This window comes from Deinococcus radiopugnans ATCC 19172, from assembly GCF_006335125.1.
In the GTDB taxonomy this organism is placed as follows: domain Bacteria; phylum Deinococcota; class Deinococci; order Deinococcales; family Deinococcaceae; genus Deinococcus; species Deinococcus radiopugnans.
On sequence record NZ_VDMO01000005.1, the window covers coordinates 1 to 56,746 of the forward strand.

Genomic DNA, 56,746 nt, shown 5'->3' on the forward strand with positions numbered 1-56,746 from the left:
ACACTCAAGGGCATCCTGCTGCCACGCCGCTGTTACAACTCGGTCGCTGAACTTCGGGCGGCCCTCCTCACCGGGCTGAAGATCCTCGGGACAAGGTTTATCTAGATGTTAAGTGCGGCATACTTAGCCGATCAGACCAGCCACCCCGTTGATCGTGACGGCCACGATCACCGCGCCGAACAGGTACGACAGCAGCGCGTGGCCCAGCAGCAGTCGGCGAAAGGCGCGGGTGGTGATCTCGGTGTCGCTGACCTGAAAGGTCATGCCGATGGTGAACGCCAGGTAGGCGAAGTCGCGGTAATCGGGGTCCTGGAGGGTGCCGTCCGGTCCTTCTGGAAAGGCCACGCCGCCGCCATCGCGGTAATACAGCCGGGCGTAGTGCAGGGCGTACTCGGTGTGGACCAGCAGCCAGGAGGCGGCGACGGTCAGTACGGCCAGCACAGTCAGCGCCGCCGCCGCCAGGCCCTTTTCTATCCCAGCCTGATGCAGCGCGAAGAGGACGCCCACCAGACTGACCAGCGAGGCCGTCAGCGTTATGCCGTCCGCCAGTGCCCTCGTGTCGTCCTCGCGCAGGGCCAGCGCGCGTGTCCGCTCCGGGGAGGAGGTCCACAGCAGCATGCGCAACCACAGCAGCATGCTCAGGCAGAACACCACCCAGCCCACCAGCACCCGCGCTTCCCAGGGCCAGGAGGATGGAGTCAGCAGCCCGGCCACGACGCACAGCGCCGTTCCCGCGATCAACCGGGACACAGCGGGGAGAAGATGGGCAGCGGTCATGCGCGGAGCATACGCCCGGTCAGGTGGGCGAAGGACTGTTGGCCTCCCATCCCGTCGTGACTGTGCCCCCGCGTCTCACCGCTGCGCTGGACATGCCCCCGGCAGCTCGCGCAACAACCGTTCCACGCCAGCTGTGCCGGCCAGGAGAAGATCAACGTGGCCTGTCCTGTCTCCAGTATGGGGCGGCCCTCAGTACCCCTGTGGACGGCGGAAGGGAAAGCACGAGGCCGCGGCTGACTAGATGCAGGGTGGTCTGAAAACACGATTCTGGTCCGCCCTGTTTGGCGTTAAGCTGCCCGCATGCCCATCCCACAGGCCCGTCTGGACGCGCTGGTTCAGGAGGCGCGGGACACCCACAGCAGCGCCCTGATCGTGATGCAGGACGGTAGAGTGCTGATCGACGAGATTCTGGACGGCGGTCGGGACCGTCCTATCGAAACCATGAGCGTGACTAAGGCGGTTCTGAGCCTGCTTGTCGGGCGGGCCGTCACCCTGGGACACCTGCCGGGAGCGGATGTTCCCATCAGTGATCTGTACCCCGAATGGAAACAGGGCCGCAAGCGGGGCGTGACCTTGCGCCACCTGATGACCCACACCAGCGGCCTGCAAAACATGCCCGGCACGATGCCGGAGATCTACCCCAGCCCCGATTTCGTGCAGCTGGCCCTGTGTGCGGAGCTGGAACAGGCGCCAGGCACCCACTTCGCCTACAACAACAAGGCCGCCAACCTGATCTGCGGCGTGCTGGAGCAGGCCACCGGGCAAAAGGCAGACGACTTTGCCCGTGCCGAATTGTTCGGGCCGCTGGGCATCGAGAACTGGTCCTGGGTGCGCGATAGGGCGGGCAACCCACACGGTATGGCAGGGCTGAGCCTGCGCCCCCGCGATCTGGCCCGGCTGGGTCAACTGGCGCTGGATGGGGGAGAGGTAGACGGAGCGCCATTGATCTCGCGCGGGTGGATTGAGGAGAGTACGCGCCCGGCCACGCCTCTGGACAACGAAATGGGCCTGCTATGGTGGATGCTGTTCGCCTGGAGGCGCTACACCATCACGGAAACGCAAGTCCGGAACGTCGCCGAATTGGGGGGAACCCCACAGCAGCTGACTGCGCTGCGCCAATGCCTCTGCGAGCAGGTTGACCGTGCCGGGCTGTCGAACCTGATGCGTATGGCCGGTCTGGTGGCCCCAGAATTGCCCATAGCGCCAGGGTGGGAATGGCTGATTGAGGAACACGGCCCAAGCGTCGGCTTCCGGCATGACGGTCATCTGGGGCAATTCCTGGTCATTCACCGGGACGCGGGACTGGTGGCCGTCCGCATGATCGCCTGGGATCACCCAGCCGCCAGGGATGAGGCCAGCGGCTTTCCTGGTTTTGATAACCACGTGCTGTCCCTGCTCGCGCCATAATCCGGGGATGAAAGAAAGCACCCGTGCCTGGCTGCGGCGCTGGCTTCCCGTGATGCTGTTCCTGCTGTTCGGGGCGCTGACGCTGGCCCAGGTCTGGCTGTCGGCCCATCCTGGCTGAGCGCGTGATGGTTGTTTCCCCTACTTGAGGCCCACCAGCACGGTGCTGAAGAGGGCCAGCCCCACCCCGGCCCACTGCACCGCGCCCAGGCGTTCGCGGTTCAGCAGCAGCGCCAGCACGGTGGTCAGCACGATGGACATGCTGCCCAGCACGGTCACGACGCTGTCCTCGCCGCGCCCCAGCCCCAGCGCGGTCACCAGGATCGCCCCGGTGGACAGCAGGCCAGACCAGCCGGCGTACTTCAGCGCCCCCGGTCCGTCGGCGGGGCGCAGGCCAGTGCGGCGCCGTTGCCAGACCCGCAGCGTCACGAAGGTCAGGATCAGCGTGCACACGCGCAGAATCCACGTCGCCTGCACGCCGCCCACGCGGGGGGTCAGGCCGTAGCCGATGACGAAGAAGCCCGCGCCCAGCACCACGGCGGCGAAGATGGCCCACCACGCGCCCTGAATCTGCGCGGGGGTGGACTGAAAGCCCTCCGTGTTCTGGGGCAGCGAAACCAGAATCACCGCCACCAGCACGCCCAGCAGCCCCAGGCCGGTCAGCAGGCTCAGGCGTTCGCCGCTCAGCCACGCCAGCGCGGTGGTCACGGCCCCGTAACTGCCCATGATCGGGGCCACCACCGCCAGTTGCCCCAGCCCCAGCGACTGGTAAAAGGCCAGCCCGCCCGCCGTCATCAGCGTGGACGCCCCCAGCGCCCAGGCCCATGCCACCGCGTCTGTGGGAAACAGACCCGTGCCGGTCAGCACCAGAAAGACCAGCAGCGCCGCCGCGCCGAAGCCCTGTGCGGCGAAGGACGCCCGCATGGCCCCCATGCGCCGCGAGGCCGGTTGCGCCAGATAATCCGCGAAGCCCCACGCCAGCGCCGCCAGCAGGCCGAGGGTTACGCCGCCCATTGATTCCTGAACTTCAGACCCATCGGCAGATGATAGCGGGCATGGTCATGGTCTACCTAACGCCCGTTAGGCTCGCCGCGCTATCCTGACTGCCATGAGCAAAGCAGTGATCGTGGCGGCGTCTCGCACGCCGACAGGCAAGTTTTTAGGGGCACTCTCGGACGTGAGCGCCGTGGAACTGGGCAGCATCACGCTGGCCGAAACCCTACGGCGTTCGGGGTTGGCGGCGGACGTGATCGAGGAAGTCATCATGGGTCAGGTGGTGCAGGCCGGCAGCGGACAGAACCCGGCCCGGCACGCGGCCCTCAAAGCGGGTCTGAGCAACGAGGTGGGTGCGCTGACCATCAACAAGGTCTGCGGCAGCGGCCTGAAAGCCGTGATCCTGGCCGCCCAGAGCATCCGCGCCGGGGATCAGTCGGCGGTGCTGGCGGGCGGCATGGAGAGCATGAGCAACGCGCCGTACCTGCTGCCGGGGGCCAGAAAAGGCTACCGCCTGGGCCACGCGCAGGTGCTGGACGCCAACACCCACGATGGCCTGTGGTGCAGCATCAACGACGAGGGCATGGGCCTGACCGGTGAGCGCGTGGCCGACAAATACGGGATTTCCCGTGAGGAGCAGGACGCCTTCGCCACCCGCAGCCACCAGCGGGCCATCGCCGCGCAGGGGGCCGGACGCTTTGCGGATGAAATTGTCCCCGTGACCGTGAGGGGCCGCAAGGGCGACACGGTAGTGGACACCGACGAGGGGCCGCGCCCCGACACCAGCCCAGAGACGCTGGCCCGCCTGAAGCCCGCCTTCAAAAAGGACGGTTCGGTCACGGCGGGCAACGCGCCGGGCCTGAACGACGCCGCCGCCAGCCTGCTGATCATGTCCGAGGAAGCCGCCGCCGCCCACGGCCTGACCCCCCTGGCCGAGATCGTGGACTACGCGACGGGCGGTCTGGCCCCCGAATGGGTGATGATGACCCCGGTGCCGGCCACCACCAAGCTGCTGCAAAAGCTGGGCTGGAGCGCAGAAGACGTAGATCTGTGGGAACTCAACGAGGCGTTCAGCGTTCAGAGCATCGCCGTGATGAACGAGCTGGGCCTGAACCCGGAACGCGTGAACGTCAACGGCGGCGCGGTGGCGCTGGGCCATCCGATTGGCGCGTCTGGCGCGCGGATTCTGGTCACGCTGCTGCACGCGCTGAAGCAGCAGGACAAGGAAACCGGGATTGCGACGCTGTGCATGGGCGGGGGCAATGGGCTGGCGCTGGCGGTGAAGCGGGTCTAAGGGTCAAGAGTCGAAGGGTCTAAGGAAGGGCGCAAGGGCTTTTCTTAGACCCTTTGACCCTCAGACCCTTAGACTTTCCCCCATGCCCACCCTCTGGATCATCGAAAGCCGCTACACCAAATCCGGCGACGAACTGGCCGCCGTCACGCCCCGCCACCGCGAATGGCTCGACCAGCATTACCGCTCCGGCGTGTTCCTGACCTCCGGGCGCAAGCTGGACAATACCGGCGGCGTGCTGGTGGCGCAGGCCGAGAGCGAGGAGCAACTGCGCGACCTCTTCAAGGACGATCCCTTCGTGCTAGAAGGCTGCTCGGAGTACGCCTTCACGCCGTTTACCCCGGTCAAGCGCGGGCGGGCGCTGGAGCTTGAGGGCGTGGCGCTAGTGGAGTGAAGTGGGTCAAGCTGTCAAACCGTCTAACGGTCTAACCGCCAAAAGATTTGCTTCAGCGGTTAGACGATTTGACTTTTAGACCTTTAGACCGGCGACATAGGAGCCATTATGAAATTCGGAGTCATCGGAGCAGGGCAGATGGGCGGCGGCATCGCGCAGGTGGCCGCGCAGAGTGGATTCGACGTGATCGTGCAGGACGTTCAGCAGGAGTATCTGGATCGGGGCCGGGGCGTCATCGAGAAGAGCCTTAACAAGCTGCACGAGAAGGGCAGGCTGGACGCCACGCCGGATGAGGTGCTGGGCCGCATCAAATTCACCACGCACATGCAGGACTTTGCCGACTGCGATCTGGTGGTGGAAGCCATCGTGGAGAACCAGGCGGTCAAGAACGCCCTGTTCGAGCAACTGGGGGGGATCGTCAAGCCCGAAGGCATCCTCGCCAGCAACACCAGTTCCATTCCCATCACCGCGCTGGCCTCGGCGTCGGGCCGCCCGGATCGCTTTATCGGCATGCACTTCATGAACCCGGTGCCGCTGATGGCCCTGGTGGAAGTGATTCGTGGCTATGCCACCAGCGACGAGACAGCGCAGTTCGTGACCCAGACCGCCGAAAAGATGGGCAAGACGCCGCTGACCTGCAACGACTTTCCCGGCTTCGTGTCTAACCGTATCCTGATGCCCATGCTCAACGAGGCCATCCAGTGCGTTATGGAAGGCGTGGCCGAACCCGAAGCCATTGACGGCATCATGAAACTGGGCATGAACCACCCGATGGGGCCACTGACGCTGGCGGATTTCATCGGCCTGGACACCTGCCTGAGCATCATGGAGGTGCTGCACATGGGGCTGGGCGACGACAAGTACCGCCCCTCGCCGCTATTGCGGAAGATGGTGCAGGCGGGATTGCTGGGGCGCAAGAGTGGAGAAGGCTTTTATAAGTATTGAGGCAAAGCGAAACGGGTGGTTCTGCCCCACCCGTATCTAAAGGCATCGTCATTTTGGGTGACGGCAGCGTCATGGGCTGCGCTCTATCCTGGGGACATGAACGTTACCCGCCACTTCAGCGACACGCGGACAGACCAGGGCCGTGTGCGGTTTCTTCTGGCTTCCGGCCGCGTCTGCCTGATGGCGGAGGGACCAGGCTGGACGCACCGCAGCGCCCACGACACGCTGGCCGACGCCGCAACTTTTCTGGCGTTGTTGCCTGGGCTGGAGGGCGGGTTGTACCGTCAAGCCCTCGATGATCTGGAGCATCAACTGGCCTTCGAGCGCGGCTATCTGGGCGCAGCCTAGAACGGGAAAACTCAGGCTCCATGTCTCCATCCGTCATTCATGCGACGGATGGTTTTTTTGAGGCCCCTTATGATCAGGCATGACTGGAATTGCGCGGCAGGTGACCTTGGTGCTGGCGACGGTACTGACGCTGGTGATGAACTATCTCAGCAACGCGCTGCCGCTGTTCGGCAATACGAACGGTCAGATCAGCGACTCGCTGCCCAACGCCTTCACGCCGGCCGGGCTGACCTTCGCGGTGTGGGGGCCGATCTTCCTGGGGCTGGCGGTGTTTGCGGTGTATCAGGCGTTGCCCGCCGGGCGCGGCCCGCGCTATGACCGCCTGTTCTGGCCTTTTTTGCTGGGCAACCTGCTGAACGTGGCGTGGCTGTTCGCCTTTCAGAGCCTCACCTTCGGTCTCAGTGTGGTGATCATGCTGGCGCTGCTGGGCAGCCTGATCTGGCTGTACCTGACGGTGCGCGGCCTGCAGCCCCTGAGCGGCGAGTTCTGGGCGCTGCAAGTTCCCGCCAGCCTGTATCTGGCCTGGATCAGCGTGGCGACGATGGCGAACATCACGGCGTTTCTGGTGAGCGCGGGCATTACGGACGGCGTGCTGGGCATCGGCGCACAGCTGTGGTCCGCCCTGCTGGTGGTGATCGCGGGGCTGGTGGGCACCTTCTTCCTGCTGCGGTATCGCGACTACGCCTTTGCCGCCGTGCTGCTGTGGGCCTTCCTGGGCGTGTATCTGGCCCGCCCGGATACGCTGCTGGTGGCGGTGGGCGTGATCGCGGGGGCTGTTCTCGTCGTCGTGGCAGGTCTCCGGGCCATGCGGCAGGGAAGAATGGCGCTGTAGCCCGCCCATGCGTTCCAACCCTTGTGATTGCTACACTGCCCACAATGCAAGCGTCTGACACGCCTCTAGCCCTGATCGGCTACCCTGCCCCCGCTGCCCGCGCCCTGCGTGAATTGGGGCTGGTGGCTCTCGCCACCCCCACGGACCATCTGAAAGAAGTCATGGACGCCTGCATGACGCTGGGGTTCAGCGGCGCGCTGGTCCACCGCAGCCAGGAGGTCCGGGCTGCCGAGGCCACGCAGGCCGACGCCAGTGCCCGCCGGGTGGGCCGGGTGGACGCCGTGGCCTTCACGGCAGGCGCGCATGGCACCTTCGCCCTGGCCGACGCTTTGGGCGACACGTTGGAGGCCAGCGGCTACGCCTCGCGCGGGGCCAGCGCACTGCTGCTGGGCACCGACATGCACGATCTGGCGCTGGCCCTGCCGCTGACCCGTCTGGGTTTCTCGGCGGTGGGCGTGGCGGCCGCCAACACCCCGGACGCCGAGCGGGCCGCCCGTGACCTTCCGGCAGGCGTGCGCGCCTTTCCCGTCAGCCGTCAGGACTCGGCCCTGGCAGGACTGGCCGAGCGGGCGGACCTGCTGGTGCTGACGGGTGGCCACCTCCCGGCGGGACTGGCCCAGCCGTACCACACGATCATTGACCTGACGGGACAGCTCCAGACCGCGCCCGGCGGGGCCACCCTGCTGGACCTGACTGAGCTGCACACCCGCCGCCTGGCCCGCCAGCTGGCCCACGCCACCGGCCAGCGCTTTCACGCCGGGGAGCTGACTGGAGCGGTGGCGGCGCTGGCCTAAGAAAACCCCTCTCCATCAAGAAGAGGGGAAGAAAGGAGGACCGTCTGTTACTGAGTGCTGCTACTGGGTGCTGCTACTGGGTGCTGCGCGGGTCCAGCACGTCCCGCAGGCCGTCGCCCAGCAGGTTAAAGCCCAGCACCGTCAGGAAAATGGCCAGACCGGGGAAGATCATGGTCCAGGGGTAATCCACGTAGTACGAGCGCGAGTCGCTGATCATGGTGCCCCATTCCGGCAGCGGGGGCTGCGCGCCGATGCCCAGGAAGCCCAGGGCGGCCACCTCGATGGTGGCGGTGGCGATGCTCAGCGCGCCCTGCACGATCAGCGGCGAGAGGCTGTTGGGCAGCACGTGCCGGAAGATCATACGCCCCTGCGACGCGCCCAGTGCTCCGGCGGCCTGCACGAACTCGCGCTCGCGGACGCTGAGGACCACGCTGCGGGCCAGACGCAGATAGACAGGCACCTGCACCAGAGACACGGCCAGCATGGCCGTCACCAGCTGTGGACTGCTCAACGCGAAGAGTCGGTCCATCGCGGCGATGAGGATCGGTGGATTGTCCACGCTGAAGATGCTGGCAAAGCCAATGGCCAGCAGAATGCTGGGAAAGGCCAGCATCACGTCGCTCAGGTAGCCCAGCACGTTGTCCAGCCAGCCGCCGAAATACCCGGCCAGCACGCCCAGCAGCGAGCCGATGACTAGTGCCAGAATGGTGGACACCACGCCCACCTTCAGCGAGATGCGGGTGCCGTGCAGCACGCGCGTGAACACGTCGCGGCCCAGATTGTCCGTGCCAAACGGGGCAGCCCAGAGGTTGGTCTTGCCCGTCACGGGGTCGGTGTACGTTTCCCTGGCGTCCGGGTTCCACAGCGCCGTGATGCTGGGGGGCTTGAGATTCAGGCGGTAATTGCGGTCCGTGGTGGGATCGTAGGGGCGCAGCACCTGCGCGAACACGGCCAGCAGCACGAACAGGATCACGATGATGCCGCCGACCTTGCCCGGCGTGCTCTTGCGGAAGCGCCGCCAGAAGATGCTCTCCTGCTTTTTGGCGGGCGCGGTGGTGGAGGGTGTCGTGGTGGTCATAGATTGGCCCTCCTCATCAGTTGTACTGAATCCTGGGATCGAGGGCCGCGTAACTGAGATCCACCAGCAGGTTGACCACGCTGACCACCAGCGCCGCGAAGATCACGCCGCCCTGGATGATCGGGTAATCGCGCTGCGCGATGGCGTCGTAGACCCATGAGCCGATGCCCGGCCACGAGAAGATCGTCTCGGTGAGGACTGCGCCGCCCAGCAGCGCCCCTGCCTGCAGGCCGATCACGGTGACCACCGGCAGCAGCGCATTTCGCAGCGCGTGCTTGATGGTGACCGAATTGGGGGCCAGCCCCTTGGCGCGTGCGGTGCGGACATAATCCTGCCCCAGCACGTCCAGCAGGCTGCTGCGGGTGATACGCGAGATGATCGCCAGCGGAATGCTGCCCAGCGCGATGGCCGGCAGGATCAGGTGTTTCAGGGCGTCCCAGAACGCCCCGGCGTTGCCGCGCAGCACCGAATCCAGCAGGTAGAAGCCGGTGATCGGCTCGATGTTGTACTCGTAGCCCAGGCGGGCGCTGGGCGGCAACCAACCCAGCTTGACCGCAAAAAAGTACGACAGCAGCAGGCCCAGCCAGAACACCGGCATGCTCACGCCCACCAGGCTGATGCCGGTGGCCAGGTTGTCCCAGCCGCTGTTTCGCCGCAGGGCGGCCAGAATTCCGGCGGGCATCCCGACAATCAGCGCGAACAGCAGCGCAGCGATGCTCAGCTCGGCGGTGGCCGGAAAGCGCGCCTTGAGTTCGTTGACCACCGGGATGTTGCTTTTCAGCCCGCTGCCCAGGTCACCCTGCACCAGCGCCGAGATGTACTTGGGATACTGCGCGTCCAGCGGGTTGGCCGGATTGAAGAACCACGGCTTGTTCAGCCCCAGTTGCTCGCGCAGGGCCGCCGCCGCCGCCGGGGTGGCCCGCTCGCCCAGCATGGCGACGGCGGGGTCGCCGGGGATCGAGCGCACGAAGACGAACACCACCACACTGATACCCAGCATCACCAGTACAGTCCGCAGGATGCGGCGGATCAGATAACTGCCCAAAGCAGACCTCCTTGGATTTCGCGGGACGTGCGAAACCGGAACGAAAACGGAAAGAGAGACAGCGGCGCCAGTCGGGGCATGGCGTCCGGGCAGTTTAAGCGCTACAGGAGCGGTGTGACGGCCTGAGGGTTAGATGCTCCCGCAGCCAACCCGCCGCCTCAAAAGAGGAGGGCAGACCTCCACCCGGAAATCTGCCCTCCTCAAGCGTCGTGCCGGCCTCTTACTTCTTGCCGTCGATGGTGATGGTGTTGAAGGCCTCGCTGCCCAGCGGGCTGGGCACCCAGCCCTTGACGTAGGTGCGGGCGGCGGCCAGCGGCTGGCTGTGCGCGATGGGCAGGCGGTAGGCCGCGTTGTAGGTCAGGTCGTGGATCTGGGTGTAGACCTTGGCCTTGGCGGCCTGGGTGGCGGCGGCGCGGCCCTGCTCCAGCAGCTTCTGAATTTCGGGCGGGTTCCAGCTGATGTCGCTGCTGCCGTTCTCGCCGTAGTACGCACCGTAGAAGTTGTCGGGGTCACCGTAGTCGCCGGTCCAGCCGATCATGTACATGTCGAAGCCCGGCTCGGCGTTGCGGTCCTGCAGGTACTTGGCCCAGTCCTCGGTCTTGAGGTTGACCTTGATGCCGATGGCGCTCAGGTCGGCGGCCATGGCCTCGGCGATCGGCTTGGGGTTGGGGAAGTACGGGCGGGACACCGGCATGTACCACAGGTCCACGCTGAAGCCGTTGGGGTAGCCGGCGTCGGCCAGCATCTTTTTGGCGGCGGCGGGATCGAATTTGTAGTCGGCCGGCACCTTGGAGCTGTTGGCCCAGGCCAGCACGGGCGGCAGGAAGCTGGCGTTGCTGACGGCCAGACCGTTCCAGAACGCGTCCACGATGGCCTTCTTGTTGATGGCCATGCTGATGGCCTGACGCACCTTGTCGTTCTTCAGATACTTGTTGTTGTTGTTCAGGCTCAAGAAGCCCACGTTGAAGCTGGGGCGCTTGACCGCCACCAGATTCTTGTCGGCCTCCACGCTCTTGAGGCTGTCGGGGGTCAGGTCGTTGGCGAAGTCGATGGTGCCGGCCTTCATCTCGTTCAGGCGCTGCGAGGCGTCCTTGATGCTGCGGATCACCAGGCTGTCGACCTTGGGCTTAACGCCCCAGTAGGACTTGTTGGGCGACAAGGTCACGCGGTCCCCGGTGCGCCAGCTCTGGAAGATGAAGGGGCCGGTGCCGACGGCCTTGCTGGCGGGCGTGCCGTACTTCGCGCCGTCCTTCTTGATGGCGGTGGGACTGGCGATGCCGAAATACCCGGCGGCCAGCACGTTGGGCAGCACGGTGCTGGACTTGGTCAGGTCCACCCGCACGGTCATGTTGTCCACCTTGACGATGTCCTTGATCACGGCGGTGGGGTCACCCTTGAAGCCGCCCAGCAGGTCACCCACGATCTCGAAGGTGCGGCCCTGGTCGCGGAAGCCGTAGGCGTCGGACTTGTCCCACCAGCGGCGCAGGTTGAAGACGATGGCGTCGGCGTTCATGGGCGTGCCGTCGTGGAACTTCACATTGGGCCGCAGCTTGAAGGTCCAGGCGGTGGAGTTGGCGTTGGGCGTCCAGGAGGTGGCCAGGCCGGGCACCAGATCGGTGGTGCCGTCCTTGAAGTCGATCAGCGTGTCGTAGATCTGGCGCTGCACCAGAATGCTGATGCCGTCGGTGATGTTGCCCGATTCCAGGCTGACGGGCTCACCGTTGTTGCCGAAGACCAGCGTGGCAGCGGTGGCCGAAGAGAGGGTGCCGCAAGAGGTCAGCAGCGCGGTCAGTAGAAACTTCTTCATAGGAATCCTCCGGACCCAGGCATGTCCCGTCGCCGGCACGAGGCAGGCCAATCAGGAAATGAGGGCGGGTGAGAATGTGGAACGTGGGCTAAGCGTAGGGTGAGGCCGGAGGGGTGTCAAGCTGTCGCATCACTGCCAACCGGAAGAACCGTGTGTGGCACTCTATTTTCCGCCGCCGATCAGGGTCAGTCCAATCAGGGCGGGATTGGCATTCTTGCCCTCGCTGACCAGCGTGATGTTCCGAATGACCGCGCCGGGTTTGGGGTTTTTCCATTCCAGTATCGGCACGTTCACGGCCAGCCCGTCCGCCGTCTGTCCCGCCCAGCCGGGCGCCGGGATCATGGAGGTGGGCAGCAAGTCCGTCCACGCGCGGATGTGCCGTCCGTATTCCAGCGGCTGCACCAGTTTGCTGCCGTCGGCGTACTCGATCTCGTAATGCCCGATGTTCTCGCGGGCCAGCGCCCCCGGCCAGCCGGTGGTGTGCAGGAAGGCGACGGCGTCGGCCTTGCGCCCGATCTCAAGCGTGACTTTCGTGGGCAGGTCACCCACCGCCCCACGCGCTCCCCTGAGCATCACCGCGCCGGAGATGTCGAACCGGTACGCGCCGATCTGCTGGACGCCCGGTTTCAGATTTCGCAGATCGATGTCCGGCCCCTTGCCGATCCAGCCCTTCTCGTCGTCGTCGGTCAGGCTGCGCGTGGCGGCGGCCCTCAGGCTGACCGTGGCGCCGGCCGTTCCCCGGTAGGCCACGGGCGCGTACAGGTCACGATAAATCGACTCTGCGTTCACGACTGCTTTGGCCTCCGGGTTCCAGAACGCTCCCGCCGCCCGCACGGAGGCCACGCCCTGCTGTGCCTGCCCGTCCCAGATGCTCGGGTTGCCGAAATACCCCGTCCAGCGCGTCTGGATCATGCCCAGCGCCCCGGCCTTCTGCGCCGAGCGGGCCAGCCCCTCGGCGTTGCCGGCCTCGTCCCACGACGCGCCCAGCACCGGGAAGCCCAGCCCGGCGATCCTCCCCAGCATGTCGTAGTCCGTGCCCGGCGCGTAGTTCCAGTACGCCACCTGAATGTCCTTCGGCAATTTGGCGGGCAGCGTGGCGATCACCGAATCCGAGAACGCCGAGTCGTGCCAGATCATGGTGTTCACGCCCAGCGACTTGAGGTAGTCGTGAATCTTGACCGTGTCGTCCACGAACAGTTTCTCGAAACCCGCCGCCTTGCCGTTCGCCCGCGCGGGGAAGCGGTCACGGTTGCGCACCTCGTCGTGGCCGATGTGGATGGTCTTCGCCCCGAAGACCTCCGCCGCCTCCTTGAAGATGGGAAACAGGACGCGGCTGTACGTCGCCGGATTCAGGGTGTCGTAGGCGTAGGGATTCTGGCTGTCCGGGTCTTGAAACAGGTCCTTGTTCGCGCCGCCGTAATACATCCACTGGACGTGCCCCAGCGTCTCGATCAGGGGAATGACCTCCAGGCCGTGTTCGCGGGCCAGCGCCGCCACCCGCCGCGCCTCGGCCTTGCTCGCGCCGCCGGGGTGCGCGTAGCCGCCCGCCCGCGCCGTGTCCCACTGCACGTAGTTGCTCATGACCAGCACCGCGTTGTATTTCAGCGCGGCCAGCAGGGGAATCAGCGCGTCGTTGACCCCTTTGCTGTACTGATCGAGGTAGATCATCGCCACCCGTTCCTTCAGCGCGGGCGAGTCGCTGATCCTGGCGAAGCGCAGGCCCGCAGGTGTCAGCAGTTGCCGCAGCGTCTGTGCGCCCTGGTAAGCCCCTTGAGCGTCCGCGCCGACGATGTACGCGCCGCCCGCGTCCACCCACAGCGCGTAGCCCTCGGCGGCAGTGGTGGACAGGCCCGCCGCTTTCGCCCTGGCGGCCAGCTCAGCGTCGGCCAGCGTGCCGATGGTGATGGCCGGTTTGCTCGCTGTGGCTTCCGGCAGCGTCGCGCCCAGCCGCGTTTTCCACTCGGCTTTCAGGTCGCGCGCCGCCCAGCCCAGTTCCGGGGCGTTGCCCAACGTGCGAACGCTCAGACCCGTCAGCGCCAGCGTTCCGGCAGGAAACTCCGCCCGCTTGGGCTGCGGCACCAGCTGGGTATTGGGCACCTGGGCGCGGGCGTCGGGAATGGGAGTGATCTGTGCGGGGGCGGCGTGGGCGGTGGCTAAAGCGAAGAGACTCAATGCCAGGAAGCTTTTTGGTGACGTCATCGGTGAAATCCTTTTGGTGGCTGGGGAAAGCAGGGGCGGAACGGCGTGGGCAGTCCTTCCGAGGCAAAGAAACGGGGAGCATCCGGGCCACCCCGAACACCCCCGCTTCATTGCATGACGCTTCAGAGGCTGGCGTTCCAGGCCTTCACGATGTCGTCCAGCGCGGCCTTCACGGTCTTCTGTCCGGCCATCGCCGATTCGATGTTGTCCTTGAAGACCTTGTTCAGCTTGCTGGCGTCGGGGTAGTTCAGGGTCAGATCCCTGGCCTTCTTCAGCTCGGTGCTGGCGACGAGTTTGCCCTGATCGATGGCCGAGGCCCCGCCCTGCTTGAAGAACTTGTCGGTGCTGGCCTTGACCGTGCTGGGAAAGGTGGTCTTGGTGACCCGGCTGAACTGCAGCTGGTTGGCGTCGTTGGTCAGGAACAGCGCCAGCTTCTGCGCCAGCGCCCTGTCCCTGACCCCCTTGGGCACCGTGAAGCCCATCAGCGGCGTGTGGATCACGTTCCCGGCCAGGTTGATCGGGTACGGCGCGACTTTGGTCAGGTTGTAAATGGCCTTGTTGTCGTTCTCTACCCGGATGATGAACTGCGGCCCCGTGATCAGCATGCCCAGCTTGCCCGACGAATACAGTTCGGTGGCGGCGGTGTAGCCCCGGCGCATGGTGTCCTCGGGGATGTACCCGGCCTTGTACAGATCCACGTACTGCTGCACCAGCCGGATGTGTTCGGGACTGTTGAACACCGCCTTGTTGCCGCTCTTGTCCAGCACCGGCAGCCCCGCCTCCTGAAACAGGTACAGCATGTTGATGCCGCCAATGTTGGGCATGAAGCCGTACATGCCGGTCTTGTCCTTGATCTGTTTGGCGGCGGCGATGATGGTCTGGATGGTGCGCGGCGGGTTGTTGGGATCGAGCCCTGCCTTCTTGAAGATGTCGGTGTTGTACGCCACCACCTTGGGCGCCCAGTACCACGGCACGCCCATCACCTTGCCGTCGAAGGTGAAGGTGCTGAGCGGCGACTCGAAATACAACTTCTTCGCGGCGGCGTCCAGCGTCAGCGGCTCCAGCGCCCCCTGCTGCACCAGCTTGACCGCCATGTCCGAGGACAGGTTCACGGCGGCGGGCGGGCGGCCCGAGGCGACGGCGGCCAGCAGCTTCTGTTCCATCGCGTTGCTGGGCACGTCCACCCACTTCAAGGACACGTTCGGGTTTTCCTTCTCAAACTGCGTCACCAGCCGGTTCATCTCATCGTTGAACAGCGGCGCAAGGCTGATCGTCCAGAACTCCAGCTGGGTCTTCTGCGCGCCCGCGACGGTGCCCGAAGCGGCGGCGAGCAGGGCGGCGGTGAGCAGGGCGGGACGGGAAAAGGCTTTTTTCATGGGTGACTCCTGGCGAAAGCGGGCAGAGGACGGGAACGGCTCTGGAGGTTGGATTGCGGCGTGATGCCGAGAATGTAGCGCCGCGCCGCCGCGCTTGCCTGAGAAGTTGTCGGGCTTCCTCATTTGCGCCTCGGGGCTGTTACCCTGCGGGCCATGACTGCCCAACCCCTGCCCGGCGCCTTCGCGATGGTGGACATTCCCGGCCCTGTGCTGGACGCCGAGACGGCCGCGCACCTCAAAAAATACGGCGTCCGCAGCGTGTGTCTGTTCGGCAAGAACATCGAGTCGGTGGCGCAATTGCGCCGTCTGTGCGCCGATCTTCGCGAGGTGCTGGGCGAGGACGCGCTGATTGCCCTGGACCATGAGGGCGGCGCGATTCTGCGCCCGGACTTCTGGCCCTTCGCCCCGTCCGCGATGGATTTGGGCGCGGCGGACGACGCGGCGTTGACCCAGGACGTCTCGGCGGCGCTGGGCCGCCAGCTCCGGAGCGTCGGCATCAACTGGAATTTCGCCCCGGTGCTGGACGTGAACGTCAGCCCGGCCAATCCGGTGATCGGCGAACGGGCCTACGGGGCGGACCCGGCCACCGTCACGCGGCACGGGCGGGCGGCGCTGGCCGGCTTAGCGGCGGCGGGGGTGGCCGCCTGCGTCAAGCATTTTCCGGGGCATGGCGACACGCGGGTGGACAGCCACCTGGCCCTGCCGCGCGTGGACAAGAGCCGCGCCGAGCTGGAGGCCACCGAATTCGCCCCCTTCCGTGACCTGCTGCCCTGGACGCCCGCCGTGATGACCGCCCACATCGTCTACCCCACGCTGGATGACGTGCATCCCGCCACCCTTTCGCGCCGGATTCTAACTGGACTGCTACGGCAGGAATGGGGCTTTGACGGCGTGACCGTCACCGACAGCATGGGCATGAAAGCCATCGATGACCACTACGGGCGCGGCGAGGCGGGGGTGCTGGCGCTGGAAGCGGGGGCCGATCTGGTGATGGCCCTGGGCCGCCGAGAGGCGCAGGAGGCCACGCTGGAGGCCATCGGCGCGGCGCTGCAGAATCGGCTGAACCGTCAGGAAATGGAGGCCAGTCTGGAGCGTCTGCACGCGCTGGGCCGGCAGTACCCGGCGCGGGCGGACACCTCGCTGAATCCACAGGACGACGCGGACCTCCTGCGCCATGCTTGGGCGCAGGGCCTCACGGCCTACCGCAATCCAGTCCCGCCCAAACCCGGTTCCCGCATCACCCTGATCGCCCACCGCCAGCCCGTGCGCGAGACGGTCAGCGAGGCTGGAGCCGACGCCGAAACGCTGGCCCGCGAGCTGGGGCAGGTCTACGACGTCAACCTCATCCCCTTCGAGACGCCAGACGAGATCAACTGGCACGCGGCCCGCGCCGCTGGTGATCCGGTAATTCTGGCCACCACCGCCCGCCACCGTCACCCGGCCCTGATCGGCGTGCAGCCGGACCTGCACATCGCCCTGTACAACCCCTATGCTGTGCTGGACGTCGATGCGCCCGCGCTGCTGGCCTACGGTTTCCGGCCCGAAGCCCGCGCCGCCGTGCTGGGCTGGCTGAAAGGGGAGACAGGGGCAGGGGGAATTCTTCCTTTCGCCCCGTCCTGACCCCGGCTGATTACTGGTTGCCCCGCTCCCACGGCCACTGGCCCGGCGCGGCTGCCACGCCCAGCGCACGCGGCCCGGTGTGGACGTTCAGCACCGGGTTGACCCCCGCTGCACCGGACCACACGATGGGGTGCCTTCCCCTCAACTGTTCCAGCAGCACGTCGGCGTCCTCGCGGACGTTGCCGTACAACAGGCCCACGCGCAGCGGCGTGCCCTCGCCGTAGGTGCGGGTCACCTGCTGGCCCACCGCCTCGATGCCGCCCTTGTAGCTGCGGGCGCGGCTGACATTGGTGTAGGCGCCCGTCGCCTTGTCCACCGTGATCACCGGTTTGAGGTTCAGCAGCCCGCCCAGCGTGGCCTGCACCCGCCCGATGCGCCCGCCCCGGCGCAGGTATTCCAGGGTCTCGATGGTGAAGTACAGCTCGGTTTCCTGCTGGACGGCGCGAACCCAGTCCAAGGCCGTTTCCAGCGATTCGCCCCGCAACGCGGCGGTCTGCGCGGCGTGAACCTGAAACGCCTGCGCCGCGCTTAGCGTGCCCGAATCGTGCAGCCGAACGTCAATGCCGTCCAGCACGCCCCTGGCCTGATCGGCGGCGTTGCGGCTGCCGCTGAGGCCCGCGCTGATGGTCACGGCCAGCACCTGTGGCGAGCCGGCAGCGCGGATCGCGTCGGCCCATTCCTGAGGCGTCGGCTGGCTGCTGGTGGGATGCTGAGGGTTGGTTTGCAGCTCCTTGAACAGGTCCGCGCGTGAGATCTCGTCGGTGCGGTAGCTCGTGTTGCCGAAATTGACCGAGAACGGGGCGACGGGCACGGCGTTGTTCAGCCCCTCGAAGGCGTCCAGCCCGCCGTCCGTGGCGACGGCGAAGCGCGGGTGGTTCGTTTGCTGTGTCATTTGATCTCCTGTGCGTTCATCTGCTCCACCAGTTTCAGCAGGGCGGTGTGGTCCTCGTCGGGGCCAATCATCTGCGCGGCGGCGCGGGTCAGGGCGGCCACCTGCGCCAGCACCGGCGCGCTGCCCCTGACGCCGCCCACCACGTCCAGCGCGATGCCGATGTCCTTGGCCAGCAAGCCCAGCCCGAAGGTGGGCGGAAAGGCGCGGGTCAGCACGCGGGCCGGAATCAGGTGCTCGGTGGCGTTGCTGCGCCCGCTGCTGGCGTTGATGACCGTCAGCGCCGCACCCAGGTCCACCCCACCCCGACCCAGCGCGGCCAGCCCCTCGCCCGCCGCCCACAGGTTCACGGCCAGCAGCGCGTTGTTGACCGCCTTCACTGCGAAACCCGCGCCCGTGTCGCCCACATGCACCGCCTTGCCCGCGAAGGCCAGCTCGCCGCGCACCGCCTCCACCTCGTCCGCCGGGCCGCCGAGCATCACGGTCAGGGTGGCCGCCACCGCGCCGCTCACGCCGCCGCTGACCGGGGCGTCCAGAAGCCGCACGCCGCGCGTCAGCAAGCGCGCGCGCTGTGACTGTGCCGCATCCGGGTGACCGCTGGTGCAGTCCACCCAGACCGTGCCGGGATTCAGGTGCCCCTCCAGTTGCCCGATCACCTCGTCCACGTCCGCGCTGGTGGGCAGGCAACTGAAGATCACCCCCGCCTGCCCCATGTCCTCCAGCGCCGCAGCTTGCGTGCCGTACTCGGCGGCGTGGGCCTGGGCCTTGTCGGCATGACGGTTCCAGACCAGGACGCGCCCGCCCGTTTCGGCGGCGCGGCGGGCCAGCGCGGCGGCCATCGGCACGCCCATCGCGCCGAGGCCCAGAAATGCGGCAGTCTTCATCCCGTACAGGCTAGAGGGAACCGGTGAGCGGAGGGCTGAAATTGAACGCGGTGCAATCTTTAGAGGTGGGCCTCGCCGGGGTGCCAGAGGGAGCGCGGCCCGGCGTACCGTTCGCCTTTCGCCCAGTCCGGAGCGGTAGGCTAGGGCATGTTCGGTGAAGGGAAGCGGAACTGATGGAAGCGGTTGCCTGGATCGTTCACCCGGCGGCGGGCATCGCGCTGGGGCTGTTCGCCTCGGTGCTGTTCTCCAAACGCGGGCGGCAGTGGGAGGCGGTGGCCTTCGCGGCGGCCCTATTGCTGCTGCTGGCCGTGCTGGGGGCAGAGTGGGACGTGCATCCTGCGGCGGGCATGTTGCTGGGCTATTTTGGCTCGACCGCGTTCGGCCACTGGCAGAAGCGCTGGCCCGCGCTGCTGGCGGCGCTGGTGGCCTCGAGCCTCTTCATGGTGGCGGGGGCAGGCTGGATGGTCTTTCCGCTGGCGATCATGGGCCTGATCTGGCTGTTTACCGCGGGGTGGTCGCTTGTGGGCCGGGCGGGCAAGGCCGCCACCGATGCACCGTCACCCGCCGAGCTGCCCGAACACGCGGGTGGCTTCTCCTTCGGCCCGTGGACTGGTGGAAAGGAAGCGGAGGAAAAGGAGCGGGTTTCGGCCAAACAGGCCCGCCGCAAAGAGCCTGGCTCGAAAGTGTCCGTGCCTCCTGCGGCCGATCCGTACACCGACTGGATGCGAGACAGCCGCCTGCCCGGCGAGGCCCGCGCCCAGCTGGTGGCGCTGAACCTGCGGACCAAGGAGGCGCTTACCCACCTGCACGGCCTGGGCCAGCAGGGCAGCGAGGCCGAATATCTGGCCCGCGCCATCCGCGAGGAGTACGTGCCCACCGCCGTGGGCGCCTACCTGAAGTTGCCGCGCACGCGGGCCGACACGGTGCCCATCGAGGGTGACAAGACGGGCCGTGATCTGCTGCGCGAACAGCTCGATCTGCTGCTGGACGCGGTGCAGGGCATCCTCGACGCCTCGTTGCAGGCCGGTGGGCGCGAACTGCTGACCCACCAGCGCTTTCTGGAAGACCGCTTCGGCTCAGCAGACCCGCACACGCCGGACGATCTGAAGGTGTGACGCCTTCCCGCGTCCGTCCGGCCACGCGCGCCGATGTCCCGGCCCTGCTGGAGATCTACAACCACGCGGTGCTGCACACCACCGCCTCGTATGACCTGGAAGCTGTCTCGCTGGACACCCGACTGGCGTGGTTTGATCACAAGCAGGCCGCCGGCTGGCCGGTACTGGTGCTGGAGGAGTCGGGCGAGGTGCTCGGCTGGGCCACCTACGGCCCCTTCCGGGAAAAACCCGGTTACGCGCAGACGGTGGAACACAGCGTCTACATCCGTGAGGGCCGGCGCGGTGCGGGCCTGGGCCGCCGGCTGATGCTCGCGCTGATCGCGGACGCGCGGGCCAGGGGCTTTCACGTCATGCTGGGCGGGGTGGACGCCGATAACGTGGGCAGCCTGGCCTTTCACGCGCGGCTGGGCTTCGTGCAGGTGGCCCGGTTCCGGCAGGTGGGGCGCAAGTTCGGGCGCTGGCTGGATCTGGCGTTCGTGCAACTGCTGCTGGGCGGGGAAGGGGTGGAAGTTCCGCCGGGCAGCCCCCCGGAATCTGACGCGCAGGTGACAGGAGGCCGCACGTTCCTCACAGGCGGCTCATAAGCTGCCGGGCAGGGAAGGTTAGGGTTGACAGCGAAATGATCCGTCCTCTTCTGACCGTGACCCTGCTGGCGGGTCTGCTGATTCCAGGCCAGGCCCACGCCGTGCCGGTGAAACTGGACAGCCTGCCGCTTTCTGTGGAACCCAACGCCAAACTCCTGACCCTGAACCAGGCCGGGATTCGTGCCGCCTTTCCCTCGGCGGCGGGCCGTCCTGACGCGGTGTTCATGACCGAGGACCGCAAGGTCAGCGTGGCCTTCGAGTGGCGGACCAGCAAGCTGGCGGCCAACGAGGTGGAAAAACTGGTGGCGCAGTTCCCCGCCGTGATCCGCGCGCAGGTGCCGAACGTCAAGACCCTCAAGTCCAGCCTGCTGCAGATGGGCGGCTCGCCGTGGGCGCAGTTCGTGTTTACCACGCCCGGCCAGGACGATGACCTGCGCCGCGAACTGATGGTCACCAGCGCGGGTGGCCGCATGCTGGTGCTGACCATCGCCGGCAAGGTCAAGGATTACTCGCGCAACGAGGCGGTCATCCGCAACCTGACCAACAGCGTCCGTCTGAATTGAGCCCTTTGGCCTGAAGGCCGCGTCTTTCCATTATGAACTGCCCCAGTCCCTCGCCCCCTCTGGGCGGGGGAGTCGTTGTCTTGCACTCCTGATCCCACATTTCTCTTGTCACGGTGCCGAAGGTGGCCGCTGGCCGCTTCCCTCGCCTGCCCAGAGGCGCTATACTCCTCGGTTGGGTGCCCCCGTGACCCGCCGTGCGCGCTCGAGCGTCGCGCATCGGCCTGGCCCAATGATCAGCGAGAACAGACGCTGGGCTGGCACGAGGACGGCAAACTCTTCCCACCTCAACGCTTATTGGAGCCCCACCATGTCGTACATCAGCATGAAGCAACTGCTGGAAGCCGGAGTGCACTTCGGCCACGAAACCAAGCGCTGGAACCCCAAGTTCAAGCGCTTCATCTTCGCCGAGCGCAACGGCATTTTCATCATCGATCTGCAGAAGACCCTCAAGCAGGTGGACCGCAGCTTCGATTTCATCAAGGAACTCGCCGAGCGCGGCGGCGTCATCCTGTTCGTCGGCACCAAGAAGCAGGCGCAGGAGATCGTGGAACTCGAAGCGCGCCGCACCGGCATGCCCTTCGTCACCAGCCGCTGGCTGGGCGGCATGCTCACCAACTTCAAGACCATCCGCACCCGCATCGACCGCCTGAACGAACTCGACGACCTGTTCGAGTCCGAGCGCATCAATGACCGCCCCAAGGCCGAGCGCATCGCCCTGGGCACCGAGCGCGAGCGGCTGCTGCGCTTCGTGGGCGGCATCCGCAAGATGAACCGCCTGCCCGACGCGATCTTCGTGGTGGACCCCACCAAGGAAGTCATCGCCGTGCAGGAAGCCAACAAGCTCGGGATTCCCGTGATCGCGCTGGCCGACACCGACTCTGACCCGGACGTGATCGACTACATCGTGCCCGGCAACGACGACGCGATCCGCAGCATCCAGCTGATCACGCACCGCATCGGCGACCTGCTGGTCGAAGCGCGGGGCGGCGGCGAGGACGTCTCCGGCGAGCGCGTGGACGGCGAGAACGCCGGCATGATGGCCGCCGAGCAGGGTGAGGGCGGCGACACCGCCCAGGTCACCACCACCCAGGGCCGCAGCTAAACCCAATTCGCAGCTCAACCCGGGTTCAGAGTGGGGGGCGTCGCTGCGCGGTAAGCGGGCCGCGCCCCCCATTCTTGCCGTGAATCTACTTCAGGAGGAACCAAAATGTTGGAATCAATCAAGAAACTGCGCGAACTGACCGGTGCGGGCATGATGGACGTGAAGAAGGCCCTGGCCGACGCGGGCAACGATGAGGACAAGGCCGTGGCCCTGCTGCGCGAGCGCGGCATCGTCAAGGCCGCCAAGAAGGCGGACCGTGAGGCCCGCGAGGGGCTGGTGCGCTTCGTGGTGGACGGCAACGCCGCCGCGATGGTGGAAGTCAACAGCGAGACCGACTTCGTGGCCCGCAACGCCGACTTCCAGCAGCTCGTCGAGCAGCTGGCTGCGGCGGCGCTGAAGGCCAAGACCAGCGACGTTGAAGAACTGAAGAACTTCACGATGGACGGCGGCGAGAGCGTGGGCACCGTGGTGGCCGCCGCCGCCGGACGCATCGGCGAGAACCTGGTGCTGAACCGCGTGGCCTACCTGGAAGGCCAGCAGATCGCCGGCTACGTCCACAGCAACGGCAAGATCGGCGTGCTGGTGGACCTGGACGGCGGCACGGCGGCGCAGGCCAAGGACGTGGCCCTGCACGTGGCCGCCGAGAACCCGCAGTACCTGAAGCGCGAGCAGGTCAACAGCGAGGACATCGAGAAGGAGCGCGAGATCCTGACCAACAAGGCGCTGAACGAGGGCAAGCCCCAGCAGATCGTCGAGAAGATCGTCTCGGGTCAGATCGGCAAGTTCTACGAGGACAAGGTGCTGCCCGAGCAGAAATTCGTCAAGGACAACTCCATGACGGTGGGCAAGTACCTGGGCGACGCCACGGTGAACAACTTCGTCCGGTTCGAAATCGGTTCGTGATCAACAAGGAGGGGCGGCGCAGATGGCCGCCTCTTTTTTCGGGCCGCGTCCTTTCCCTTCCCGGTGGCCCCAGCGGTTGCCGGGCTTTTTCCTGCCCCCCTTCTCCTGCCTGCGAGGTGGCCTCCCATGTTCAAGCGCGTTCTGCTCAAGCTCTCCGGTGAGTTTCTGTCCGGGGAGGAGGGCTTTGGCATCAGTCCCGACACCACCGCCCGCCTGGCGCGGCTGATCAGTGAGGCCCTGAAAGGCAGCGAGATCGAGCTGGCCATCGTGATCGGCGGCGGCAACTTCTGGCGCGGCGCCCGCAACGGCGTGGGCATGGACCCCGCCACCGCCGACTACATCGGCATGCTGGGCACCGTCATGAACGCGATGGCCCTGCAAGACGCGATGGAGACCGCCGGACGCCCCACCCGCGTCATGAGCGCCATCCCGATGGCAGCGGTGGCCGAGCCGTACATCCGCCGCCGGGCCATGCGCCATCTGGAAAAGGGCCGCGTGGTGATCTTCGGCGGCGGCAACGGCGCGCCGTTTTTCACCACCGACACCACCAGCACCCTGCGCGCCCTGGAAATTGGCGCCGAGGTGGTGCTGATGGCCAAGAACAAGGTGGACGGCGTGTACGACAGCGATCCGCAGAAGAACCCGCAGGCCGTCCGGTTCGACACCCTGACCCACCACGAGGTGGTCGAGCGCCGCTTGGCCGTCATGGACGCCACGGCCATCACGCTGTGCATGGACAAGGGCCTGCCCATCGTGGTCTTTGATCTGTTCGAGCCGGGCAACCTGGAGCGGCTGTTCCGGGGCGAGCGGGTGGGCACGCTGATCCAGGCGTGACGGGACGGCGCGTGGTGGGGGAACCTCGCACGAGACGATCACGGCTCTGCTCTTCTCCCCACGCGCTGCCGGGGTAAACTCGGCCATTCGGTCCTCGTCTTCCCATTCATCCACAAGGAGTGTTTCCCCATGTCCGACATGAAAACCATTCAGGCCGAGACCCGCGAGAAGATGGGCAAGGCCATCGAGTCGCTGGAAAGCAACCTGAGCGTGCTGCGCACAGGCCGCGCCAACCCTGGCATCCTCAAGCGTATCGTCGTGGACTATTACGGTCAGTCCATGCCCATCGATCAGGTCGCCAGCGTCAGCACGCCCGACGCCCGCACGCTGGTCATCACGCCGTGGGACCGGGGCGCCCTGGCCCCCATCGAGAAGGCCATCCGCGACAGCGATCTGGGCCTGAATCCCAACAACAAGGGCGACACCATCTTCATCAGTCTGCCGGTGCTGACCGAGGAGCGCCGCAAGGATCTGGTCAAGAACGCCAAGACCTACGCCGAGGACGCCCGTATCGCCATCCGCAACCTGCGCAAGCACTCGCTGGATGATGTCAAGAAGCTCGAAGGCATCGGCGACGACGACATCAAGCGCGGCGAGGCCGACGTGCAGAAGATCACCGACGAGTTCATTGCCCGTGTGGACAGTACCTTCCACAAGAAGGAGCAGGAAATCCTCGGGTGAGGACCGCCCCAGACGGTGACCTGCGGCGCGTGGACCATGGAAGACCCCCATGGTCCACGCCCGCCATGGTCCACCGTGGGCTGGAGGTGCCGTGGAGAGCCTGAGCACCCGCGTCCTGACGTCGGTGGTGGGCTTCGCCCTTATCAGCGTGATGATCTGGATCGGCTGGTGGGCGATGCTGCCGGCGCTGATTTTCGTCTCGGTGATGGGGCTCTACGAGTACGTCCGCATGCTGGACCGCAACGACATCGACGTGCGGCGGGTCAGCCTGGGCGTGTTCGCCGCCGCCATCATCGTTGCCAGCCTGCCGGTGTGGGCGCAGACCCCGCCGTGGCCCGGCGGCTCGTGGCGCGAGGTGGTGCTGACCATTGCGCTGGCCTACCTGCTGGTCATGGAGGTGGTGCGCCCCGGCGAACGCCCGCTGGAGCGCGTGGTCTACAGCGTGTTTGGCCTGCTGTACATTCCCTGGCTGCTGGGCTATTTCCTGCTGCTGCGCTACAGCCCAGACGCCACGGCAGGGCTGCTGTATTTCGCGCTGCCGCTGCTGGCCACCTTCGCCGCCGACATCGGGGGTTTTTTTGGCGGCTACTATTTCGGCCGCCGCAAGCTGGCCCCGGAAGTCAGTCCCGGCAAGACCGTCGAGGGGGCCATAGGCGGCCTGCTGGCCGGGTTCCTGATCGTGCTGACGATCTCCAGCCTGAGCGGCATCTGGTCCCCGCTGGAATCGCTGCTGTACTCCATTCTGGTGGCCAGCGCCAGTCAGCTGGGCGACCTGGCCGAGAGCCTGATCAAGCGCGCCCTGAAAACCAAGGACAGCGGCACCAGCCTGCCAGGTCACGGCGGCTTTCTGGACCGCATTGACAGCCTGTTGTTCGCCGTGCCGGCCACCTACCTGTTCCTGCAGATCAGCGTGTTTTCACGGTAGGGACTTGCAGGTGGACGTCCCGCCAGGGATGCAGTTTTGACTGATAAGAAATACAGTGGTGTCTCAATGAACCGGCCGGAGGCTTTCTTTCCGCCCGGTTCATTGTTTGCGTGCCAGGGAATCCGCAGGGCGGAAGGCCAGCGAATTGTGCGTACCGTTGATGGATCGGGAGAGTGCGGGAGTGTCCGCCCCACGTAATCCCCCCCCGCTGTCCTCTTGCCCGCCGCCGTGGCCAGAGTCCACCGTCGCTGTGGGAGCGTGCTGGACTGGAAGGATGTCTCCCTTCCAGCCTGCCTGACTGGCTCCCAGGGTCCATGTCTGCCTTTTCGCCGGAGCTTGGCTCAGCATTCCTCGATCAGCCCGGCCAGCATGAAGGGCCGCAGGGTCTCCAGCACGCTGCGCGGCGCCTCGCCGCAACGTTCCAGCAGGGTGCGGATGTCCAGTTCCTGCGAGACCAGTTTCAGGGCGCGGAACTGGGGCTGGGTGACGGGCTGGGCCTCGGTCCAGCGGGGGGTGAAGCGCAGGCGGCGCTGCCAGTCGGGAAAGGCGCGCAGCAGCGGCTCCCAGGCGTTGCTTTCCTCGAACAGGCGGCGCAGCGCCGAGTCGCGGTGCAGATGCAGGGTGCGCTCGGGGGCGCTGATGCCCGGCTCGAACACGAAGGTGCCGCTGCCCAGGCTGGCGAGCAGTTGCAGCGCGGCGTCGCCGGTCAGCGCGCCGCAGCGGGCGTGGATGATCTCACCGCGCTCCAGCCACAGCTGGCCGCCGCGCACGTGGTCCACGCTCAGCAGCCCTTCCCGGCCACTGGTCAGGAGCATCTGCATCACGGAAAGAAAGGGAAAGACTGCGAGGTCGCCGCGCACCATAACGTGAGCACAGTGTAGGGCCTGGAACCGCTGAACAGGGCGGGGCGCTGGGATGCCCCCGGTGGGGGCGGGGGTGACCGGGCGGTCTACCGGACCGCAGCAAAGCGTCCGTGGCACAATGCCCCCATGTTCACCGGGACCGGGACGCTCCTCTCGCTGGCAGCCGCAGACGCGCTGGGAGCGGCCACCGAATTCAAAACGCCCCAGGCGATCGCGGCCCATTACGGCCAGACCATCACCGACTACCAGCCGGGCAGCGTGTTCGGCTTCGCGCCGGGCGAGGCCACCGACGACACCCAGATGACCGTGGCGACGCTGCTGGGTTACGCGCGCCGCAGCGGTCTGGAGGGTGTGTTGGCAGCCCTGCACGCCTGGCTGGAGGCTGGGCCGCCGGACGTGGGCGGCCTGACCCGCGCGGCCCTGCGGTTCTGTGCGCTTGACGGCGGGGTGCGCGCGTGGCAGGCCAGCGGTTTCCAGGGGGCCGGAAACGGCGGACTGATGCGAATTGCCGCCGTGTGGATCGCCGGTTTCCGGGGCAGCGCCCTGGCCCGTGAGTCGGCAGCGGTCACGGCCCTGACCCACGCCGACCCGCGCTGCGTGTACGCCTCCGTCTTTCTGACGGCGTTTCTGGAGGCGCTGGCTGGGGGACAACCCTACGCCGCCGCCGCCGCCACCGCGCTGGCCGTGACCGATGACTTTGACGCCCGCGCGGCCCTGCTGGACCAGGGTCTGTTCGGTCTGGACACGCGCGAAGCCCATGCGGCCTTCAAGGACCGCGAGCGGCAGGCCCGGGCCGAGGTCCGCGCCCGCGTGCGATCCGGATTGTCGGGGACCCTGACCTCGCAGAGCGGGTTCGTGCTGGATACGTTGGAGGCCGCCGTGAAGCACGCCGGGGCCAACTCGTGGCAGGCCTGTGTGGAGGCCGCCGTCCTGCTGGGCGACGACAGCGACACAGTGGCCTGCGTGGTGGGGGCCATTGCCGGAGCGCGGGGGCTGACTGTTCCCTCGCGGCTGCTGCCCACACTACGCCTGGGTCATACCTGGCCGGGCTGGCAGCGCGACTGGATCTGCACCACGCAGTTTCCTGCCCTGGTGCAGGCGGCGCGGCAGGGATGAATACGGCAAGCCTGAGCCAGGCTGAATTCCTGAGGCTGGTCCGCCTGAATCCATTCAACGCGGCCATTCTGGAGCGGTTGCCGGACCTGGACGTGCAACAGGGCCATCTGGTCGCGGGAGCGCTGTTCGGCACGGTCTGGAACGTGCGGAGCGGTCAGCCACCCACGGCGCAGATTCGGGATTACGACGTGTTCTACTGGGATGACGACGTCAGCTACGAGGCCGAGGACGCTGTGATCCGCCGTGCACAGGCCCTGTTCGGCGACCTGAACGTGCCCATTGAGGTCCGGAATCAGGCCCGCGTTCACCTGTGGTTCAATGGAAAGTTCGGGCAGGACCGCCCGCCGCTGAACAGCGTCCGCGAGGGCATTGATCAGTTTCTGGTGACCTGCACCTGCGTGGGCATCAGCGCGCACGGTGCGGTCCACGCGCCCTACGGTCTGGATGAGCTGGCCAGCGGCCTCCTGCGCCCCAATCCTCATAACCACACCCCCGGTCTGTGCGCCGCCAAGATCGCTGACTACACGCGGCGCTGGCCCTGGCTGCGGTCCGACAGGCCGGTGGTGACCCAGCAACGACTGGTGTGAGGACTGGAACGGAGGACAACACTCACCTACCCCAGATACACTGTTGTACACGTGAAAGCCATCAGGAAAGCAGCGCTCGGGAACGTAGAGAACGCGTCGGTGACACCTCGTGAGAAGACGGGAGGCACGGCTGCGCGTGGGCCGGGGCGAAGGATGCTCCGTGCGGCTTTCATCCTCGGAGCCCTCACGCTGGGGCTGACGGCCTGCGTCCCCAGTGTCGATCCGCGCACCATCGTCCCGGACACCGATCCGTCCGAGGGACCCGCGTATGCCGGCCCCCTGGTCATCACCCGCGGCGGCACGTACCGGGGCAACTGGCAGAGTTTTGACCCGGAGGTGGCGGCCGTCACCATCAAGACCAGTGAACCTGTCGTGATCGAGAACTCGTTTCTGCGTGGGCGCGGCAACCTGATTCGCGGCAACGAGGTGAATTTGACGGTTCGGAACACCACCGGCTACGGGCTTAACCCCCTGACCAACGGGGCGTATCCTGGTCGGTTTCTGGCTGTCGTGACGGCCCTCAACCTGCTTGTTGAGAACAACGACATGCAGGGCACTTCGGGCATCTACATCAATCTCTTCAATGGGAATCCTGGGGCTGGACAGACCATCAAGATTCTGCGCAACCGGGTCAGGAACGTGGATGGACGGATCGTGAACCAGCAGGGGAAATACACTGGAAAACGCCACTCTGTTCAGGCGGTGCAGTTTAACCGGATCGCCCGGGTGCCCAAAGTCGAGATTGCCTGGAACGAGGTGGTCAACGAGCCGGGCAAGAGTGCGGTCGAGGACAACATCAGCATGTACGAGTCCAGCGGCACGGCCGCCAGTCCGATCAGCATTCACGACAACTATATTCACGGGGCTTACTCCGCCAACCCTCTGAAGGCCAAGGATTATTCAGGCGGCGGCATCTTGCTGGGTGACGGGCGCAAGGACAGCATGGACATCGCGGGCGGGTATGTCGAGGTTTTTAACAACCAGGTGATCAATACCTCTAACCATGGGGTGGGGATTGCGGGCGGACACCATCAGCGGGTGTACAGCAACCGGCTCGTTTCCACAGGGTTGCTGCCGGGCGGCGTGGTCGATCCAAACGCCAATGTCGGCCTGTATGTCTGGAATATCAATGGGGCCGGCAACAACTCCCGGACCTTCCTCAACAACGTGGTCGAGAAGAACGTGATCGGCTGGAAACGGTTTGACTCTGCAGGCAAGGTGTATTACCACAACCTGTGGACCCCCAGTTGCCAGGAAACTAAGGGCAACATCTGCAAGGACAACGAGTCCTGGCCTGTTCCAGTGGATGATGATGTCGAGCGCGAGGAATTCGCCTACTGGCAGAACAAGCTGCGGGATGCCAAGGTGGTGGTCGGTGTGCGCCGCGCACCCGGCACCGCCAATTCGCCGTAACCCACCCATGCTCCGGCTGGCCTGACACAGACGCCGCGCCTTCCTAAGTCGCCCTGTGTTTGTCGGGCGGGCGGGCCATGGCCAGGTCCGTGCCTCATCATCGGGGGCCGCCAACGCGTGGGGCTGTCTCGCCGTCCAGCCAGGACTCACCGGACCTCGGCGGGCGTTGTCGGCAGCCCCAGACACTTCACTGGACGGGGCGACGCGGCCGAGCATCCTTTTGGCTTAAACTGCAAGGGTTGCCCTGCTGGACTGGCAGGCAGAGAAACTGGAGGGTCTTTGTGGCTTCTAACCTGAGCATTGGAATTGTCGGATTGCCGAACGTCGGAAAAAGCACGCTGTTTAACGCCATCACCCGCGCTGGAGCGTTGGCGGCCAACTATCCCTTCGCCACCATCGAGCCCAACGTGGGCCGCGTGACGGTGCCGGACGAGCGCCTGAGCGCCCTGAGCCGGGTGTTTACCAAGGGCGAGCGCGTGCCGCCGATTATCCCCACCTTCGTAGAGTTCGTGGACATTGCCGGGCTCGTCAAGGGGGCCAGCAAGGGCGAGGGTCTGGGCAACCAGTTCCTGGCGAACATCCGTGAGGCCGACGCGATTGCCCATGTGGTGCGCTGCTTCGCCGACGACAACGTGGTACATGTGGCCGGTACGGTCGATCCGCTGGATGATATCGAGACCATCAACACTGAACTGATCCTGGCGGACCTGGCCGGTCTGGAAAAACGGCTGGGCAACCTGCAGAAAAAGGGCAAGGGCGGAGACAAGGAAGCGCGCGAGCACGCTGAACTGGCCGAGCAGATTCTGGCCGTGCTGGGCGAGGGCAAACCCGCCCGCGCCGGCAGCTACGACGCGCCGGTTCCCAAAGAGTTTGGCCTGATCACCACCAAGCCCGTGATCTACGTGGCCAACGTGGGTGAGGACGACCTGACCGAGGACAATGATTACGTGCGTCAGGTCCGCGAGTACGCCGCCGCCGAGGGCGCAAACGTGGTCAAGATCAGCGCCCAGATCGAGGGGGAGTTGGCGGAAATGCCCGAAGATGAGGCCCACGAGTTCCTGACCGACCTGGGCGTCCAGGAAAGCGGCCTGGATCAGCTGGTCAAGGTGGGCTACCAGACGCTGGGCCTGATCACCTTCATCACCAGCGGTGAAAAGGAAGTGCGCGCCTGGACCATCCGTGACGGCGAGAAAGCCCCGGAGGCCGCCGGGGAGATCCACAGCGATCTGGAACGCGGTTTTATTCGCGCCGAGGTTATCGAGTGGAACAAGATGGTGGAGGCCGGGGGCTGGGTGGGCGCCAAGGCCAAGGGCTGGGTCCGCACCGAGGGCAAGGAATACGTGATGAAGGACGGCGACATCATGAACGTGCTGCACAACTCGTAGTTCTGGCCTGAACGGCTGACGTCGCCAGCCAGGGTCAAGGTGGGGCCATCCTAGACGTCAGCCCAGCCGCGGGTGCCCCGAGCAGCGTGTCTCAGCCTGGGGCACGGAGCATGGCAGAGGCTGGAACCCGTGCCACAAAACGAAAGAGATGAAATGCTTGGGTGGAGAACGGTGTATCCTGTGCCCAGTCGTCCCCTGCTCTGGTGTCCCCTGACCTATCGTTCTGGTCAGTCCGGTTCGGGCTAGCCTGTTCGATCCGAGGCCTTGATTCTTCTTCCGTGGAGTGCCCTTGACTGTTCCCCGCCGTCCCATCAGCGCACCGCCGTCCACCTGGCAACCCGGGCAGCGGCGGATGTTCCTGCTGGTGGTGGTGCTTGAGGTCTGTGCCAGCATGGCGGCGCTGTGGTCCCAGGCCCCGAACTTCGACGCGCTGGACGTCTGGGCCTTGCCCCTGCTGTCGGCGCTGATGCTGGGCGCACAGCTGCTGCTGTCCATGGGGCTCATCCGTTACGAGCGCGCCACGTCACTGGCCTTCCTGGGAGGCTGCACCTATCTGCTGCTGGCCCTGAGTCACCAGTACAGCGTGATGCCACCGGGCGCCAGGACTCTGTCGGAGAACACCTACTGGTTCGCGGTGCTGTTTACCTCCGCGTTTTACGTCTTTCCGGCACGCGTCGCCACCAACTACGCCGTCCTCATTCTGGGCATTGCCGTGATGATCTGTGGCTGGCACCTGGCCGCTACGGTTCCGGCCGAGACGCGGCTGAGCCTGATCGGCGCCACGGTACAGTTGCTGCTGAGTGGCGGCGTGCTGATTCTGATCCAGTCGATCTTCGGAGCCCAGCGGGCACAACTGCTGGCCTCGCGCTCGGCGGCGCTGATCGACGTGCTGACGGGAATCGCCAACCGGCGGGCCGCCGAGGAGCGCCTGCGGGAGCTGTCTGGCCGGGGCGCCGCCTACACGGTCGTGCTGTTCGATCTCGATCACTTCAAGCAGATCAATGACAAGCATGGGCACGCCGCAGGCGATCTGGTGTTGCGCGGGGTGGCGCAACTGTCCCAGGCGCTGTTGCCACAGGGCGGAGTGGCGGCCCGCTGGGGCGGCGAGGAGTTTTTGCTGATCCTCCCCCCGCTGAGCGACACCCAGGTCCGGAAACTGTTGAATACCCTTCGCAACGAGCTGCGTCAGCAGTGGCATGGCGAGGTGGTGGGGGTCACCGGCTCCTTCGGCGTGGCCAACGCCGCCGCCGGAGAGCTGTCCGAGGCAGTCATCGCCCGCGCGGACGAGGCGATGTACAGCGCCAAGCAGCAGGGCCGCAACGACATCCGTCTGGCCGAATGGCGCCGCAGTCCCGCCGGTTGAGAGGCATGGCGGTAAAAGTGCTGCCCTTGCCCCGAGCGTCAGGGCACTGAGAAATCCCGATCACGCGCCAGCACGCAGAATTTCGATGACTGGTGGCTCGGTTTCGGTGGTCGGGCGGCCTGAACGACTTTTGCCCTCAGTACTGAAGCGCTCCGGCTGCCGCCACATCCACGAACCACACCGGCTCCCGGACCCGGCCGACCGGATGGTTGCCGCGCCCGGCCTGCACGTCGGCCAGAGCGCCCGCCTTGTTCGCGCCGGTGACCAGCAGCCAGCGCTGACGGGCCGCGTTGATCTCGCCGAAGGTCATGGTGAGGCGCCAGGTATCGTGCTGGGGAACCCGGTTGGCCACCACACGTCCGTCCGCATCCAGCGCCGCCGTGCCGGGAAACAGGCTGGCGGTGTGGCCGTCGTCCCCCATGCCCAGCAGGTTCACGTCCAGACGCTCGGGCAGAAGGGAGGCGTAGGCGGCGGCGGCCTCCTCCAGCGGACGGCGCTCACCTTCCATGCGGTGAATCTGGGCAGAGGGAACCGGCACGTAGGACAGCAGGTCATGCTGCGCCGTGCCGTAATTGCTGTCGGGGCTGTCCGGCCCGACGCTGCGCTCATCGCCAAAATAGATGTGCGTCGCCCGCCAGGGAATGTCCGGCAGCTCCCGCAGGGTGGCGTACATCAGTTTGGGGGTGCTACCGCCTGATAACGCCACGTGGAAGGCCCCACGCGCCGTCACCGCCTCGCGCGCCGCACGGGCAAAAGCCTCGGCCGCTGCGTCCGCTGTGGCCTGGGGGGTGGGAAAGACGCGCAGGTTCATGGCTGGCCTCCTGTGATGATCGCGCGGAAAGCCCCCGTGATTCGTGGCCCGCTCACAGCGACACCTTGGCGAGTTTCCAGGCCCGCTCGAAGATTTCGCCGCGTTCCGGACGGGCCATCACCCGGCCCAGCCCCTCGGCCAGCGACATGGCCGGCACATTGACTTCCGAGAGGTGTGTCCGGCCGTCCCAGACGGCTTCCACCCGCGCTGTTTCGCCCTGACCCGCTGCCAGCACGAAGCGCACGCCCTCGCCGGCCAGCTCTACCCCACACAGGTCACCGTTCTCGCGCCCGCAGCGGGCCGACTTGAACTCCACGTTCTTCAGGTTCGTCCACCCCAGTGTGTCGGCCACGAATCCGGCGTACAGGCGGGCGGGCAGGTCTTTGCTGCCGGCGTAGCGCACGGTCAGGCGGTCCACATGCGGCAGCTGCCGGGCCGCCTCGGGACTGTCGAACACCTGCGCCAGGGCTTCGCGCCAGCTTGCCGAGCGGCTCCAGCCCAGGTCGGCCAGGGCGTAGTGCCGGGCCGGGGGAATGTCCAGCGTCAGGCTGTCGGCAATCACCTGATCGGCGATGTCGGTCAGCTCGCGCAGCAGCGGGCCGCCGGGCTTGGTGTCTGCCCCCCACCACACGTGGTTGACGGTGGCGGGGCGCAGCAGCGGCAGGATCGCGCCCCGCAGCTGCTCGGTGCTGGCGTCCAGGGTCAGCCGCTCCACGAACGTTCCCCCGCGCTGCGACACCAGACTGGCGTGCACCATCAGATCGTCGGTGCCGTCCATCACGCCGATAATCTGCCGCCCGGCGTAGCGGCCCTCCAGTCCAGCCAGCGCCTGCTGCACGCGCTCCAGGTGTCGCCGAACGGTCAGCGCGATGATGTTGCCGGTGTAGGCCCGCGTTTCCACGCCGGTCTGTGTCCACAATTCGTCCAGCGTGACCTGCGCTTTGCGGACGGTGGTCTCCACAGGTCCGAGGACTTTGATGGCCGGGGCGGTGGTCATGTGGTCGCTCCCCGGTGGTGCGGATTAAACGTTGCCCCGCCCTGCATCGCTCCCGCCTGCTTCTCCAGCCTGTTCACAGCCGTCTCCAGCGCCGGTCTGGGCCAATCAATGCTTCGGCGTCCTCTGGACCCCAGGTGCCGGCGGCGTAGTTGGGGAAGTCGGGGGTCCGGCCCTTGCCCGGACGCACGTCCCAGGCCTGCAGGATGCCGCTGACGATCTGCCACGCGTGATCCACCTCGTCCTCGCGGGGAAACAGGGTGGCGTCGCCGATCAGGGCGTCGAGCAGCAGCCGGGAATACGGGCTTTCCAGCTGCGCGCCGAACGCGTCGTAACGGAAATCCATGACCACCTCGCGCAGCACCATCTCCTGTCCCGGCGATTTGCTGGAGAATTTCAGGCTCACACCCTCGTCGGGCTGGATGCGGAAGGCCAGCACGTTGCGTTCCAGGCCACCGGGAAAGATGCCCAGCGGGGCGCGCTTGAAGACCACGGCGATTTCCGTGACCTTCTTGGGCAGCCGCTTGCCGGTGCGCAGGAAGAACGGCACGCCCTGCCAGCGCCAGTTGTCGATTTCCAGCTTGACCGCCACGTAGGTGGAGGTGCGGCTGTCCGGCTTGACCCCCGGCTCTTCGCGGTAGCCCGGCACCCGCTCGCCGTCCATACTGCCGGGGCCGTACTGGCCGCGCACGGCCACCTGATCCACACGGTCCAGCGGAATGGGCTTGACCGCCCGCAGCACCTTGGTCTTCTCGTCGCGGATGGCGTCGGCGTCGAAGGCGGCCGGCGGCTCCATGGCCGTCAGCGCGAACAGCTGCATCAGGTGGTTTTGCAGCATGTCGCGCACGATGCCGGCTTCCTCGTAGTACCCGGCGCGGCCCTCCAGCCCCAGGTCCTCGGCGGCGGTGATCTGCACATGGTCCACGTAGCCCCGGTTCCACAGCGGCTCGAAGATGGCGTTGCCAAAGCGGATCGCCATCAGGTTCTGGACCGTTTCCTTGCCCAGGTAGTGGTCGATGCGGTACACCTGCGACTCGTCCCAGGTGGCGTGGATGGCGGCATTCAACTCGCGGGCGCTGTCCAGGTCACGTCCGAACGGCTTCTCGATCACGATCCGGCGCCAGCCCTCCGACTGATCGGCCAGCCCCAGGCGGCCTAAGCCGTTGCTGATCGGCTCGAACAGGCTGGGCGGCGTGGACAGGTAGAACAGCGCGTTTTTGCGGCCTCCGTGCGCGGCCTCGGCGCGGTCGAGTTCCTGGCCCACCAGATCGTAGACCTCGTCTTCGCCAAATTCGCCGAATTCGTAGAACAGCAGTTCGCGGAATTTTTCCAGGCTGCCCGGCTGGATCGCGTCGGTCTCCTTGCTCTCCTGCAGCGCCTTGACCGCGTAGTCCTTGAACTCGTCGTCGGTCATCTCCTGACGGCCCACGCCCACGATGTTGAAGGCGCTGCCCAGCAGCCCGTCCTGCCACAGCCCGAAAATGGCGGGCAGCAGCTTGCGGCGCGACAGATCGCCAGTCACGCCGAAGATGACCATCGTCGCCGGTTCGGGGGCGCGGCTGCGGCGCATGGTGGTGCGGAAGGGATTCTGGCCGTCCGCACCGGCCCCGTCCGCCGTGCGCTTGCGCGACTTCGCGGACGGTCTGGAGCCTTTTTTCGCTCCCGGCGCGGGCTGCGCCACCCCCACCGTCTGCGAGGCGATCTTCTCTTTCACGGCCCCCTTGGTGGCGGAGGCAGAGACCTTTCCGGTCCGTGCCTTCTTCGGGGTTGCTTCCTGAGCAGCCGGCTTGGACGCCTTGTCGGGCTCCGCCGCCTTCTTGCCGCGTTTTGCGGTCATTGGTCACCCGTGGTGCGTTTCTGTCCGGTTTCCCCCAGCTGCTCCTTGACGGAACCGTCGCCCTGGTGTTTTCCCTTGGAGGCGGGGATGTTTTCCGGCGCGGCGGCCTTCGGGTGCTGGCCTGGTTCCACTTCCGGCACGAAGCCTTCCTTCTTGGGGGTTTCCAGGGTCTTGACCGCGTGACCGCCGAAGGCGCGGCGCATGGCCGAAAGCATCTGCCCGGCGTAACTGGTCTCCTGCTGACTGCGGAAACGCATCTGGGTGGCCAGGGTGATCACCGGGGTCGGCACGCCCTGCTCAATGCTGTCGATGATGGTCCAGCGCCCCTCGCCGCTGTCGGCCACGTAATCGGACAGCTGATCGAAGTCCGCCGAGTTCTTGAGGGCCTCGGCGGTCAGGTCCAGCAGCCACGAGCGGATCACTGAGCCGTAGCGCCACAGCTCGGCAATCTGCGCCATGTCCAGTCCGAACTCTTCCTTGTGGCGCATCAGCTCGAAGCCCTCGGCGTAGGACTGCATCATGCCGTACTCGATCCCGTTATGGACCATCTTGACGTAGTGGCCGGACCCCGAGGGTCCCATGCGGCCCCAGCCCTGGTCAGGCGCGGGGGCCAGCACTTCCAGCACCGGGCGCATCCGCTCCACGGCTTCCTCGTGGCCGCCCACCATCATGGCGTAGCCTTCCGAGAGGCCCCAGACCCCGCCGGAAGTGCCCACGTCCACCATGTGAATGCCCTTGGCTCCCAGTTCCTCGGCGCGGCGCATGGTGTCCTTGAAGTTGCTGTTGCCGCCGTCCACCACGATGTCGCCGGGGGCCAGGCGCTGGCCCAGGTCGTCGATCACCGACTGGGTAATCTTGCCCGACGGCACCATCACCCACACCGCGCGTTGACCAGGTTCGCCCAGCGCCTCGATCAGCTCGTCCATCGTCCGGGCGCCCTTCGCCCCCTGCTGCTCGATCAGGGCGACGCTTTCCTCGCTGCGGTCGTAGCCGACGACCTCCTGGCCGCCGCGCGTCAGGCGCAGGACCATGTTGCCGCCCATCTTGCCCAGACCGATCATTCCCATTTTCATTCCAGCTCACCTCCAGGGGTGGAAAACGCTTCCATGTCTTTATTGCTCGGCGCTTCCCCGCCGCTCTCAACTGTCCAGAAATCATGATACGCGCGACTTTCTTGGGAGAAACTTGGGGTGATCTTCATTGCCGCCGTGGCAGTGTTGAAGCCGGATGCGGCGCAGCTGCCGAGCGTATTTCAGGCGGGAATATGGTGCGTTCAGGAGTGGTACGTTGACCGCATGACCGCCCTTTCCCCCACTTCACCTGCCCCGGTGCTGGACAAGGCCGCCCGCGGCGAACGCCTGAATGCCGCCGAGATTGAGGCGCTGTACGCGCTGCCGCTGCCGGACGTCGCCGGGGTCGCCAACGCCCTGCGCCTGGAGCGGCGTGACCCGGACACCGTGACCTTTCTGATCGACCGCAACATCAACTACACCAACATCTGCAACGTGGGCTGCAACTTCTGCGCGTTTTACCGCACCCGGCGTCAGAAGGACAGCTACACGCTGGACTACCAGGAGATCAGCGCCAAGATCGTGGAACTGGAGGAAGTGGGGGGCACCCGCATCCTGATGCAGGGCGGCGTGAACCCCGAACTGGGGCTGGACTACTACACCGGGCTGCTGCGCCACATCAAGGCCAACCACCCCACCATCCGCATCGACGCCTTCTCGCCGGAAGAAGTGCTGTTCATGGAAAAGACCTTCGGCCTGGAGCTGGACGCGTTGCTGGACACCCTGATCGAGGCGGGGCTGGACGGCTTGCCCGGCGCCGGCGGCGAGATTCTCGAAGACGACGTGCGGGCCAGGGCTGCCCCCGCCCGCATCCGCAGCGAGGACTGGTTTCGCATCATCGACGCCGCGCAGCGCAAGGGGCTGTACACGATTGCCACCATGGTGATCGGCTTCGGCGAGACCTTCGCCCAGCGCGCCAGCCACCTGCTGAAGATCCGCGAGCAGCAGGACAAGGCCAACCGCGAGTACAGCGGCAACGGCTTTTCAGGCTTCGCGATGTGGACCCTGCAGACCGAGCACACCCGGCTGCACGGCAAGGCGCCCGGCGCCACCGCCCACGAGTACCTGCAGCAACTGGCCGTGGCCCGCATCGCGCTGGACAACCTGCACAACATTCAGGCCTCGTGGCCCGCACAGGGCTTCAAGGTGGCGCAGGCGGCGCTGTACTACGGCGCGAACGACCTGGGGTCCACCATGCTGGAGGAAAACGTGGTCTCGGCGGCAGGCGGCGGCGGGCGTCACAAGGCCACCGTGCGCGAACTGGTGCGAATCGCGGTGGATGCCGGCTTTACCCCGGCCATCCGCAACAGCCGGTTCGAGATCATCGAGTGGCCGGACGTGGACGCCGAGCTGGGCCGTCACGCCTCCAATCCGGAGGAGGCCCGTGCAGTGGGGGCTGGGGCCGCGCTGGCGGCTGGTTAAGCCATGCTGGCGCTGGCCGTCGTCATCTGTGAGTGCGGTCCAGTTGGGGCCGCGGAGGAGGGTTCGCTCGCCGCATCGGCGCCTGTCCCGGACGCTGGGGAATTGCTGATGCCCGCCCAGCCCAGTCCCTGGCAGGCCGAGGCCCGCTTCATGGTGGCCAACGCGGACGAACTGCTGGAACTCCTGGAGGTGGCGGGGGTGGCGAACCGCGCCCATCCGCCGCAGCTCAGCACCGTGGTGAGCGCCGATCTGCTGTTCGAGGACGGCGACATCACCGGCGAAACCTGGCTGACCCGTTCTGACTTGGCCCTGCTGGGCGCTCATGCCGCGCCGGAGATGGGGGAGCGGATCAACGCCTGGGATGCGTTTTCAAGAGTGTTTGAGGACGCCGGGCATGCTACCCGGCTGATCGTGTGGTTTATCCGCTGAGCGCGCGGGCCGTGGGCCAGGACCGCCCGGGTTGAACCGCCTCCCTCTTGACTTCCGGCTTGACTGCCCGACAGCTGAGCAGGCAGCTGTGCGGTGGTGGCCTCATCGTCCCGGACGCTGGCGTGACCACCAGAGGTCCTCTGGCGTGTTGAACAATGCGTAGTGGGCAGTCAAGAGTCACTCCACCCGTTGGCTCCTGGCCGCCGCGCTCCACCGTCCCACAGCGTAAGCCGCCCTGATGGCGGCCCAGTTCCCGCGTGTTTACGGAGGCGCCCCCGCTGCTTCCCGGTCTGGTTGCGCGGCGGCGGCCAGCCAGGTGCCGTGGCGGGCCAGAATGACGTTGAAGCCTGGCACGCGGGCGACCGTCAGATCCTGCAGGGCCAGTGGGGCGTGCCCCGGCATGATCGCCGACCATTCCCGGCGAAAATCACGCCGCAGGGTCAGGGCGCGGGCGCCGAACTGCAACGACAGCGGTGGATCGTCGCGCAGCTCCACGCAAATGCCCGACGTGTCTGACGGCAGGGTGACGCGGGTCTGTTTCAGGGCGGCGGGCAGGGGCTCACGGTGGTGGACGGCGATGTCGAGCGCCCCGGCCAGCCGGTCTTCCCAGTCGCCGGTCAGCCACAGTGGCCGCGCCGCACTGCGCAGGATGTCGAGAATTTCTTGGGTGCTGTGCGGGGTCAACTGGGCGCACAGCGCCTCGGCCCCTTTGCGGGCGAAGTCCAGCAGGGCCGCGGGCGAGGCCAGGGTGTATTTGGCCGCGCTGCTGGCGGTCAGGCCAGCCGGATCCACGCGCCCCTCGCGCAGCAGTTGCGCGGCGGCGCGGCCCAGCCGGAGGGCGGCATAGGACTCGGCCGGGTCCAGCAGCAGCGCGACCGCCCGCCCCAGCGCGAGCAGACGGCTCAGGTCCGCCTGCGGGTCGGTGTGGGCGCGCAGCAGCAGGTACGCGCCGCTTACAAAGGCCCGGAACTGGAGGTGGGGCAGCTCCAGGGTGACGCGGCGTTCGGCGGGGTCGGCCTGGGGTTGCAGCAAGGTGATCTGGTTGCCGGCCTGCAGTTGCCAGTTCTGGCCGATGGCCTGCCACTGGAAGCTGGTGTCCCGCCAGCGCACGCTGGACGCGCCCGGCAGCCAGACCACCAGTTCATCTGCCCCGTCGTCCGGGGCGCGCAGGGCCGTGTGCGGCTGGGTGGCGTAAAGGACGCTGTGGTGGGGCACGCCGCCCAGAGCCGGAGGAGTGCCGCCGGCCAGCAGCGGTCCCAGGCGCTGGCCCAGATCGCGGGCCGCCTGCCGGATGGCCGGACGCTCCCGCGGGTCGCGGGGCGGTTCGAACTGGCTGTGCAGCGCCTGGATCAGCGTGTCCTTGGCCTGGGGGGCCAGCGGTTCGCGCTCGGCGGCCTCAACCCAGGCCCGCAGGACGTCCTCGTCCGGGTGGCGCGGAAAGGGCGTGGCCTGAACCTGCGCCAGGGCCGTTCCCAGCCGCTCGCAGCCGCTGGGCTGCACCAGCAGGTCGACGGTGGCCTCTACCAGCACCTGCAGCACCTGGGGATTGTCCAGATCGGTCAGCGGGTCGTGCAGCCTGGGCACGGCAAATGGCGTCTGTCCGGCCAGGCCCGGCTGCCCGGCCCGCTCGGCATTTTCCAGCGCGGCGTACAGCACCCGCAGGCTCAGCAGGCCGGGTTCGCGCCGCCACGCGGTCATGTGGTCCTGCAGGGCGGCGCGGGCGGCGTCTCCCCAGGCCAGCATCTGCAACTCCTCCCAGGCCCGCGCCTCCTCGGACTCGCTGCTCTGGGCAGCGTCCCACACGGTCGGTTGCGGGGGAGCGGGCGGGGCTGCCGGGGGTTTGCTGAGCGTCTTCTGGTGGGCACGGAACTGGCGGTCCGCAGCCAGCAGCCGCCGGTACAGGGCCGACTCCAGCGGCGCGCTCAGCAGTTCCTCGCGCAGATCGGCCAGCGCGCGTCGTCCGCTGCGCGGCACCCGGCCCTGGACCGTATCGGCCACACGGTACTCGTACAGCTCGACCAGTTCCGCCCAGCGCTCGCTGGAGGCTGCAGCAGGAGTCATGCCCACCCCGCCGGCATCACGCCTCATCTGCCGGTCCGGCAGCGAGTGCCTTGTCCGGGCCTGCGGGTCCCGCAACCAGCAGTCGTGACCTGGCTCTTTCCCCTCGTTTCTGGAACACTGCCGGCATCGTCGGTCCACTATGCGCCGCCCACTCATACAAAAAACTGTCTGGCTGTGCCGCGCTGTCCTGGCCTGAAGCCTTTCTTGAGTTGGGGGCGGCCCTTACCATTGCCTGCCCCTGCCGGATGGCACCGTGGGCCATGGCAGACCTTGACCTTTCCATCCCCAAAAGCGTTCAGGACAACGCGAAGAAGGCGCTGAAGCTGCGCGACGAGTATGGTTACGGCGGCACAGATGTCGGCGAGCACATGGCCGAGCAGCTCGCGGACGGCGGCCGGCTGACCGAGGACGAGGTGCGCCACGTCTCGCAATACTTTCCGCGCCACGCCGGGGACAATCTGGATGAGACCGGCGAGGACGGTGAGAAGCCTTCACGTGGCTACATCGCGTGGATGCTGTGGGGCGGCGACGAGGGCCGCAAATGGAGCGAGGGCGTCGTGAAGAAGCTCGACGAGCGCGACGAGAAAGAGAAGAAGGACTGATGCGGGCTCCGATTGAAAGGTGTTGAAAACACCTGGAAATCCGAGCGAAGCGAGCAGGAGAAAAACGGGTTCCGGACGTGGAGTGTAGAAATCGGAGCTGTCCCGATTTCTACACGAAACAAACGGAATCCGTATCAGCGGGACAAAAAAGAGCGGAGGCCGGAGCGAATGTTGCGCTCCGGCCTCCGCCCTTTGCATCTTCAGTCCTTGTCGGCCTCGTCGTCGAAGTACTCGAAGCGGAAGCTGCCGATTTCCACCGTGTCGCCCTCGCGCGCCCCGGCCCGTCGCAGGGCGTTGTACAGCCCCTGCCGCTTGAACACCGCGCCCAGGTACTCGGCGGCGTCTTCCATGTAGCGCGAGAAGCGCGAGATGCGTTCCTCGAAGCCGCCGCCATGGATTTCCCACACGCGCTCGTTCTCGCCGGTGGTGACGATGCCCACGCCACGGGCCGGCGGATCCTCGCGGAAGGTGACGCTCAGGGCCTCGGCCTGCACCTCGTCCGGCTCGATCTCCAGCGCGTTCTGCTGCGCCCACAGTTCGCGGTCAGGCAGCATCTGGAACAGCGTTTCGCGCAGGGCGTCCAGCCCCACGCCCGTCTGGGCACTCACGCGCAGCACGGGCAGGCCGAACTCGGCCAGCTCGTCCTCCACCATCACGCCCAGATCCTCGTCCACCAGCTCGATCTTGTTCAGCGCGATCAGGGCGACGTTCTCCAGCAGGGTGGGATCGTAGGCGCGCAGCTCGGCCTGCAGGGCGCGCATTTCCTCCACCGGGTCACGGGTCACGTCCAGCACGTACACCAGCACCCGCGTGCGGCTGATGTGGCGCAGGAACTCCAGCCCCAGCCCCTTGCCCAAGGAAGCCCCCTCGATGATGCCGGGAATGTCGGCCAGCGTGAAGCGCTCCTCGATGGGGGTGCCGTGCGCGTCCCGGCGATCCACCACGCCCAAAATGGGGGAGAGGGTGGTAAACGGGTACTCGGCAATCGCCGGATTGGCCCGCGAGAGGGCCGCCAGCAGGCTGCTCTTGCCCGCGTTGGGGTAGCCCACCAGCCCAACGTCCGCGATCAGGCGCAGCTCCAGCCTGACCCGGCGTTTCTGCCCCAGCGTGCCCAATTCGGCGAAGCGCGGGGCCTGCCGGGTGCTGCTGGCAAAGGTGCTGTTGCCGCGTCCGCCGTAGCCGCCGCGCGCAATCACCTTTTCCTGGCCGACGCGTACCAGATCGGCGATGACCTTGCCGCTGTCCTCGTCGAAGGCGGTGGTGCCCACCGGCACGTCGATGTACACGTCCTCGCCGTCGCCGCCCTGGCGCAGCCGGCCCTCGCCGTACGCGCCGTTGGGGGCCTTGAACTTGCGGCGGCCCACCAGCCGCTCCAACGACTCCACGCCCTCGATGGCCCGCAGAATGATGCTGCCCCCGCGTCCGCCGTGGCCGCCGTCCGGGCCGCCCTTTTCCATGTATTTGGCCCGGTGGAAACTCATGCTGCCGTCGCCACCGTTGCCCGCATTGACCTCAATATTCAGTACATCTCGAAACGCCACAACCCAACTCCTTTGCGCGGTATGCAGAACACGGGTTTGACCCGTCTGCCCGCAAATCCACGGCCCTTTTGTCTGAGAACCGCCGCGCCTTCATGCCCGCACTGCGAGAACGGACGCGGCGAAGGGGGCCGCAACATCACAGAGCAGCTTATCAGGGTGCGGGGAAGCGCGGGAGAGGTGGAGTGAAGGGGAGGCCACGGCGGTGACTCTGCGCCTTCGGTCTTGGAGGCCTGGCCGATGCCCGCGCTGCTTCCCCTGCCTCACGGTTCTTTAGAGAGCCTTTCCCGCCCTAGCCCCACCCCGCCCTGACCTGCTAGAATATCCCGTTTCAGAGCGGAGAGACTGGCACCTCTTACGCAATAGGCAGAATCCCGCGCGGCCCGTTTCGACGTGCTGACCGCGCTTTTCAACCAAAGAAGGGAGCGACCTACCTTGCAGAATAATCTTGTGGTGCGCGGCGCGAAGGAACACAACCTCAAAGACATCACCGTGGAGCTGCCGCGCGATCAATTTATCGTGATCACCGGCGTTTCGGGCAGCGGCAAGAGCACGCTGGCCTTCGACACCATCTACGCGGAGGGCCAGCGCCGTTACGTGGAAAGCCTGTCAGCCTACGCGCGGCAGTTCCTGGGCCTGATGGAAAAGCCGGACGTGGAGAGCATCACGGGTCTGTCCCCGGCCATCTCCATCGATCAGCGCACCACCAGCCACAACCCGCGCAGCACGGTGGGCACCGTCACCGAGATTCACGATTACCTCAGGTTGCTGTACGCCCGCGTCGGCACGCCGTACTGCCCGATCTGTGGGCGCAAAATTGAAAAACAGAGTCCCAGCGAGATTACGGATCGGCTGATCACCGAATTTGCCGACAAGCGCGCCATTCTGCTGGCTCCCGTCGTGCGTGGGCGCAAGGGCGAGTACCGCAAGCTGTTCGGTGACTTGCGCCGTGAGGGCTTTGCCCGCGTGCGGGTGGACGGCACGCTGTACGAACTGGACGAGGCCGAGAAGCTGAAGCTGGAGAAGTTCGAGAAGCACGACGTGGACGTGGTGATTGACCGCGTGACCCTGCGCGAGACGGATCGCAGCCGAATTGCCGAGAGCGTGGAGCTGGGCCTGCGGCGCGGCGAGAGCCTGCTGCGCGTGTTGCTGCCCGACGGGGGAGAGAACGGCGAGGCGCACGAGGAGCTGTACTCAGAGAAGTTCGCCTGCCCCGAACACGGCAGCGTGCTGGAGGAACTCGAACCGCGCTCCTTCTCCTTCAACTCCCCCTACGGCGCGTGCGGCGACTGCGCGGGCCTGGGCAGCAAGAACGAGTTTGCGCCCGAGCTGGTGATCGACGACAAGCTGAGCGTCGCGGAAGGCGCGATCCTGCCGTGGAGCAAGAAGGGCACCGGCGGCGGCATCTACTACTGGGACAAGTTGCAGGCGCTGGCCGAACACCTGGAGTTCAACCTCAAGACCCCATGGCGGGAGCTGTCCGCTGCGGCCCAAAAGGCCATTCTGCACGGCCCCGGTCAGCCGTTCGAGGTGGTCTACCGCCGGAACGGCAAGGAAACCATGCGCTTCATGACCGAATTCGAGGGCGTGATTCCCAATCTGGAACGCCGCTACGCCGACACCGAATCGGACTTCATGCGCGAGAAGCTCGAAGAGCTGATGGAACTCAGCCCCTGCCCCACCTGCGGCGGCACCCGCTACAAGCCCGAGATTCTGGCGGTGCGCGTGGGCGGCCTGAACATCGCCCAGGTGGGCGGCATGAGCGTGCTGGAGGCCGACGCCTTCTTCGGGGGGTTGCAGGACGGCAAGCTGGATCACGACGCCATCGCGCCCTACCTGAAGGGCCACCTGGGCGGCACGGCCCGCGCCCACGCCCCCCGGCATTACGAGTACGCGCTGAACGCCTTCGGGGCGGCGGTGGCGGTGCCTGTCCTGAAGGCCATTCGCACCCGCTTGAAGTTCATGGTGGACGTGGGCCTGGATTACCTGTCCCTAGACCGCACCGCCAACACGCTGTCCGGCGGCGAGGCCCAGCGCATCCGCCTCGCCACCCAGGTGGGATCGGGGCTGACCGGCGTGCTGTACGTGCTGGACGAACCCAGCATCGGGCTGCACCCCAAGGACAACGGGCGACTCATCGGCACCCTCAAGAACCTGCGCGATCTGGGCAACACGCTGCTGGTGGTGGAACACGACGAGGACACCATGCTGGAGGCCGATTACCTGGTGGATATGGGGCCGGGCGCGGGCGTCCACGGCGGCGAGGTGGTGGCGGTGGGTACGCCGCAGGAGGTCAAGGCCAACCCCGACAGCCTGACCGGCAAATACCTGCGCGGCGAGCTGAAGATCGAGGTGCCCGACAAGCGGCGACGCGGCAACGGCAAGAAGCTCAAGATCTTCGGCGCACGCGAACACAACCTCCAGAACGTGGACGCCGAGATTCCGCTGGGCACCATGACCGTCGTGACTGGGCCGTCGGGCAGCGGCAAAAGTACCCTGATCCACGACATCCTGCACGCCACGCTGGCCCGCGAACTGAACGGCGCCAAGACCACGCCGGGCAGGTATGACCGCATCGAGGGCATGGAGCATCTGGACAAGGTGATCGAGATCGACCAGTCCCCGATTGGCCGCACGCCGCGCAGCAACCCGGCCACCTACACCGGCGTCTTTACCGAGATTCGTGACCTGTTCACCCGCACCAACGAGGCGCGGCGGCGCGGCTATCTGGCCGGGCGCTTCTCGTTCAACGTCAAGGGCGGGCGCTGCGAGCACTGCAAGGGCGACGGCGTGATGAAGATCGAGATGAACTTCCTGCCCGACATCTACGTGCCGTGCGAGGTCTGCAAGGGGGCGCGCTACAACCGCGAAACGCTGGAGGTCAAGTACAACCACAAGACCATCAGCGACGTGCTGGACATGACCGTGGAGGAGGCCCACACCTTCTTCGAGGCGATTCCCAACATTGAGCGCAAGATGCAACTGCTGCTGGACGTGGGCCTGGGCTACATGCGCATCGGGCAGCCCAGCACCACGCTGTCCGGCGGCGAGGCGCAGCGCATCAAGCTGGCCTCCGAGCTGAGCAAGCGGGCCACCGGCAAGACCATCTACATTCTGGACGAACCCACCACCGGACTGCATTTCGAGGACGTCCGCAAGCTGATGGAAGTGCTCGACCGGCTGGTGGAGGGCGGCAACTCGCTGGTGATCATCGAACACAACCTGGACGTGATGAAACGGGCCGATCACATCATCGACCTGGGGCCGGAGGGGGGCGTGCGCGGCGGCACCATTGTCGCCACCGGCACGCCGGAGGAACTCGCGGCGCATCCCACGAGCTATACCGGGGAATACCTGAGCCGGGTGCCGGGCATCGTGCCCGTCAGCGCGGAGAAGGAGGAGCGTGAACTCGTTCTCTCAGCCCCCGCGCGCAAGCCGCGTGCTAAGAAGGGAGCAGCATGACCAAACCGCCCGCGTCCGAGCAGTCTGATCTGCACCCTGAAGCCGTCCAGCCTGCCGGTGAGCCGGTGGCTGCCGAGGTGACGTCCTCGGCGGCGGCAGATGTGGAGCAGACGGTGTTGGCGCGGCCGGACGTGGACCCTGCGGTGAGCCTGTCCAAGACAGCCGGGCCGGCAGAAGAGCTGGGCCGTCCGTCGCCGGCCCGCGCCGCCCCGCCGCTGACCCCGCTGCCCAGCCGGGCCGAGGAGGAGGCCCCCCACCGCACCCGCTTCCTGACCTTTTTGCGGCTGCTGGCCGGGTGGGTGGTATTGGGCGTGCTGGCCTACGTCATGTGGACTCCGGGCGAGTGGCAGAACAGCCTGCTGCTGTGGGTCTTTTTGGTGATCCTGGCCGACGAGTTCGGCGGGTGGTTCGGTTATCTGGGGCTGTTGCTGGGCGGGCTGGGTTATTTCAGTCCCTCGGCCCCCCCGGCGCAGTGGCTGATCATCCTGCCGCTGGTGGGCGGGGCTTTAATGGCGCTGCTGCTGGTCAAGCATTCGGGCGGCGTGCTGGTCCTGCCCTTTGCCGGGCTGCTGTTCGCGGGAACGCTGCTGGCGGTGGCCCGCTTCGGCACCAAATTTGACCCCACATTGACCTTGCCCGCCAACGACACGTTCCTGCGTGCGGCGCTGATCGCCATGCTGGTGGGGCTGGGGTTCAGTCTGGTGCGGCAACTCGCCGGGCTGTGGCTGCGGCGGCGCGGGCGGCAGACCACGGCGGCTGGTGTGGCCGCCTAATCAGTCCGGGTTCACCACAAGGACATGCGCCCGAATGAACCTCACTTCCGGGCGCTAAACTCTGGCCCATATGACCAGACTTCAGGGAAACAACCCCAACCGTACGATCCTGGTGATCGGCACGCTCGTCGCCGTGATTCTAATCGCGCTGGCCCTCTTTGCCGTGCGGGACAAACCGGCGGCAGGCGCGGGCCTCAGCGCCGACTTCAATCTGGCTGAGGTGCCGTACATGGGTCAGGCCGACGCGCCCGTGAACGTGGTGGTGGTGGAAGACTTCAAATGCCCGGCCTGCAAGCAGTTCGAGGCCACCGTCGAGCCGGAGCTGAAGAGCAAGTACGTGGACACCGGCAAGGCCAAGATGTACACCCTGCTCTGGCCCTTCCTGGCCGAGGCCGCGCGTCTGCCCACCGACGACAGCAAGCTGGCCGCCCAGGCCGCGCTGTGCGTCTACGACGAGGGAGGCAACGACGCCTTCGGAAGGTACAAGAGCATCCTGTTCCGCGCACAGGGCGACGAGTCCACCGTCTGGGCCAATAAGAGTCGCCTCAAGGAATTGGCCACCAACGTCGAGGGCATCGACCAGGGCAAGTTCGCCACCTGCCTGGACACCGACGCCACCGCCGCCCGCGTGGACGCCATGGAAAAGCAGGCGTCGGACGCTGGCGTGAACTCCACGCCCACCGTGTTCGTCAATGGCAAGCAGGTGGTCAATGGCGCCGGGCAGGGCAGCTCCCTGGCCGCCGACGTGAGCAAGGCCATTGACGCTGCCCAGCAATGAGCGGACCGCCCGTGGAGCCGTCGCCCCAGCCGCCAGGGGGGCAGGGGTCTGAGCCGCTGCGTGGTCACCGCCAGGGCCTGCTGACCCGCGACAACCGCCTGTACCTGGCGTGGCTGGTGGCCCTGGCCGCCACGCTGGGCAGCCTGTATTTCAGCGAGGTCAGGGGATTTCGCCCCTGCGTGCTGTGCTGGTACCAGCGCATCGCCATGTACCCGCTGGCGGTGATCCTGGGCATTGCGGCGCTGAACAGTGATTTTAAGATCCGGCGCTACGTGCTGCCGCTGGCGGCGGTGGGCTGGGTGGTGGCCCTGATCCAGAATCTGGAAGACTGGAACGTGATTCCCACCCTGAAGGCATGCAGCGCGCTGGTGGACCCCACGGTGGTGCCGTGCAACACGCCCTGGCCGATCTGGGGCGCGGGCGCCCTGTCGGGCCTGAACCCAATTCTGACCATTCCGATGCTGAGCCTGATCGCCTTTACGCTGATCATCGCGCTGCTGAGCTGGCGCAGAAGCTGAACCTTTCCCCATTTCCTGAGCCACTGGACGCGCCTTGTTCAGTGGCTCTTTTCAGAGGTCACCCTTGAATACCTTCACCGTTCAACCCGCCACCGCCGAAACCCTGCCCGATCTCGTCGCCCTGATCGCTGACCGGGAGGACGCGGCCAGACGCCTGACCTTCATGCGCGAACGCCTGGCCGGGGGGCAGTTCAGGCTGGAGAACACCCTGATCCTGCGCTCGGGGCGGGGGGTGGAGGGGAACGCGCTGATCAATGCTGTGCCTCAGATCCCAGTCTTTCCACACCTGCGATCCGATGCGCCGGAAGAAGCGGTGACGGCGCTGGCCCGCGCAATTCTTGAAGGTGCCGGACCCGAACAGCGGTTGCTGCTCGACGATCATCTCGCTCCCCTGCAAGCGGCTCCCTTTGAGGCGGCTGGCTGGGTGCTGGACAGCCGACATGTCATGTACGAAACGGACCTGCGCGCCCGCACCTACCCGCTGGACCCGCAGGCGCAGACCGTGAACGCGGATCAGGCCGAGATCCGCGTCCTGCTGGAACAGCTCGGTCAGCCAGATCTGGAGCTATCGGAGGGCTGGACCCTGATCGCCCTGCCAGGGACAGACGGCTCGCCTGTCGCGCTGGGCGCCGTCGGCCCCGGCGGGCGCCCGGACACCGCCAGCGTCAACATGATCGGCGTGCTGCCGCAGGCGCGCGAGCAGGGGCTGGGCACGCGCCTGCACGCGCATCTGCTGGCGCTGGCGGCTCAGGACTACGGGCGTCACGACGGTGGTACGGAGGCCGATAACGCCGCCATGCGCCGCATTTTCGACAAGCATGGCTCCCGACTGGCGGCGACGCAGATGTATTTCGTGCAGGGCAGTGAGGCTGTTCCGTTGACCTGAAAAAGCCCTCTCCACCGGGAAGAGGGCGGGCGGGTCAGGACTTCAGCTCAGCCCCGCACCACTTCCAGAATCTTGTCGCCGTATTTCTTCATGCGCTCCGGCCCCATGCCCTTCACGGCCTTCAGATCGGCGTCGGTGTAGGGCACGCGGCGGGCAATTTCGGCCAGGGTGGCGTTGCTGGCGATGATGAAGCGGCTGATCTCCTGCCGCTTGGCCTCGGCGTTGCGCCATTCGCGCAGGCGGGCGTAGACGGCGGCCTGTTCGTCGCTCAGATTGGCGGCGGGGTCCTCCTTGGCGGCGGGCAGATCGGGGGGCAGGATCACGGGCGTTGCGTCGGGCGTCTCCTGGGGTTCCTGCCTGGGCGGGCGCCCCTGCCGGCCATTGCCGTTGCCGCGCCGTGGGGGCTGTTCGGGTCTGGCCTGTTCCGGTGCTGCGCCGTGCTGCGCGGTGTGGTTGGCCTCACTGGACGGGCTGTCTCCGCTGGTCGTGCTATCCGGGGCGTCGTGTTCCTCCGGCGCGGGCGTGCGCTCCGGCTGGCGGCGCACGTCGGGTATCCCGGCGTCCAGCGGCGAGGCGTCTGGGCCAGAGCTGATCGGCGTGGGCACGCGCACGGGCGGGTGATTGAGATCGCTGTAGACGATTTCCGGCTCCCAGCTCTCCTCCGCCTGTGCAGGAGAGGCCGCCGAAGAGGAAGCGGCGGGCGCTTCAAAAGTGAACCGTTCGGGGGCGCTGTCCTGCCCCTGACTGGGCCTGGATGGATCAGGCTGGGGTTGACTGGATTGAGGCTGGGTGGTTTCAGCCCGGCGCGATTCACTGTGGCTGGGGGCGCTGGGGCGCTCACCGCGCTCCGGACGGTCCCCCTGACGGAAGTCGTGGCGGGAATCGTCGCGGCGCTCCTCGCTCCGGCCCTCCTGGCGCGGTCTGAAGTCGCGCCTCCCCTCGCGGTCCCGTCGGTTGTCGCGGCGGCCTTCAGTGCGGCCCTGGCGCGCGTCACTGTCCTCACGGCTCTGCTCGGGCATGGCTGATTGGCTGCTCTGCGGCTCCTCGCGTCTGCCTTGTGGCTCATGGCCGTAGAGCAGGCCCAGCGCCGTGTCAGCCTCTTCCAGGCCAGGAGTCAGGATGACCCCGGCAGGCACGCTGCGGGCGGCGGCCCGCACGCCTCCAGGGGGCTGGGCGGTGTCGGGGGCGGCGTCGGGCGCCAGCAGCAGCGCCGTGGGGCCAGCGCCCTGGGCCGCGCCGCCCAGACGGTCTGCCAGCGTGGCGACGGTGCGGGCCGCGCGGGCCAGCCGTAGGGGCAGGGTGGACACGTCGCGCAGCGCGAGGGCCACGCTCAGCTCGCTGGGCGGATCGGTGACGGGTTCAGGCGGGGTTCCCGCGCCGAACAGCACGGCCAGCGACACGTCGCCGTGCCCGGTCAGGGTGGCCCCGTCGCGGTACACGATCAGCTCTGCGCCTACGCCCAGCCAGCCGCCGCCGGGGGCCAGCGTCGCGTCGGCGATCACCGGCACCCCGGCCCGGCGGGCACGTTCGATGTCCCCGGCTTCCGGCTCCAACAACCACACCGCGCGTGCGCCGCGCCAGTCGCCGTCCAGCGGCGCGGCGGCCAGCCCAGCCACCGCCAGGAGGTCGCGGTTCAATCGCAGGCGCGAATCGACCCGCAGCGTGCCCTGGCCCAGCACGGCGGCCAGTTGCCGGGCCAGCGCCGCCTCGCCGGGCAGCAGCAGGCCCCAACCGGCCCCCTCCAGCGCCGCCAGGGCGGAGGAGAGGCGGACGTGAGGATCGCCGCGTTCGGCGTGCAGGCCGACCAGCCGGGCATCGGGGCGCGTTTCGGCGCGGGAGCGTGAATCTGTCATGCGCCCTATTGTGCCGCACGCGCGGCGTGGAGGGCTCATGAAGGCAAGTGCGGCAACTTTATGGTTCTGTGGCCCTTACCTTGTGGGTGTGAAATCCCTTTTGCTGTCCGCCGCGTTGTTGCTGCCCCTGGCCTCGGCCCAGGGCGCTCCTCCCATCACTGGCGCCGCTCCGATGCTCAGCCTCAGCGCCCCGGTGGGCACGGGGGTGGAATATCAGACCACCACCACCAGCCGTACGGCGGTGTCCAACGTGCAGGTCATGGCGCTGCCCGGCTCGGATGCCTCGGCGGAAGATCTGGCCGACATCAAGCGCAGTCTGTTGGCGGGTATGGCCGGGAATGTCACCGTGAAGGGCAAGCTGTTTTACCGGGTGACCGGGCGGGACGCGGACGGCAACGTGACCCTGCTGTCCAGCGTGGTGCAGAGCGTGCCAGGCCAGCCGCCGGTCACCCTCAGGATCACCCAGACGGTGGCGCGGGACGGCACGGTGGGCGGCCTCAAATTCGAGAGCGACAACGCCGCCCTGAACGCTGCCTTCGCGGGTCTGGACCCCCAGAAATTGCAGGAACTCGCCGGCCAGAACAACGCCAACCTCGCGGGGGTGTACGGCCAGCCGCTGGTCAAGGGGCAGCCGCGCTCGCAGACGGTCACGCTGGACGCCACCGGCCTGCTGTCGGGGCTGCTGGGCGCCTTCGCGTCGCAGGCCGAGCTGCCCTCTTTGTTCGGACAGATTCAGTCCACACCGCTACAGGTCACCACCGTGACCACCTACGGCGGCCTGAATGCCCAGGGCCTGCACACCTTCACCCAGAGCAGCAAATACGACCGCTGGCAGGTCAAGCTGGGCGGCAGCGACGACCTGCCCGCCATGAACTTCGAGCTGGCGGGTGGTCGGGCCAGCGGCACCCAGACCTACCGCAAGGACGGTCTTCCCGGCCCCCTGACCCAGAAGACCGGGCAGACCATCAACATGACGGTGGAGATGGACGGCGTGCAGGTGGCCCTGACCATGACGGTGGATCAGAGCGTGACCGCGACGCTGCGCTGACCCGCGCCGCACGGTGTCTCACGGCGCCCCACCTTACAAACGACGCTTACAAACGCCGCTCCGCACACGCGCCATGCTGTGTCCATACGGAGGTCACGACATGGCGCGCATCACGCGGTACAGCAAGTTTGAGGGCGAACTGGATCAACTCGATTCCAGCGAGCTGATGCAGATGATCCAGGAGGCCCTGCTGGGACAGGGCATGAACGATCCCTACGACCCCGATCCCAACGCGCGCCCCAGCATGGACGACCTGTTCGACGCCATTCTGGAAGCCCTGGCCGAGCGCAACATGATCCCCGAAGAGCAGCTGATGGAAGCCATGCAGTCGGCGGACATCCACGACACCGCGCTGGGCCAGCAGATCAAGAACCTGATGGACAAATTGCAGCAGGACGGCTTTATCCGCAAGGAATTCGAGGATCAGGACGGCCAGGGCGGCGCGGGCCAGTCGGGCGAGGCCACCTTCCAGCTGACCGACAAGAGCATCGACTTTTTAGGCTACAAATCGCTGCGTGACCTGATGGGCGGCCTGGGCCGCAGCAGCGCGGGCGCGCACGACACCCGCGAGTACGCCAGCGGCGTGGAGATGTCGGGGGAACTCAAGAACTACGAGTTCGGCGACACCCTGAACCTGGACACCACCGCCACCCTGGGCAACGTGCTCAGCAAGGGCATGGAGAACATGGAGGAATCCGATCTGGTGATCCGCCAGGCCGAGTACAACTCCTCGGCGGCCACCATTGTGCTGCTGGACTGCTCGCACTCCATGATCCTGTACGGCGAGGACCGCTTCACCCCCGCCAAGCAGGTGGCGCTGGCGCTGGCCCACCTGATCCGCACCCAGTACCCCAGCGACACCGTGAAGTTCGTGCTGTTCCACGACAGCGCCGAGGAAGTGCCCGTAAGCAAGCTGGCGCAGGCGCAGATCGGGCCGTACCACACCAACACGGCGGGCGGGCTGCGGCTGGCCCAGCAACTGCTGAAGCGCGAGAACAAGGACATGAAGCAGATCGTGATGATCACCGACGGCAAGCCCAGCGCCCTGACGCTGCCGGACGGGCGCATCTACAAGAACGCCTACGGCCTCGATCCCTACGTGCTGGGCGCCACCCTGCGCGAGGTGGCTAACTGCCGCCGCAGCGGCATTCAGGTCAACACCTTCATGCTGGCCCGTGATCCCGAACTGGTGGGTTTCGTGCGCCGCGTCAGCGAGATGACCAAGGGCAAGGCGTACTTCACCACGCCGCAGAACATCGGTCAGTACGTGCTGATGGACTTCGTGACCAACAAGACCAAACTGGTGAACTGAGCTTTAATCGGTAGAAGGCCCGCCACAGTTGTTCGTGGCGGGCCTTGTCGGTGCTTTGGGGGCTACTCCGGAAACTGCTTGAGACTGATCACGGTGGAGCCTTCCGTCTGCCCTGCAGGCGGAATGGTCGCTGGTCCGGTCATGTTCACGACATGGTCGATCACGCCCAGTCCGACGTTGAGCTGCACGGTGAGCAGGCTGTTCAACCTGACCCCCGCCCTGACCGGCACCTCGAAGGCGTGGGTGGCGTGGATGTCCGCGCCGGAATTGATGAAGATGTAGCTGCCCAGCCCCCAGGCCTGATGGGTGGTGACCGCGTCGTCCACCTTGTAAGCCGCGTAGCCCAGGATGCCGTCGTGCTGCCACGCGGCCTGGCTGGGGGCGTCATAGGGCATCTCGTTCTGGAACAGCACGACCTGGCCGCGCTCACCGTTCCAGATCAACTGGTCTTTCTGGTAGTGCTCGACGAACAGGCCGGTGGCGGTCACGTCGTCGCCGTTCACGATCACGCCGTGGTCGGCGGTATTGACTGTCCAGCCGACGCCCTGGCCGTGATCGGCCCGCCACGCCCAGATGTGGTCCAGGATGGTGTGGTTGCTGTTGACGATCAGGCTGGTCGTGGCCTTGCCCACCCCCGGCCCGCCGATGCGGAAGAAGACGTCGTGCAGGGCCACCGGATCGCTGGCGCTGCCGCCTGCGCCGCCCGGCGTGCCCACCTGCAGCAGGACCGGCGAGTTGGTGGCGCCAGCGTCGATGGTCAGGCCGGCGACGCTCACGCCGCTCACGTCCCCCACCTTCACGGGCACGGCGCCGCCCTGGGCTGTCAGGGTGGCCAGACCCAGGCCCAACAGCACCGTACCGGGCTTGTTCACCAGCAGCGTCTGATCGATGTCATACACACCGGGCGTGAACAGCACGCTGCGCCCAGCGCCCAGCGCCGCGTTCAGGATAGAGACCTGATCGCCAGGCCGGGCGATAAAAAAACCGCTCAGCGGTAGGGTTTTGCCTCCGCTTTCCGGACCGCTGGCCCAGCTCACACCGCTGGAGTTTGTTTTGACGCCCGGCACGAACACCTGATACTCACCTGCGGCATCCAGATACAGGTATGGCTTTTCCCGCGACATCGGGGTAATCGGCAGGGTGGTGTACGGGTTGGCGGGTTTGCCGTCCCCGTCCAGGGTGGCGAAACTGGTGGCCGGGGCGCCCTTGACGCCGGAGAAGACCTGATTCCACACGCCGTTGGACCAGCCGGGAATCTCACTGTTTCTCACGATGAACTGCTGCTGGGAACCGTTGATCACCGCGTCGGTGCCGCTGAACAGCGAGTCGGCAATGTAGCCGCCGCTGGCGAACTGTGGCCCTGCCGAGCAGTAGTCCATCAGGCTGAATTTGCCGTCCACATGAACGCGCCGCATCGGGGCCGCCTGCGAGACGGCCCAGAAATTGGTGGCCGCCTGACAGCCCTCGCCGCCCGCCACCTTGACCGTCAGGTTCGAGGCCGAGCGCCAGAAGTTGTTCAGCGCGATGCAGTTGCTGGGCTGGCCGTCGGTCCCGGTGTCCAGGCAGCGGTTGTAGACGTTGACGTGACCGTTGATGACCACATCACCCGGCGTGCGGCCCAGACCGATCACTTCGGTGTAGTAGCCGACATCAATGAACAGCGGCTTGTCCGGCGTGCCGTAGGTGCCCGGCTTGAACATCAGGGCGTAGCGCCCGCCGCCGAACTCCGCGTTCACCTGCTGTGTCTTGACCGCGTCTACCGCTGCCTGGATCTCGCTGGTCGGCATGCTGGGATCGAAGACCTTGACGTTCTCGCCCAGCGAGCGGTTCTCCGGCTGCGGCTCTGGTACGGGGGCAGGCGGGGCGCAGGCGGCCAGCAGCACGCTCAGTCCCAGCAACGCGGGCAGGTGACGGCGCGGTTCCGGCGGCCGGGTGGTCCAGGGATGGGCGGTGGCGCGAAGGGTTCGGTGCATGCGGTGGCCCCCTTGAAGTCAATCCTGGGATAGAACCGGCGAGCGCAGCCCCAGTGGCCTGGACCTGTGCGGCGGTGCGGGCGCTTGATCTGGCCCGCTGCCTGACCTCGCCCCATTCGCTTGAATTGACCTGCCCAACTAGTTTTGCACGCTGAACGCCAGATTCAGGCGTGCGTTATAGATGAATCAGGATAGATGAATCAGGGCAAAGACGAAGGGGACACAGCGGACCTTACCCAGCGTAACGGTGCCCGGACGTCGCCCTCTCATTCCCATTCAATGGTGGCGGGCGGCTTGCCGGTAATGTCGTACACCACGCGGTTGATCTCGTGCACCTGATTGACGATGCGGTTGCTCATGGTGGCGAGAAAGTCCCACGGCAGCCGCGCCCACTCGGCGGTCATGTAGTCGTCGGTGGTCACGGCCCGCAGCGCCGCCGTGTAGCTGTAGGTGCGCTCGTCGCCCATCACGCCCACGCTCTGGATCGGGGTCAGGATCGCCAGCGCCTGCGAGCAGCCGTCGTACAGCCCGAACTCGCGCAGACCGGAGATGAAGATGTCATCCACCCGCCGCAGAATGTCCATCTTCTCCTCGCTGATCGCGCCCAGGCAGCGGATCGCCAGCCCCGGCCCCGGAAAGGGGTGGCGCATGCGGATGTGCTCCGGCAGGCCCAGCAACCTGGCAATCTCGCGCACCTCGTCCTTGAACAGCGTGCGGAACGGCTCCACCAGCTTGAAGTTCAGGTCCTCGGGCAGCCCGCCGACGTTGTGGTGGCTCTTGATGTTGGCCGCGCCGGATTTGTCCGCGCTCAGGCCCCCCGCCGACTCGATCACGTCCGGGTACAGCGTGCCCTGCGCCAAAAAGTCGAAGGCACCGTGCTCCTGCGCCTGAAGGGCCGCCTCGCGCTCGAAGGCCCGGATGAACTCGCGCCCGATGATCTTGCGCTTCTGCTCGGGGTCCGAGACGCCGTCCAGGGCGCCCATGAACTCGGCGCGGGCGTCCACCGTCACCAGATGCACGCCCAGCGGGACTAAGGCGGCCTCCACCTGTTCGCGTTCGCCCAGGCGCAGCAGGCCGTGGTCGATAAACACGGCGGTCAGCCGGTCCCCCACCGCCCGCGCCAGCAGCAGCCCCAGCGTGGAGCTGTCCACCCCGCCGCTGATGGCCAGCAGCACGCGCCCGTCGCCCACCTGCTGTTGCACGTCCGAGACCAGCTCGTCGATGATGTGCTCGGCGGTCCAGTCGCGCGCCACGCCGCAGATGGTCAGG

50 protein-coding genes (1 of these 50 cut by a window edge) are annotated in these 56,746 nt (G+C 66.6%); 31 read left to right on the plus strand and 19 right to left on the minus strand.

The window, feature by feature from the left end; all coding sequences use genetic code 11:
• Nucleotides 1-123 precede the first annotated feature (123 nt).
• Complete coding sequence (locus tag FHR04_RS05425) at nucleotides 124-777, minus strand: DUF1345 domain-containing protein (RefSeq protein ID WP_139401432.1); 654 nt, start codon at nucleotides 775-777, stop codon at nucleotides 124-126.
• A gap of 300 nt (nucleotides 778-1,077) precedes the next feature.
• Here FHR04_RS05425 and FHR04_RS05430 point away from each other — a divergent pair, with 300 nt between their 5' ends.
• A complete protein-coding gene (locus tag FHR04_RS05430; protein WP_139401434.1) occupies nucleotides 1,078-2,184 on the plus strand; it encodes a serine hydrolase domain-containing protein in 1,107 nt (368 codons plus the stop codon).
• 138 nt (nucleotides 2,185-2,322) lie between these two features.
• Here FHR04_RS05430 and FHR04_RS05435 read toward each other — a convergent pair whose 3' ends face one another.
• Nucleotides 2,323-3,195: an EamA family transporter gene (locus FHR04_RS05435; protein WP_139401436.1), complete on the minus strand. Its 873-nt coding sequence runs from the start codon at nucleotides 3,193-3,195 to the stop codon at nucleotides 2,323-2,325.
• Between the two features lie 94 nt (nucleotides 3,196-3,289).
• Here FHR04_RS05435 and FHR04_RS05440 point away from each other — a divergent pair, with 94 nt between their 5' ends.
• The 6 genes from FHR04_RS05440 to FHR04_RS05465 all read left to right on the plus strand — a co-directional run bounded on the left by FHR04_RS05440 (nucleotide 3,290) and on the right by FHR04_RS05465 (nucleotide 7,778).
• On the plus strand, nucleotides 3,290-4,468 hold the full coding sequence (locus FHR04_RS05440; protein ID WP_039684063.1) for a thiolase family protein: 1,179 nt from the start codon (nucleotides 3,290-3,292) through the stop codon (nucleotides 4,466-4,468).
• Between the two features lie 82 nt (nucleotides 4,469-4,550).
• Entirely contained in the window at nucleotides 4,551-4,859 is a 309-nt protein-coding gene (locus FHR04_RS05445) for a YciI family protein (RefSeq protein ID WP_139401437.1), read from the plus strand.
• 108 nt (nucleotides 4,860-4,967) lie between these two features.
• Complete coding sequence (locus tag FHR04_RS05450; RefSeq protein WP_139401439.1) at nucleotides 4,968-5,804, plus strand: 3-hydroxyacyl-CoA dehydrogenase family protein; 837 nt, start codon at nucleotides 4,968-4,970, stop codon at nucleotides 5,802-5,804.
• A gap of 96 nt (nucleotides 5,805-5,900) precedes the next feature.
• On the plus strand, nucleotides 5,901-6,152 hold the full coding sequence (locus FHR04_RS05455) for a hypothetical protein (protein WP_139401441.1): 252 nt from the start codon (nucleotides 5,901-5,903) through the stop codon (nucleotides 6,150-6,152).
• 79 nt (nucleotides 6,153-6,231) lie between these two features.
• The gene (locus tag FHR04_RS05460; RefSeq protein ID WP_139401443.1) at nucleotides 6,232-6,984 is read left to right on the plus strand and encodes a TspO/MBR family protein; all 753 of its coding nucleotides are present in this window, start codon (nucleotides 6,232-6,234) and stop codon (nucleotides 6,982-6,984) included.
• 44 nt (nucleotides 6,985-7,028) lie between these two features.
• The gene (locus FHR04_RS05465) at nucleotides 7,029-7,778 is read left to right on the plus strand and encodes a shikimate dehydrogenase (protein WP_139401445.1); all 750 of its coding nucleotides are present in this window, start codon (nucleotides 7,029-7,031) and stop codon (nucleotides 7,776-7,778) included.
• A 73-nt stretch (nucleotides 7,779-7,851) separates the two neighbouring features.
• Here the strand turns inward: FHR04_RS05465 and FHR04_RS05470 are convergent, their stop codons facing one another.
• From FHR04_RS05470 to FHR04_RS05490, 5 genes are all read right to left on the minus strand, one after another.
• A complete protein-coding gene (locus FHR04_RS05470; protein ID WP_039684051.1) occupies nucleotides 7,852-8,856 on the minus strand; it encodes an ABC transporter permease in 1,005 nt (334 codons plus the stop codon).
• 16 nt (nucleotides 8,857-8,872) lie between these two features.
• The gene (locus FHR04_RS05475; RefSeq protein WP_039684049.1) at nucleotides 8,873-9,901 is read right to left on the minus strand and encodes an ABC transporter permease; all 1,029 of its coding nucleotides are present in this window, start codon (nucleotides 9,899-9,901) and stop codon (nucleotides 8,873-8,875) included.
• A 220-nt stretch (nucleotides 9,902-10,121) separates the two neighbouring features.
• Complete coding sequence (locus tag FHR04_RS05480; protein WP_039684047.1) at nucleotides 10,122-11,708, minus strand: ABC transporter substrate-binding protein; 1,587 nt, start codon at nucleotides 11,706-11,708, stop codon at nucleotides 10,122-10,124.
• Nucleotides 11,709-11,870: 162 nt separating this feature from the next.
• Entirely contained in the window at nucleotides 11,871-13,907 is a 2,037-nt protein-coding gene (locus FHR04_RS05485) for a beta-N-acetylhexosaminidase (protein WP_139401447.1), read from the minus strand.
• 122 nt (nucleotides 13,908-14,029) lie between these two features.
• A complete protein-coding gene (locus FHR04_RS05490; protein ID WP_139401449.1) occupies nucleotides 14,030-15,283 on the minus strand; it encodes an ABC transporter substrate-binding protein in 1,254 nt (417 codons plus the stop codon).
• 153 nt (nucleotides 15,284-15,436) lie between these two features.
• Here FHR04_RS05490 and nagZ point away from each other — a divergent pair, with 153 nt between their 5' ends.
• Complete coding sequence (gene nagZ / locus FHR04_RS05495; RefSeq protein WP_311734707.1) at nucleotides 15,437-16,903, plus strand: beta-N-acetylhexosaminidase; 1,467 nt, start codon at nucleotides 15,437-15,439, stop codon at nucleotides 16,901-16,903.
• 10 nt (nucleotides 16,904-16,913) lie between these two features.
• On the opposite strand, the gene FHR04_RS05500 is transcribed toward nagZ, so the two are convergent.
• Together FHR04_RS05500 and FHR04_RS05505 are read right to left on the minus strand one after the other, a co-directional pair.
• Nucleotides 16,914-17,795, minus strand: coding sequence for a DegV family protein (locus FHR04_RS05500; protein WP_039684043.1), 882 nt, complete (start codon nucleotides 17,793-17,795; stop codon nucleotides 16,914-16,916).
• On the minus strand, nucleotides 17,792-18,676 hold the full coding sequence (locus tag FHR04_RS05505; protein WP_139401451.1) for an NAD(P)-dependent oxidoreductase: 885 nt from the start codon (nucleotides 18,674-18,676) through the stop codon (nucleotides 17,792-17,794). Before FHR04_RS05505 ends, FHR04_RS05500 begins: the two co-directional genes overlap by 4 nt.
• A gap of 173 nt (nucleotides 18,677-18,849) precedes the next feature.
• On the opposite strand from FHR04_RS05505, the gene FHR04_RS05510 reads away from it, so the two are divergent.
• The 8 genes from FHR04_RS05510 (at nucleotide 18,850) to FHR04_RS05545 (ending at nucleotide 25,383) form a co-directional block, all read left to right on the plus strand.
• Complete coding sequence (locus FHR04_RS05510; protein ID WP_139401453.1) at nucleotides 18,850-19,791, plus strand: hypothetical protein; 942 nt, start codon at nucleotides 18,850-18,852, stop codon at nucleotides 19,789-19,791.
• Entirely contained in the window at nucleotides 19,788-20,375 is a 588-nt protein-coding gene (locus FHR04_RS05515; protein ID WP_039684039.1) for a GNAT family N-acetyltransferase, read from the plus strand. Before FHR04_RS05510 ends, FHR04_RS05515 begins: the two co-directional genes overlap by 4 nt.
• A gap of 35 nt (nucleotides 20,376-20,410) precedes the next feature.
• Entirely contained in the window at nucleotides 20,411-20,938 is a 528-nt protein-coding gene (locus tag FHR04_RS05520) for a hypothetical protein (RefSeq protein ID WP_052195379.1), read from the plus strand.
• Nucleotides 20,939-21,245: 307 nt separating this feature from the next.
• A complete protein-coding gene (rpsB, locus tag FHR04_RS05525) occupies nucleotides 21,246-22,040 on the plus strand; it encodes a 30S ribosomal protein S2 (protein ID WP_039684038.1) in 795 nt (264 codons plus the stop codon).
• Nucleotides 22,041-22,145: 105 nt separating this feature from the next.
• Complete coding sequence (tsf, locus tag FHR04_RS05530; protein ID WP_039684036.1) at nucleotides 22,146-22,943, plus strand: translation elongation factor Ts; 798 nt, start codon at nucleotides 22,146-22,148, stop codon at nucleotides 22,941-22,943.
• A gap of 126 nt (nucleotides 22,944-23,069) precedes the next feature.
• A complete protein-coding gene (gene pyrH, locus FHR04_RS05535) occupies nucleotides 23,070-23,777 on the plus strand; it encodes a UMP kinase (RefSeq protein WP_039684034.1) in 708 nt (235 codons plus the stop codon).
• 129 nt (nucleotides 23,778-23,906) lie between these two features.
• Nucleotides 23,907-24,458 carry a ribosome recycling factor gene (gene frr, locus FHR04_RS05540; protein ID WP_039684032.1) on the plus strand — a complete coding sequence of 184 codons (552 nt, stop codon included), beginning with the start codon at nucleotides 23,907-23,909 and terminating at the stop codon, nucleotides 24,456-24,458.
• Between the two features lie 91 nt (nucleotides 24,459-24,549).
• Complete coding sequence (locus tag FHR04_RS05545; RefSeq protein ID WP_039684029.1) at nucleotides 24,550-25,383, plus strand: phosphatidate cytidylyltransferase; 834 nt, start codon at nucleotides 24,550-24,552, stop codon at nucleotides 25,381-25,383.
• Between the two features lie 341 nt (nucleotides 25,384-25,724).
• Here FHR04_RS05545 and FHR04_RS05550 read toward each other — a convergent pair whose 3' ends face one another.
• Nucleotides 25,725-26,246 carry a DUF4388 domain-containing protein gene (locus FHR04_RS05550; RefSeq protein WP_039684027.1) on the minus strand — a complete coding sequence of 174 codons (522 nt, stop codon included), beginning with the start codon at nucleotides 26,244-26,246 and terminating at the stop codon, nucleotides 25,725-25,727.
• Between the two features lie 126 nt (nucleotides 26,247-26,372).
• On the opposite strand from FHR04_RS05550, the gene FHR04_RS05555 reads away from it, so the two are divergent.
• The 5 genes from FHR04_RS05555 (at nucleotide 26,373) to FHR04_RS05575 (ending at nucleotide 32,110) form a co-directional block, all read left to right on the plus strand.
• Nucleotides 26,373-27,362 (plus strand): ADP-ribosylglycohydrolase family protein, encoded by a 990-nt coding sequence (locus FHR04_RS05555; protein WP_139401456.1) that lies wholly within the window; start codon nucleotides 26,373-26,375, stop codon nucleotides 27,360-27,362.
• Entirely contained in the window at nucleotides 27,359-27,949 is a 591-nt protein-coding gene (locus FHR04_RS05560) for a nucleotidyltransferase family protein (protein ID WP_249038994.1), read from the plus strand. Before FHR04_RS05555 ends, FHR04_RS05560 begins: the two co-directional genes overlap by 4 nt.
• Before the next feature lie 51 nt (nucleotides 27,950-28,000).
• Complete coding sequence (locus FHR04_RS05565; RefSeq protein ID WP_139401458.1) at nucleotides 28,001-29,362, plus strand: right-handed parallel beta-helix repeat-containing protein; 1,362 nt, start codon at nucleotides 28,001-28,003, stop codon at nucleotides 29,360-29,362.
• 281 nt (nucleotides 29,363-29,643) lie between these two features.
• The gene (ychF, locus tag FHR04_RS05570; protein ID WP_179944610.1) at nucleotides 29,644-30,747 is read left to right on the plus strand and encodes a redox-regulated ATPase YchF; all 1,104 of its coding nucleotides are present in this window, start codon (nucleotides 29,644-29,646) and stop codon (nucleotides 30,745-30,747) included.
• Between the two features lie 289 nt (nucleotides 30,748-31,036).
• Entirely contained in the window at nucleotides 31,037-32,110 is a 1,074-nt protein-coding gene (locus FHR04_RS05575) for a GGDEF domain-containing protein (RefSeq protein ID WP_249038995.1), read from the plus strand.
• 136 nt (nucleotides 32,111-32,246) lie between these two features.
• On the opposite strand, the gene pgl is transcribed toward FHR04_RS05575, so the two are convergent.
• The 4 genes from pgl to gnd form a co-directional block, all read right to left on the minus strand.
• The gene (pgl, locus tag FHR04_RS05580; RefSeq protein ID WP_139401460.1) at nucleotides 32,247-32,921 is read right to left on the minus strand and encodes a 6-phosphogluconolactonase; all 675 of its coding nucleotides are present in this window, start codon (nucleotides 32,919-32,921) and stop codon (nucleotides 32,247-32,249) included.
• A gap of 52 nt (nucleotides 32,922-32,973) precedes the next feature.
• Nucleotides 32,974-33,918 carry a glucose-6-phosphate dehydrogenase assembly protein OpcA gene (locus FHR04_RS05585; protein WP_139401462.1) on the minus strand — a complete coding sequence of 315 codons (945 nt, stop codon included), beginning with the start codon at nucleotides 33,916-33,918 and terminating at the stop codon, nucleotides 32,974-32,976.
• A 73-nt stretch (nucleotides 33,919-33,991) separates the two neighbouring features.
• Nucleotides 33,992-35,752 (minus strand): glucose-6-phosphate dehydrogenase, encoded by a 1,761-nt coding sequence (gene zwf / locus FHR04_RS05590; protein WP_139401463.1) that lies wholly within the window; start codon nucleotides 35,750-35,752, stop codon nucleotides 33,992-33,994.
• Nucleotides 35,749-36,825 carry a phosphogluconate dehydrogenase (NAD(+)-dependent, decarboxylating) gene (gene gnd, locus FHR04_RS05595; protein ID WP_039684017.1) on the minus strand — a complete coding sequence of 359 codons (1,077 nt, stop codon included), beginning with the start codon at nucleotides 36,823-36,825 and terminating at the stop codon, nucleotides 35,749-35,751. Before gnd ends, zwf begins: the two co-directional genes overlap by 4 nt.
• A 222-nt stretch (nucleotides 36,826-37,047) precedes the next feature.
• Here gnd and mqnC point away from each other — a divergent pair, with 222 nt between their 5' ends.
• Nucleotides 37,048-38,244 carry a cyclic dehypoxanthinyl futalosine synthase gene (gene mqnC, locus FHR04_RS05600; RefSeq protein WP_139401465.1) on the plus strand — a complete coding sequence of 399 codons (1,197 nt, stop codon included), beginning with the start codon at nucleotides 37,048-37,050 and terminating at the stop codon, nucleotides 38,242-38,244.
• 108 nt (nucleotides 38,245-38,352) lie between these two features.
• Nucleotides 38,353-38,673 (plus strand): hypothetical protein, encoded by a 321-nt coding sequence (locus FHR04_RS05605; RefSeq protein ID WP_139401467.1) that lies wholly within the window; start codon nucleotides 38,353-38,355, stop codon nucleotides 38,671-38,673.
• Between the two features lie 261 nt (nucleotides 38,674-38,934).
• On the opposite strand, the gene FHR04_RS05610 is transcribed toward FHR04_RS05605, so the two are convergent.
• Entirely contained in the window at nucleotides 38,935-40,734 is a 1,800-nt protein-coding gene (locus FHR04_RS05610) for a hypothetical protein (RefSeq protein ID WP_139401469.1), read from the minus strand.
• Nucleotides 40,735-40,994: 260 nt separating this feature from the next.
• On the opposite strand from FHR04_RS05610, the gene FHR04_RS05615 reads away from it, so the two are divergent.
• On the plus strand, nucleotides 40,995-41,336 hold the full coding sequence (locus FHR04_RS05615; RefSeq protein ID WP_139401471.1) for a DNA-binding protein: 342 nt from the start codon (nucleotides 40,995-40,997) through the stop codon (nucleotides 41,334-41,336).
• Nucleotides 41,337-41,536: 200 nt separating this feature from the next.
• Here the strand turns inward: FHR04_RS05615 and obgE are convergent, their stop codons facing one another.
• The gene (obgE, locus tag FHR04_RS05620) at nucleotides 41,537-42,877 is read right to left on the minus strand and encodes a GTPase ObgE (RefSeq protein ID WP_039684007.1); all 1,341 of its coding nucleotides are present in this window, start codon (nucleotides 42,875-42,877) and stop codon (nucleotides 41,537-41,539) included.
• Nucleotides 42,878-43,309: 432 nt separating this feature from the next.
• Between obgE and uvrA the strand changes: the two genes are divergently transcribed.
• From uvrA to FHR04_RS05645, 5 genes are all read left to right on the plus strand, one after another.
• Entirely contained in the window at nucleotides 43,310-46,336 is a 3,027-nt protein-coding gene (gene uvrA / locus FHR04_RS05625; protein WP_139401473.1) for an excinuclease ABC subunit UvrA, read from the plus strand.
• Nucleotides 46,333-47,109, plus strand: coding sequence for a hypothetical protein (locus FHR04_RS05630; protein ID WP_139401475.1), 777 nt, complete (start codon nucleotides 46,333-46,335; stop codon nucleotides 47,107-47,109). The genes uvrA and FHR04_RS05630 overlap by 4 nt, the downstream gene beginning before the upstream one ends.
• Before the next feature lie 70 nt (nucleotides 47,110-47,179).
• On the plus strand, nucleotides 47,180-47,887 hold the full coding sequence (locus tag FHR04_RS05635; RefSeq protein ID WP_039684003.1) for a DsbA family protein: 708 nt from the start codon (nucleotides 47,180-47,182) through the stop codon (nucleotides 47,885-47,887).
• 80 nt (nucleotides 47,888-47,967) lie between these two features.
• Nucleotides 47,968-48,405, plus strand: coding sequence for a disulfide bond formation protein B (locus FHR04_RS05640; protein WP_139401787.1), 438 nt, complete (start codon nucleotides 47,968-47,970; stop codon nucleotides 48,403-48,405).
• Nucleotides 48,406-48,469: 64 nt separating this feature from the next.
• On the plus strand, nucleotides 48,470-49,291 hold the full coding sequence (locus tag FHR04_RS05645) for a GNAT family N-acetyltransferase (RefSeq protein WP_139401477.1): 822 nt from the start codon (nucleotides 48,470-48,472) through the stop codon (nucleotides 49,289-49,291).
• Nucleotides 49,292-49,338: 47 nt separating this feature from the next.
• On the opposite strand, the gene FHR04_RS05650 is transcribed toward FHR04_RS05645, so the two are convergent.
• Nucleotides 49,339-51,144 carry an HRDC domain-containing protein gene (locus FHR04_RS05650; protein WP_139401479.1) on the minus strand — a complete coding sequence of 602 codons (1,806 nt, stop codon included), beginning with the start codon at nucleotides 51,142-51,144 and terminating at the stop codon, nucleotides 49,339-49,341.
• Between the two features lie 88 nt (nucleotides 51,145-51,232).
• Here FHR04_RS05650 and FHR04_RS20880 point away from each other — a divergent pair, with 88 nt between their 5' ends.
• Nucleotides 51,233-52,192 carry a hypothetical protein gene (locus tag FHR04_RS20880; RefSeq protein WP_170213862.1) on the plus strand — a complete coding sequence of 320 codons (960 nt, stop codon included), beginning with the start codon at nucleotides 51,233-51,235 and terminating at the stop codon, nucleotides 52,190-52,192.
• A gap of 100 nt (nucleotides 52,193-52,292) precedes the next feature.
• Nucleotides 52,293-53,504 (plus strand): vWA domain-containing protein, encoded by a 1,212-nt coding sequence (locus tag FHR04_RS05660; protein ID WP_139401480.1) that lies wholly within the window; start codon nucleotides 52,293-52,295, stop codon nucleotides 53,502-53,504.
• 62 nt (nucleotides 53,505-53,566) lie between these two features.
• Here the strand turns inward: FHR04_RS05660 and FHR04_RS05665 are convergent, their stop codons facing one another.
• Entirely contained in the window at nucleotides 53,567-55,477 is a 1,911-nt protein-coding gene (locus FHR04_RS05665; protein ID WP_139401482.1) for a glycosyl hydrolase family 28-related protein, read from the minus strand.
• A 266-nt stretch (nucleotides 55,478-55,743) separates the two neighbouring features.
• Nucleotides 55,744-56,746 carry the 3' portion of a glutamine-hydrolyzing GMP synthase gene (gene guaA / locus FHR04_RS05670; RefSeq protein WP_139401484.1) on the minus strand. Its footprint extends 542 nt past the window's final position, so only the last 1,003 of its 1,545 coding nucleotides appear in the window; its start codon lies off the right edge, out of view — the gene reads right to left on this strand; the stop codon is at nucleotides 55,744-55,746.

What these genes read in the sequence shown, in the direction of transcription:
- zwf (WP_139401463.1), bottom strand. Translation starts at nt 35,752, where the DNA reads ATGACCGCAAAACGCGGCAAGAAGGCGGCGGAGCCCGACAAGGCGTCC.
- rpsB (WP_039684038.1), top strand. Translation starts at nt 21,246, where the DNA reads ATGTCGTACATCAGCATGAAGCAACTGCTGGAAGCCGGAGTGCACTTC.
- FHR04_RS05465 (WP_139401445.1), top strand. Translation starts at nt 7,029, where the DNA reads ATGCAAGCGTCTGACACGCCTCTAGCCCTGATCGGCTACCCTGCCCCC.
- frr (WP_039684032.1), top strand. Translation starts at nt 23,907, where the DNA reads ATGTCCGACATGAAAACCATTCAGGCCGAGACCCGCGAGAAGATGGGC.
- FHR04_RS05660 (WP_139401480.1), top strand. Translation starts at nt 52,293, where the DNA reads ATGGCGCGCATCACGCGGTACAGCAAGTTTGAGGGCGAACTGGATCAA.
- pgl (WP_139401460.1), bottom strand. Translation starts at nt 32,921, where the DNA reads ATGAACCTGCGCGTCTTTCCCACCCCCCAGGCCACAGCGGACGCAGCG.
- FHR04_RS05500 (WP_039684043.1), bottom strand. Translation starts at nt 17,795, where the DNA reads ATGACACAGCAAACGAACCACCCGCGCTTCGCCGTCGCCACGGACGGC.
- FHR04_RS05460 (WP_139401443.1), top strand. Translation starts at nt 6,232, where the DNA reads ATGACTGGAATTGCGCGGCAGGTGACCTTGGTGCTGGCGACGGTACTG.
- FHR04_RS05560 (WP_249038994.1), top strand. Translation starts at nt 27,359, where the DNA reads ATGAATACGGCAAGCCTGAGCCAGGCTGAATTCCTGAGGCTGGTCCGC.
- pyrH (WP_039684034.1), top strand. Translation starts at nt 23,070, where the DNA reads ATGTTCAAGCGCGTTCTGCTCAAGCTCTCCGGTGAGTTTCTGTCCGGG.
- FHR04_RS05435 (WP_139401436.1), bottom strand. Translation starts at nt 3,195, where the DNA reads ATGGGCGGCGTAACCCTCGGCCTGCTGGCGGCGCTGGCGTGGGGCTTC.
- FHR04_RS05445 (WP_139401437.1), top strand. Translation starts at nt 4,551, where the DNA reads ATGCCCACCCTCTGGATCATCGAAAGCCGCTACACCAAATCCGGCGAC.
- FHR04_RS05480 (WP_039684047.1), bottom strand. Translation starts at nt 11,708, where the DNA reads ATGAAGAAGTTTCTACTGACCGCGCTGCTGACCTCTTGCGGCACCCTC.
- gnd (WP_039684017.1), bottom strand. Translation starts at nt 36,825, where the DNA reads ATGAAAATGGGAATGATCGGTCTGGGCAAGATGGGCGGCAACATGGTC.
- FHR04_RS05440 (WP_039684063.1), top strand. Translation starts at nt 3,290, where the DNA reads ATGAGCAAAGCAGTGATCGTGGCGGCGTCTCGCACGCCGACAGGCAAG.
- FHR04_RS05585 (WP_139401462.1), bottom strand. Translation starts at nt 33,918, where the DNA reads ATGACCACCGCCCCGGCCATCAAAGTCCTCGGACCTGTGGAGACCACC.
- FHR04_RS05490 (WP_139401449.1), bottom strand. Translation starts at nt 15,283, where the DNA reads ATGAAAAAAGCCTTTTCCCGTCCCGCCCTGCTCACCGCCGCCCTGCTC.
- FHR04_RS05610 (WP_139401469.1), bottom strand. Translation starts at nt 40,734, where the DNA reads ATGACTCCTGCTGCAGCCTCCAGCGAGCGCTGGGCGGAACTGGTCGAG.
- mqnC (WP_139401465.1), top strand. Translation starts at nt 37,048, where the DNA reads ATGACCGCCCTTTCCCCCACTTCACCTGCCCCGGTGCTGGACAAGGCC.
- FHR04_RS05510 (WP_139401453.1), top strand. Translation starts at nt 18,850, where the DNA reads ATGGAAGCGGTTGCCTGGATCGTTCACCCGGCGGCGGGCATCGCGCTG.
- FHR04_RS05430 (WP_139401434.1), top strand. Translation starts at nt 1,078, where the DNA reads ATGCCCATCCCACAGGCCCGTCTGGACGCGCTGGTTCAGGAGGCGCGG.
- FHR04_RS05450 (WP_139401439.1), top strand. Translation starts at nt 4,968, where the DNA reads ATGAAATTCGGAGTCATCGGAGCAGGGCAGATGGGCGGCGGCATCGCG.
- FHR04_RS05455 (WP_139401441.1), top strand. Translation starts at nt 5,901, where the DNA reads ATGAACGTTACCCGCCACTTCAGCGACACGCGGACAGACCAGGGCCGT.
- FHR04_RS05505 (WP_139401451.1), bottom strand. Translation starts at nt 18,676, where the DNA reads ATGAAGACTGCCGCATTTCTGGGCCTCGGCGCGATGGGCGTGCCGATG.
- FHR04_RS05615 (WP_139401471.1), top strand. Translation starts at nt 40,995, where the DNA reads ATGGCAGACCTTGACCTTTCCATCCCCAAAAGCGTTCAGGACAACGCG.
- FHR04_RS05630 (WP_139401475.1), top strand. Translation starts at nt 46,333, where the DNA reads ATGACCAAACCGCCCGCGTCCGAGCAGTCTGATCTGCACCCTGAAGCC.
- FHR04_RS05555 (WP_139401456.1), top strand. Translation starts at nt 26,373, where the DNA reads ATGTTCACCGGGACCGGGACGCTCCTCTCGCTGGCAGCCGCAGACGCG.
- FHR04_RS05470 (WP_039684051.1), bottom strand. Translation starts at nt 8,856, where the DNA reads ATGACCACCACGACACCCTCCACCACCGCGCCCGCCAAAAAGCAGGAG.
- FHR04_RS05485 (WP_139401447.1), bottom strand. Translation starts at nt 13,907, where the DNA reads ATGACGTCACCAAAAAGCTTCCTGGCATTGAGTCTCTTCGCTTTAGCC.
- FHR04_RS05665 (WP_139401482.1), bottom strand. Translation starts at nt 55,477, where the DNA reads ATGCACCGAACCCTTCGCGCCACCGCCCATCCCTGGACCACCCGGCCG.
- FHR04_RS05550 (WP_039684027.1), bottom strand. Translation starts at nt 26,246, where the DNA reads ATGGTGCGCGGCGACCTCGCAGTCTTTCCCTTTCTTTCCGTGATGCAG.
- FHR04_RS05425 (WP_139401432.1), bottom strand. Translation starts at nt 777, where the DNA reads ATGACCGCTGCCCATCTTCTCCCCGCTGTGTCCCGGTTGATCGCGGGA.
- FHR04_RS05650 (WP_139401479.1), bottom strand. Translation starts at nt 51,144, where the DNA reads ATGACAGATTCACGCTCCCGCGCCGAAACGCGCCCCGATGCCCGGCTG.
- FHR04_RS05520 (WP_052195379.1), top strand. Translation starts at nt 20,411, where the DNA reads ATGATCCGTCCTCTTCTGACCGTGACCCTGCTGGCGGGTCTGCTGATT.
- FHR04_RS05635 (WP_039684003.1), top strand. Translation starts at nt 47,180, where the DNA reads ATGACCAGACTTCAGGGAAACAACCCCAACCGTACGATCCTGGTGATC.
- tsf (WP_039684036.1), top strand. Translation starts at nt 22,146, where the DNA reads ATGTTGGAATCAATCAAGAAACTGCGCGAACTGACCGGTGCGGGCATG.
- FHR04_RS05605 (WP_139401467.1), top strand. Translation starts at nt 38,353, where the DNA reads ATGCCCGCCCAGCCCAGTCCCTGGCAGGCCGAGGCCCGCTTCATGGTG.
- nagZ (WP_311734707.1), top strand. Translation starts at nt 15,437, where the DNA reads ATGACTGCCCAACCCCTGCCCGGCGCCTTCGCGATGGTGGACATTCCC.